Origin of the sequence: Anaerovibrio sp., from assembly GCF_045637405.1 — a bacterium.
In the GTDB taxonomy this organism is placed as follows: Bacteria; Bacillota; Negativicutes; order Selenomonadales; family Selenomonadaceae; genus Anaerovibrio.
Genome location: NZ_JAZTZI010000003.1, coordinates 1 through 57671 on the forward strand (window position 1 = coordinate 1; position 57671 = coordinate 57671).

The window sequence follows — 57671 nt, forward strand, 5'->3', positions numbered from 1 at the left end:
CCATCATAAATTACACCATTCTCAAACCCAAATTGGACTACTTTTGAAAGAGTCGATGTTTGAGTACCATCATAAATTACACCATTCTCAAACTGGTATAAAGCTCAATTGTTTCCAAATGATGTTTGAGTACCATCATAAATTACACCATTCTCAAACCAAGATAAGAGTCTAGCCTATGGCAGTTAGGTTTGAGTACCATCATAAATTACACCATTCTCAAACGTAAAGCATTGGGTGTACCTGTTCACTTCGGTTTGAGTACCATCATAAATTACACCATTCTCAAACATGCGTTGCAGTTTATAGTCTCTCAGCTCGGTTTGAGTACCATCATAAATTACACCATTCTCAAACGAAGCGTTAAACATTTATATTAAGTCAGTGGTTTGAGTACCATCATAAATTACACCATTCTCAAACTGTAGAATTTGTTGTGCCCTTGCCAGCAGCGTTTGAGTACCATCATAAATTACACCATTCTCAAACGCCATAATACACAATTACGCGGCCATGGCTGTTTGAGTACCATCATAAATTACACCATTCTCAAACCAGACGAGCATTATACAGGTTCTTAGAGGAGTTTGAGTACCATCATAAATTACACCATTCTCAAACAGAATGGATAATAACCCTGCATTGTATGTGGTTTGAGTACCATCATAAATTACACCATTCTCAAACATGAGCAGAAGGATTAGCGTATTCGTCAAGGTTTGAGTACCATCATAAATTACACCATTCTCAAACCGGTACTTATCCGCCCACTCCGAAACCGTCGTTTGAGTACCATCATAAATTACACCATTCTCAAACCGCTAATGGCATTTGCATCATACGAACAATGTTTGAGTACCATCATAAATTACACCATTCTCAAACTGCATACACATGATACGCACGCTGCCTATGGTTTGAGTACCATCATAAATTACACCATTCTCAAACTTATGATCAATGTGTTTAAGAAGGTTGGATGTTTGAGTACCATCATAAATTACACCATTCTCAAACCGCAGATGGTGGCAATACAAGAGGGATTAAGTTTGAGTACCATCATAAATTACACCATTCTCAAACGTAGTATATTTACCAGTCTTGTTATCATAGGTTTGAGTACCATCATAAATTACACCATTCTCAAACAGGTCTTAATTGTGATCCTGCGGAAGGTATGTTTGAGTACCATCATAAATTACACCATTCTCAAACCAGTTTGTAGAGTCTAAAGACGGGTTTGTAGTTTGAGTACCATCATAAATTACACCATTCTCAAACGATGAAGATAGTTAAATACTAAAGCAAGTTTGTTTGAGTACCATCATAAATTACACCATTCTCAAACCTCAAATTCTGAATGTAATGCCACCACAACATCGTAATTTGATGATACCCGTTGTCTAAATTATATATTTAATTCTTCCACTTCACAATACACAAATCTTTGTCTAGCACTATTATCTTTTCATTACCGAACCAATCCCTAACACTATTTTCAAGCATCACAACATATATTTTCTTGTAAGATGTCTCTTTTGAAAACTGTTTCAACTCTTCTTCAGTAAATATATTACTCAAACCATAAAATATGAATACTCGTATCCCCAATATACTATTACATAAATCAACATACTGTAGTAATCTAGCCAACAGCCCTATCTCCTGATCAATCGATATGCCTACTGCAGAAAAAAACTTTGATAGCTGAAAATCATAATCAAATGTTAGGGGAATATCCACTGTAGCCAACAACTCATAAATGTATTTATTAATCTCACTTTTGATTTTTTGCGTTTTCTGAAAAAAATCCCCCTCAACAGCATTTTCACATATCTGCTGCAATATTTTAGTCATTATTTTTTTCTGACTAAGTTCTATTGAAAAAGGATTAAAAATAAAGTCAACACTTTTCGAAAAATTTAGCATTTTATTATCATCAAACAACATAAAACCAGCATCAGACAGAGACAGAGATACATTAATATCTTCAATGCATTGTCTCATTAATTCCGGTGCTTCAATGACAATTTTATATGGGATATCTTCAGTTATGACTAACGGGCCCTCAAAGTTCCTATATGTCAAATTCATAAAATCACCAGTTTATCCGTAGAATTAATAACTTCAGAGGAATTATCGCCGATGACTATCTCAATATTGTTATATTGCTTTTCAGTAACAGTCAACATCTGAACCAATCCCAAATCTGGACAATTATCCCTTATAGTAGTCATTACAGTATTGGCAACAGTTGCATTCAAAACCAATTTACTATATACAGATTTTTGCATCATGAGAAATCCGTTTTTCAAAAGCATTTTCCTGAATTTTCTGTATTCTTTTCTGTCCTCTGATGTTTCTGTTGGTAAATCAAAAAATACCATGACTCTCATATATCTGAAACTCATTTCTTTTATTCCTTGAAAAAACATGGGCTGATTAGACTTACATCCTCATCGTTCAAGGCCCTAAATATATTCTTTATATATAGCTTTACGGCATAATTTAACGAGTAAACTTTAGGGCCTATTAGTACATCTTTATTTAATACCTCAACTACAGCCATCTTCTGGTTCTTTTCAAATCCTTCCAACATACAAAGATTGCTTAATTCCAAAACTTTATTATCAACAAAGGGACGAAATGCTTCCATCATATCAGACCCTAAATTAAAGGCATTAAAAATATTGCTGTGATGTATACCCAGTTGGGTTATGTAACCATTGGCAGTAATCTCTCTATTGCAAGCACTTAGTAAAATGGAATAACCATAATTCAGTGCAGCATTTATGATATTGTCATCAGCTCTACTGAACCCCATACCAAACAGAGCATTAAAATACACCTTTGCTGCATGCCCCTCTCTATTGGATTCATCATTAGAACGAAGCTCAGCAGCATAACCTTTCAACATATCTGCTTCACTATGCCCCGTCAATTCCAATACCTTAGCCTGGTTTAATATTTTATTCCTTACCATTTCACGCCAAACATTACCTTTAACTTCATCTTTCCAGGAAATCTGGGTACGTACCTTATTACTGCTATCATGGGCACCGTAATACGGGATAAGCTCAGATGAGGGGTTACGCTTCTCATCGCAGAATATAACTTTAATTTTTAGTTTCGTTAATTCTGCCAACAAAGCGGCCGTGAGAGAAACTGCGGTACTTTCAATCATTAGCAAAGAAATCTCGCTAAGATGTATTTTTTGCACAGTTTCTCCCCTAACCACCAAATATCCTAATTGCAAATCAAGCTTTGCCCTATTTGATATTACTACTATTCTCCAACTCATATCTTCAACATATCTACCGGCTTCTGTTCAAACAGACCCGTTATGGAATAGTTATGCAGTAAAACTTTCTTATGACCTGACATTTTTTTTGATATTTTAAATGATCCCATACTCTTCTTTCCACCTATTAATGAAAAATTCGCCTGTAAAGATTTAGCTAGTAACTGCAACAATTCCGACAACACAATACACTGATTTTCAATTGACAATTCATTGAATTCCTTTTCTTTCCTATGCATATCGTCATAATTAATGGCAGGCCTATTAATGTATGGCGTCGTTTTAATTTTTTCGACCAAGGTACTAAATACTGCACTATTTTCTTCTTTGGAAATATCTTTATAATTTTCAATTGCCACATTTTGATTCTTCTTTTTTCTGCTCAAATATTGCAATACCTTTTTTATATATTTTTCATATTTCACATCTAAAATTAATTGACGCGCATTTTTTCCAGTAATTTGTTCTCCAGTAGTTCCAGTTATTATCATCAATAAACCATCTACTTCCAAACAAGCACCAATCTTTACCTTTGGAATAATAATGCGTGGATTCTTTAATCCGTACTCTTCTTTTACAAATTGCAACAAAGCTTCTTGGTTATCCTTAATGGAATTTGCCACATGACAATATACTGCTTCAAGAGATCTTTCCTGCTGGCCTTTCTTGTTTTCTGCTTCAACATATACAAAATACGCTGTTGACTGTGATTTATAACCACCATATTTCTGAGGGCTTAACCCTTTCTTTATAGGGAACAACTTTGCGTTGTCACTAGCCTTATATATGGTAGCGTCAAAAATAGCACCATGGTTTTCCCTTAGCTGGTTAGTCACCTGAATATTATTTTTATTCATCATTTTTCTAACCACACTAATAGTACCTGCCTCACCTGTAACCCAAGCCACCGTATCTCTTCGCTTAATTTCATGCTGATACAGTCTCTGTGGATTCAATGTATATGTAAATTTTCTATCCTTCAGCATTTCATACGGCTTATCAGTAAACTTAGTGTAGAACACATTGCCAACAACAATATTCAGATAAGCGTCCTTAGCATGGTGTAAATCGTTAATATCACGACATTTAACAAAATCAAACTCCTGTCTGAAATCTGACACATTGCCTGCCTTGGAATATACTATCTTGCTGTTAGGACATTCTATAGATAAAAGGTTGGCCACAGCCTTAGTGGATTGACGAGTCTCAACCAATTGTCTATTAATAAAACCTGCCAACTCATCATCTGTCAGTGGAACTTTCCGCATTAATCTATCATATTTTTTCTGGGACATTAACCCCTTATCCAGCAGAAATTTCCAGAATTTACACATTTTTTCCTGAATATCTGATGATAGCGGATAATCAGCATCCTTATCTCTATTTTTCTTAAAATAAACCAATGCCATATTATCTAAGCTATCATCTTTTGTCTTTGAGCGTGGATATATGTGGTCACAATCATACATATTTTGTTTGAACAAATCATCAATTGAAATTTTCTCTCCAGTATACAAATCTCTTCCCAACTGACAATAATAAAGGAACAACTTCTTACCTTGCAGGGAACTTTCCTCCTGGCCATTTAATTTTCCATGAATATCATTGTAATAATTACTATCATAAAAGAAATCTTTTCCTTCATAAGACTCAATATCAGCCTTACATCTTTTATAAAATTCAAGTAGTTGATTCTTCCTGCTCACAGTTCTTTTCTTTTCTCCATCTTCTCTGGCCATTTCAATAAATATTCGTTTAGGATCATGACCAATTATTTTCTTTAGTTCCTTCACCACCTGTATGGTTTGCCAAATAGATCGCTTAACAGCCGGTGAAACAGCCATTTCATTAACATAATCATAGTCTATAATATCTGGTCGTTTCCCTGTAGCATTAAATGCCTCTATTTTTTCAGCAAAGCCATACTGATGCCCCCTGGCCAAAAGTTGCATCAGATTAATTGATTCACGACGCATAGCTCCTATTATAGTTATATATTCACCGATGCCGTCATCATAAAAAGAAATATCCTCACTATTCAACAGCGTCTTAGATAGGCGCCCCCAATCTTTGTAGTTTAATTTCTTTATTTCATTCACCTTATCAGAGGATACCTCTGGATAGTTTTCCCTTATTTTATTAACCAACATTGATTTTTCGTCTGCGAACAGGGTAATCCACTTTATAATATCTTCTATCTGTTTATGATGTGTGTTGACATATTCCTTTCCAAAGATACGGTAAAAATCTTTATGTGATTTCATCGTACTTTTAATCTCATCATCAATCCCAGCTATATTGTCATCACTACTGGAAGAAATAATATTTTTCTTCTGCAAGTAAGCTTTTATTTTCTTCTTGGTGACCTTACCTTTGCCATTAATAATCAGGTCATCAATAATATCCTGAATGATTGCAGCATCCAGTCTTATCCCGTTAATTGAAAGGTTATTCAACTCATTTCTGGTTTCAAATTCACAATATAATAAAGAATTTTTAGGTAATACATCCTCTGTATACAGGTATGTACATTTATTAGTCATTTTACGGATGAAATTCTCTGCACTAGCTGATAAATTCACAACCCTATCAAAATTCCACGGCGTAATCTTTTTGCTACTTCTCTTAACCCAACATCTCTGTGCTTTTCTTGAAAGCTCCGTTCCTGCTAATGGCCCAACATAATATGGCACTCTAAATTTTAAGATGCTGAGTATCTTATCGCTGACAGAAAGACCATTTTCATCCTTGACTGACAAGAAGGAATGTCTTTTCTCAGCGTTTTTCAAGATTACTTTTAATTCCGCCTCATTCAGCTGCACAGGAATTACTCCATTGGCTTTGGTTCGAAGCTTTGGAAAGGCAATCTTATTATTAATACGGATAAATAGTTCATCTATTTCGCTTCTTTCTTTACCATTGCCAGCTACCTGACTAACATCAACATAATCTTTTAATACATTGCTCAGATATTTACAAAAATCTTCCTGACTGCAAACATAGTCCGCCAAAACTGCCTTCTTGCTATTATGAGTCAAGCACCTACCAATATAGGTACTGTAATTCATCTCACTTTTTTTAGGTACTCCAAATATTTTATTGTATAATTCTCTATCTGCATTACGGGCAAATTCTTTTAACAGTTTTAAGTCCTTTTGATGCTCGTTATATGTATCTACCTTTGCGGCAGAAATAGAATTTTTATTTCCCAACAATTCCTCTAAAATGGCAATATCAAATACAGCCTTGAATTTATACAAGACTTCCATTTTCTCATTTAATTGAGCTTTTAGTTCATCTTCAACAGCATCAAAATCTGTATCCCCAAAACCAAATGATCCTACTTCTTTTAATGCTTCATCACCAAATAATTCTGCCAATTTTATTTTTCCACCAGACAACAGTCCTGCAATCGCCTTTAATTGTTTATTTTTTCCGACATTAAGCTCTCTTTCTAGTAATTTTTTCTTACTAGAAATATTTTTGTCCCGATCTGACATGATCCCTTTAACTTTCAATGGATTCCCAAAATTATAATCATTAAAATCATCAAATTCATTTTGTAGGCTCAAAATCAGTTCATTATATGCCTCTTCAAACCTTTTATCGCTTTGAGTACTGCTAGCAGATAAATCAACCTTTAGATTATCAATCAAAAAATGGCCGCGATATTTTATAATATGAGCCAAACTTAAATATAACAGTCTTGGATCAAAGGCATCACCTTCATCATTTATCTGTGCCAACCTCAAATGATAAATGGTAGGATATTTAAGATGATACTCTCTATCTGACAAAAAGCCCTCACCAAACAAGCTATTTTTATATCTATTATTGCTAGACTTATCATCAACTTGAAGATTGCTTTCAGCCTGACGTATAAAGAACCCCATATCAAGCGATGCTATAACTTCTGAAAAAAGAGACTGAAGCAGTTTTACCCGCCAAGTTCTACGCTCCAATCTTCTACGGTTACTTCTATTTTTTCTAGTATCAGCTGCTGTTTGAGCAGTCGCAAACAATCTGGCTCCCCACATTCCTTTACCATTAAATTTTAAAATTTTATATTCCGTATCTGTTACAGCCCAACCAACCGAATTTGTCCCCATATCCAGCCCTAAATATGTTTCACCAAAATTTTTTTTCATCTTGACACCATTCTCCTTATGATATAAGATTAACGTAAGTTCTGAGTACCATCAGAAATTACACCATTAAGTTCAAAAAACATGATTTATTCAAACCGTCCTTTGGGACTCCACAGTGTGTGGAATAAAACTTGCGAAAGCAAGTTTTTTTATTGTCCAAAATAAGGTTATACCTTCACTTTACTTCCTATACATTATTCGATATTTTTCTCACAATTCCCCCTTTATGTGAATATATTTTTATAACCATGTCCACACAAAATCTTCGTAAGCTGATATCCCATTATTTTTGAAAGTATGCTGTATGCCAGCTTTTATCATCTCCTAAAAATACTTCTGAACCTTTTCTATATGTATTGTCTTCCGCTTACACTTGATACAATAAACTGTTTTATTATGTCCGTTAGGTCTGCGTTGGGCTGATTTTCGTGGTATAAAAAATTCATTTCCACAGACCTCGCATACCACTGTACTTACGGTAAAATCTTGTTTTTTCATAGGCCATCATTTGTTCCACCATTTTTTAAATAACTCTATAAATATGGATAATGCACATTAGTCTAAGTCCTGCTTATCCGTTGTCCCATATTCGTGCATCGCAAGCCTCCTTCCAAGAGCTATCATTATTAGTAGGCACCAGCGGCCAGCAAACGCCTTAAATTCGATAACGCATCCAAAATCTCAAGCTCCCTATTTGTTATACCCGTTTCTATATAATTCTGTAATTGTTCTGCTTTCTTTGCAGCTTCCTTATTCCCTGAAGCTGCCGACATATTCAGCCATTTTAATGCTTGGTCGAAATCCCGATCTATAACATGACCTTTAAAATACATGAGCCCCAATACCATCATAGCCTCTGAATTGCCATTATCTGCTGCCTTAAAAATTTGTTCTCCTTCTGGCAGAAGGAATGTCAGTCTGCTTATTTCATCGCTAAATTCCACCCCGGATGGAACTGGTGCTGGGCATATAGTAGAACTACTCAAAAGATATTCCAATCGCAGGTAATATCCATCACATATTTTATTTTCTGGAATATCTTTCAATTCCTCTAAACTCATTTCATGTACTGATTTTACATAAATCGGTTCAACTATCACATCATCAAATTCTTTTAACTCATCTGGTGACATAGGGAGTATATCATCCCCATCTATCACTAAATTACTATGCTTCGCCCAATAATAACAAACATTATTTACTTCTCTATTCAAGCGACTGTTATATTTGCCCAATGCCTGGGTTATATGACAGCCTTTTTTGATTTCTATACACGCCATATAGTCATCACTGTTCATTACATAAACTATAACAGACTGATGCCGTATTATCCTATCCCGATATGTGGCCACACAGTTATTAAATGCAGCCCCTAACTTTGGAAGCATACCCGTATTTGGCAGCAATCTGAATTCATATTCTTTTATCCTGCAGGAATAGGATTGCTCTGTTTCATTGTAGTTTATTTTCGTGGATCTCCAATTTTCCATAAATGCTGTTACTTCCGTGCTAATAGCATCGTGCACATAAACGGTTGGGCCATCTTTTAACAATCTTGCCTTTACTTCCTCGGATAATTGTTCATGATAGTCATGAAATGCGATCAAAGCATCCCACTGCAATCTGTTTAAACCGGTTTCCGATGAAACGCGATACAACCACTTTAACATTCTTTTTTCGCCCTTTTGTTCAAGAACCCAATGGCAATAATATTCCAGTGCCTCCCAGTTTTGTAAAGCATAATCTCTGGTAACTTGGTTTGCCTCTTTGTCAAAGTAAAACCTTTTCAGATACATAGAGGCAATACTGTCATCCAGATAAAAGAATTTGTGCATATAATTTATGTCCTTAATTCCCCACTGCTTGAAAATCATGTACCAGACAATGGCATACGGATTAAAGGCATACGCTTTGCGCAGGCTCTTTGGTGGCTTTATTTTCAGCAAATCACAAATAATTCTGTAGTTGTTTTTCTCCTCACGGGTAAATACTTCATCGAAAATATCTTCTCCATCACGGGTAGTAAACTCCCGAAAGAACTGCCTTAAAAAAACAATATTTACATCAAATGGTCTTTCCAGATAAGCCATTAATGTCGTTTTATTTTTTATCTGGCATAATACACTAGGTTTAATGCCAGTTTTGTAACGCGTACATTCACGCATAGCCTCCATAGCGGTTTCAACCACAACATCAGGGATATCTATATCTGTTTCGGTCCAATTATTAATATTAGATTTTGGGAGTTTACATTTAGAAATAAAAATTTTGTCTTTTATAATATCTACCGATAATGAAAAACTCATCCATTTGGCGACCACATGATTTATGTCAGCATTTACCCTTAAAACATCGCAGGCGATATTTATATATTTTAATGGAGCACTCTGAAAAATTCGCCATCTAAATGGTGCAAAACCTGGACTAATGGCATAATATCCATCATAACCAATAGTGATTTCTGCAAAGCCTAATAACCCCTCAAAACCACACCCTCTCTCAGAAACAGCATGATTATTGGATATAGACTCTACTCTCTCCATAACACCATGTTTAGGGCAAAAAACGAACTTTGTGTTGGTATTTGGCCTATAAGGGCTATCAATATAATTAATTAATGTTACACATGGTATATCTTCAATCTCTTTTTTTGCAAATTCAGTGTCAGTACATTTTATCCATTTACCTTCTTCATAACTGTATGTAAAAGCAACATCCAACATACTAACACCCCCTCGTACTTTAAAACTATGTTTATCTGATCTAATTTTAGCAACAAATAATCCGCTTTAGGTCGCTTCCCAAACGACATACTCAAATTCCTTAGTGCGTTTAAAAACTAGTGAATATTTATTATCTGTATACTATCATTACAGATTAAACTTGGGAATATTCACCTGAACAAAAATATGACCACCATAAAAACCATACGTTCTGCATTTTCGGTGGAGGGTGGGAGTTTACAATAAAAATGCTGGAACCAGTATCACCCAATTCCAGCAAAAATATGAAATATATGGTTATAACTTCTCCATAGGCCAGGCGCTATAGCCCTCATATCCATAGGAAGCGTCTATGCCCTTCATATATACCAAGCTTATTTTCCAAAACATTTGACACAGACTTCTTCATCTCCATTCCCACTGACCCGTAAAACTTTATTTCTCCGTATGCGCCTTAATAAACTCCAGCACTCCGCCGTAGCTGCCGGACACATTAGTGTATTCCACCTTAGGACGGTCGATTATTACCAGAGGCAGATTCATCTCTTTTACTGCTGCGAACTTTGTGTCTGCACCACCAAGAGTGCCACTGTTTTTAGTAACAACCACATCAGCATTGTACTTGATGAACAGCTCCTTGTTCAGCTCCTTGGAAAATGGCCCCTGCATTGCTATTATATGATTCGGTGAAAATCCCAGTTCACGGGCTTCCCGCACCACTTCAGACTCCGGCAATATACGGCATACCACATCGCAGTCCTTTAGCGCAGCCGCCCTTGCAAAAACGGGAAGGCTTCTGCTGCCAGTGGTGAGGAATACATGCTTTCCCAGTTCCCCCGCCTTCTCTGCTGCCGCCTCAACGCTTTCCACATAATATGCCTTGTCATAATCCAGCTGACTTGATGCCCGCTCATATCTGATATAAGGTACACCACACTTTTCGCAGGCCCTCATGACATTGGTGGAAATATTTGCAGCATAAGGATGGCTGGCATCCACAAAGCACTCCACTTGATTCTTGCGGAAATATTCCACAAATCCAGCCTCATCCATGGCCTTGTTATTAACCTTTATTCCCTTATAACGGTTCAAAAGCTCCTCACCGTACTCGCTGACAACAGAAGCTGTAACCTCATAGCCATGCACCAAAATAAAGCCAGCCAGCTCCCGTCCGTCCTGGGTACCCGCAGCTATGAAAATCATACCTTGTAACCTCTTGGAGTTATCATGTAGCCATCCTTGACATAGGTGTGGCTGTTGCCAATGATTACTATGGAGAACATGCCAATTTCTTCCTCGGTAAAATGCTCCAAATCGGAAATGACACAATCCTCCTGCTCACGGCTGGCACTGGTAACAATACCAACAGGAGTCTTTGGATCACGGCACTTCAAGAGAATTTCCTGAATTGTATCGATGTAGTCTGGGCGTGCCTTGCTCTTTGGGTTATAAAGGGCAATTACGAAATCACCCTCCCCGGCCAATTTTGCACGCTTCTGAATGAGCTCCCATGGAGTCATCCAGTCGCTAAGGGAGATAACTGCAAAATCGTGCATCAGTGGCGCACCCAAAATAGAGGCCGCAGCATTTACTGCAGATACACCAGCCACAGTGCCACCATACTCTGGACGATCACTTTCAGGATACTGAAGCACCAGCTCCAACACAAGTCCGGCCATGCCATATACTCCGGCATCGCCACTGGATACAACCACAGTATTCTTGCCAGAGGCTGCAGACTCCACAGCCATCTTGCAACGGTCAACCTCCTGCATCATGCCTGTACCAATAACCTCTTTTCCCTCCAGCATGGGCTTTATTAAATCAATATATGTGGTATATCCGGCAACCACTTCTGCTGCCTCAATTGCTTTCTTCGCCTTTGGAGTCATATCCTCCATGCTGCCCGGGCCAATTCCGATTACTGTTATTTTTCCCATATTAACGCCACCGTCACTTTCTCATATTTTGTCTTTAGGAGAGCCTCCACACCGTGATTAACGCAGCAATAGGCCGCAGCTTCTGCCACATTTCCCACACCAATAGTCTTTCTCACAAATTCCGACTCTGCCAAATTATAATAATCTATCTGTTCTTTAAGTTTACTATTATCCCAGAAGGTAATCTTCTTATTTAGGGTACTTGCAATCTCCAAAAGACCTTTTTCATCAGCCTTAAAGGTAGTGCTGGCCATTTCATCTATACGGTCAACGCTCCAGCCAATCCGCTTACAGGCTTCCTCAAGGGCTCCACTAATAAGGTCAGCCCCTACTCCCCGGCGACAGCCAATACCGGCCACCAGTCGTCTTGGTCTAAGGTACAGCACCCACTCATTGACAGGAAATTGCTGAGCCGAAACCACCACCCGATAAGTTCCCTGTTCCATTACCAGTCTGGAAATTTCATCTTTAGTGCAAACTTTTACCAAAATGCCATTGTCTTTCATCTTTTTACGGTATTCATCAAAGCATGGAATTTTCTCATCCAAAAGATATTCCAGCTGTGCATCACCCAAAACCGCATTATTTAAATGGAGAATATTTTTCTTGGGATAAGGAAACAGTCCCATACGTGATGCCAGCAGATCAGGCGCCAGCTTGTTATTTACATCTGTAGCTGTTGTGATAACAGGATTGCTTTCCAATATTTCAGCCAGCTCCAAAGTAAGCTCATTGCCTCCCCCGATATGGCCGGACAGCAGACTAATGACATTTCTGGCCTGTTCATCCATTACAACAACTGCGGGATCAGTCAGCTTACTCTCCAGAAGAGGTGCAATGGTACGCACCACAATTCCGGTGGCCATGATAAAAATCAAGGCACCGTATCGGGAAAATTCTTCCTTTACAATATTAGCAAGGCGGCTGTAATAAATAACCTCCTGCTGGTCCTTAAGGCCCTCATGGGCATAAATATCCACAGTAGCCTTAACATTTTCTCTAATGCGCCTGGCTACCTTCAATCCATTTTCTGATGAAGTAAAGATGGCATATCTCATACGCTGGCTTCCCTAAATCCGTGACTGAACTCCGGTGCATAAAGCCTTGAAAGCTCATAGTCACTACCCAATACATGACTTACAACTATCATGGAGGTGCGGTCCACTCCCTTGCCCTCAATTTCCTGGCAGATGGTCTCCAGAGTACCACGGAATATCCGCTGCTCCGGCCAGCTAGCCCGCTGAACAATGGCAATAGGCGTTGTAGGCTCATAGCCTCCCTCAATAAGCTCCTTAACCACATCACCCAGCATGGAAATACTGAGGAAAATGCACATGGTGGCCTTGTGGGCGGCCAAAGAACGTAGCTTTTCCCGCTCTGGAACTGGGGTACGACCTTCATTTCTGGTAATAATAACGGTCTGGGTTACCCCTGGCAAGGTGTATTCCTGCTTAAGAGCCGCTGCAGTGGCCAAAAAGCTGCTGACTCCCGGAACCACCTGGTATTCAATGCCTTTCTTGTTAAGGGCATCCATCTGCTCCTGAATAGCCCCATAAATAGCAGGGTCTCCAGTATGAAGTCTTACCACCTTTTTGTCAGCTGCCACAGATTTTTCAATAACCTCCAGCACCTCGGGAAGGGACATGGATGCGGAATTATGAATTTCACAGCCCTCCTTGGCATAGCCTAACAAGGCCTTTGGCACCAAAGAGCCCGCATAGATTATTACATCAGCTTCCTCCAGAAGTCTTTTGCCCTTAACTGTAATAAGTTCAGGATCTCCAGGGCCTGCACCCACTATATTCACCATTGCCATTATTTAGCTCCTCTCTTTTTTTCACATGTTACTATATAAATCGGATTATTGGCCTTGGCCATATCATAAGGTCCCACCTGCTCCAGCTGGCTTACCTGTACCTGAATGGCCTCATAGGTGTAATCCTCACGCTTTCTCATATACTCCACGCATTGAGCTATGGTCTGTATAGTGATGCAGTTCATTACAATACGCCCACCCGGGATCAGCTTTTTGTCTACTACATCAAGAATAATTGGAAGATTGCTGCCACTTCCTCCAATGATGACTGCATCCAGCTTTGGCAATGCTTCCATGCCCTCAGGGGCGTATGCCTCAATAACCTTTAAGTTATATACCCCAAATTTTAGGGCATTTTCCTTTATAAGCTCAATACCATCCGGATTGCGCTCAATGGCATATACCACACCATCCTTGGCCTGCAAAGCCGCTTCTATGGAAATAGAACCAGTACCAGCTCCCACATCACAAACCACACTATCCGGCTTTATGCGTGCCTTGGCAATGGTCAAAATCCTGATCTCCTGCTTTGTCATGGGCACCTTACCACGAATAAATTCCTCATCCGGGATTCCCAATGATATCATTTTGCCTTCACCACCAATACACAATTTAAATATACTGTCTCCAGCTTTGTTGCTTCACCGATAGTGGTAATAATAATTTTTTCATCAGGGTATGACAGGCGGTTACATATTGCCACCATGGCCCCTGCTGGCCAGCCCATTTTCTTCAGCATGGCAGGGATAGTTCTGGAATTGTTATTTTTATCCGTCAAAAAGCCTAAAACTTTGCCGGGACAATACACCATTTTTTCCTTGGAAGCTCTACGTCCATGCATGCTAATAAGCTCCGCCTCCTGCCATGGCATGCCTAGCTTAGCAAAGGCTACCTGCATGGAACTGAGCCCCGGAATAACCTTTATTGGCTTATCCTCAAAGTTGCGTCGCACTGCATCCAGCATGGAGTAATACCCCGGGTCTCCCGAAACCATTACCACCACGTCCTGACTGTGAAGCTCTCTGCCTATAAAGTCCATAACAGCATTCATATCTGCACGAATTATAAACTGCTTCTGTCCCTTATCCTTGCCGTACTGCTCCATGGCACGACTGCCCCCCACCAGCACCTTTGCCTCATCAATGGTCTTTAATGCTGCTGGAATCATGTATTCAGAACTTCCTGGCCCAATGCCCACAATAATTATTTTATGTTCCATCCAAACTCCTCGCCAATCTTTCTTGCTGTATCGTCCATCCCCAAAAGTCGTCCCTTCAACGTAACCATAACGGTTCCCACCTGCATTTTTTCAAATACATACCGCTGGGCCCTTAAACTTGCCCGGGCTGCAATGGTGTCATAGACAGACTCCAGATTATACCTCTCAATAACCGGCAGAGCCTCCTCCGTGGTGACAGCAGAAAGTATCTCCTGCACACCCTTCGCTGGCATTCCTACCGCTGCACTGTAGGCAGCCATAGTTTCCATGCGACCATCCCCCATACGGTTATGTGTATGAAAAACTCCCGCTGCCACTTTTGCCATTTTCCCGATATGACCAAATAAAAGAACTCTTTCCAAACCCATATCTGCCGCTGCCTCCAGCATGTGTCCGATAAAATTGGAGGTCTGCACCATGGCCTCTGAAGGAAGCCCCCAGGAGGTTGCTATGCGGTCACCAATTTTTCCCGGCACGAAAATCTGGGTTTTAAAGCCAGATGCCAAAGCTACACTAATCTGTGGCACCAAAGAGTCCTTGAAGGCCTCCTCGGACATTGGGCGAATAACCCCGGTAGTACCAATGATAGAAATGCCCCCCACTACCCCCAGCACTGAGTTAAGGGTTTTCTTGGCAAGCTCCTCACCTGCTGGCACATCTACCCGCACAGAGCAACCAGGAATAAAGCCAAAGACCTCCTCCAGTGATTGCCTTATAAGAGCTCTGGGGCCTGGATTTATCGAAGGCTCCCCGGGAGGTATTGCCAGCCCTGGCTTGGTAATGGTGCCAACACCTTTCCCAGCGATGAGTTTTATGCCATCCAATGACTTATCCATAGTCAAGGTGGTCAATATGGAGGCTCCGTTGGTAATGTCCGGATCATCCCCTGAATCCTTCACGATTTCCACCCTTATACCATCGCCCACGGATTCAATGGTCTTTACGGGTATATGCAGTTTTGTTCCGTCAAGGGCATTTATTTCCACAAAATCAGCAGAGCTGCCCTGCATAAACAGTGCCGCAGCCTTGACACCAGCCGCCACACAGGCCCCGGTGGTATATCCACCCCTAAGTTCTTTAGGCATTTCCTTCTCCTAATTTTACGATAACTCTAAGTTATTTACTATTATAACGCAATTGTTCAAATTTTTCCTTCTTTGAAGGAAAATATTCCTGCGAAAAAAAGGACCGCTTCCGCAGTCCGAAATGAATAAATTTATTTGAGTATTAAATTACCTGTTCTTCGGCTGTATCCGTATCAAAGAAATCCGGTTGAGTGGATATAAACAGGATAACATCAGATTTACTGAGACTATCTGATGAGTTCAGATACTCCATTACCTTTTTCAAGCGATCAGGTTTTTGTTTTACATATGCTATAACACCCATAACAAAGCCAAAGTGAGCGCCAGGAAAAGAATTCAATCTATTGTACAGTTCTTCCATGATGAATACCCCCTTATATGAACACTCTCCTGTATATATTATATTCAGTGAACGTACCCCCGCCTATAGATGCGGGGGTACGTTCACTTATTCATTGGCCTACTTCGTGGGAGAAATCTTATTTCTCAAACAAAGCCTTGGCGAAGTCCTCGGCTACGAATGGGCGTAAATCGTCCACGCCTTCGCCTACACCAATCCACTTAACCGGCATGGAGAGCTCGGCTTTGATGCCGATTACCACGCCGCCCTTGGCAGTGCCGTCCAGCTTTGTAAGAACAACGCCAGAAATAGGTGCTGCCTCAGTAAAGAGCTTGGCCTGGCTGATGGCATTCTGACCTGTGGTGGCATCCAATACCAGCAGTGTTTCATGTGGTGCCTCAGGTATTTCACGCTGAATTACACGATTGATTTTCTTCAGCTCCTCCATGAGATTGGACTTGGTCTGAAGGCGTCCGGCAGTATCTATAAGAAGAATATCCACATTACGGGCCACAGCTGCCTTTACCGCATCAAAGGCAACAGCTGCTGGGTCGGAATTTTCCTCATGGCGAATAACCTTGGCATTAGTGCGCTCACCCCATATTTCCAGCTGGTCAATAGCAGCAGCACGGAAGGTATCAGCAGCGGCCAGCATAACAGTCTTACCCTGTTCCCTGTAGTAATTACTCAGCTTACCAATAGTGGTAGTCTTGCCCACGCCATTTACACCTATTACCAAAATAACAGTAGGGCCTTCCTGGGCAATTTTAGTAATATCTGAATCCTTGGTAAGGAGCTCAGAAATCTTTTTTGCCAGGAACGGCTTCAAATCCTCAGGGGAGTTAATTTCCTTCTTCTTGATGCCCTTGCGCACTGCCTCCATCAGATTTTCTGTAGTGTTGACACCTACATCTGCCATGATAAGGATTTCCTCCAGCTCATCCAGCAGATCATCATCAATATCAGCATAGCCGATAACCAGCTTTTCAATTTTTTCAGTAATAGTTTCACGGGTCTTGGTCAGGCCCTTTTTTAATTTATCAAAAAATCCCATCATAAACCTCCAAAGAATTTAATTATCTATCATTGATTCAGCTTCCTTCAGCTTTACTGAAAGAATCTTGGATACACCAGCATCCTCCACAGTAACGCCATACATGGAATCCGCCGACTCCATAGTACCCTTACGGTGAGTAACCACAATAAACTGTGTATTATTGGAATATTCCTCAAGGAAGCTGCCAAATCGACCGATATTGGCTTCATCCAACGGCGCGTCCACCTCGTCAAGGAGGGAAAATGGTGCCGGCCTGTAACGCAGAAACGAGAACAGCAATGCCACAACTGTAAGGGCACGCTCGCCACCTGACAACACTGCCAAATTCTGCTGCTTCTTGTCGGGAATCTGTACCACTATATCCACGCCGGATTCCAGCACATTATCCCGGTCCATAAGAACAATCCTTGCTTCACCACCACCAAAGAGTCTAACGAAAATATCCTTAAAGAACAGATTTATACTGTTAAAGGCCTCCTTAAACTGCTTGGTCATGGTGGCGTCCATTTCGCCGATAATCTTCAGCAAATCCGCCTTGGCGTTGTTAAGGTCCTCAGCATTCCCGGACAAAAAGCCGTGACGCTCCAGAAGCTCCTTGTATTCTGTAGGAGCATTTGGATTTACGGTTCCAATGGCTCCAATCTCCCGCTCCAGGCGTTTCAGCTCCCGTTTAAGCGCTGTTGGCTCCATTTCAGGTACCATCTCGGCTGCACGCTCCGGTACTATGCCATATTCTGACAGCATCTCATTTTCCAGCTGCTCCAAATCGTATTCCGTATGGGAAGCATTCAGCTCCAGCTGATGCAATTCATCCTGAATACCATTAAGCCGCTGCTGAGCTGACTTGGTCTCCTTTTCATTCTTCTGGCTTTCCACCAGCTTTTCCATGCGACGCTCGTGAACTTCCTTGTATTCACCTTTTGCTTTTGCATAATCATCCTGCAAATGCTGAGTTTTGGTAATAAGACCGCCAATCTTATTTTGGCTTTCCTCCAGTTCAGTGTCCAATCTGCGGATTTCCTGCTCATTATGGCCGATGGATTCTGCATTTCGGGAAAGTTCACGCTGACGAAGCAGTGTTTTTTCCTTCATACGGAGGATGCTCTGCTCCAGCACCGTTTTATCATGCTCCAGCTGATTGGTAAAAACAGACAGGTCCTCAGCCTCCTGATCCATATCAGCATAATCATCGTTGATTTCCTGAAGCTCATTATTTAAGGCTTTATTACTTGCATCCAGATTTTCAGTTTCTCTTCTCAGCTCAGCCACCTTGCCTTGAATAGAAAGGAAGTTGGCCTGGGCATTTTCCAGGGTGTGCTCCAGCACCTCATAATCTGCATTGGCCTTTGTCAGCTTTTCTTCAATGGAGGACATATTAAGCTGATGCTCCTGCTCTCGCATTTCCAAGGCATGGAGATCATTTCTGAATTTATCCAGCTCAGATGTGGTTGCTTCGATTCTCTTTTTAAGGTCACTACGCTTTTCCTGCAAATCTGCAAAGGACTTTTTATCTTTTTCCAGCTTATCCCTAAGCTGTTTTATTTCATCCTGACGATTTAAAAAGCTGCTTTCACGATGCTGATGACTTCCACCGGTCATGGCACCACCAGGGCTGAGAAGCTCGCCCTCAAGGGTTACAATCCTAAGGCGCTGTCCCATCTGGCGATTTAAGCTAATGGCGTTATCCATGGTGTCAACCACCAAGGTTCTTCCCAGAAGAAAATCCATAACCTTCTTGTATTCGTCATGGGTAGTGACAATTTCATGGGCCCAGCCAATAATTCCTGCTGCCCCGTTAGGCAAATTCTCCCGATTATTTCTTGGAGTAATGGAAGAAAGTGGCAATAAGGTAACACGTCCCAAGCGGTCACGCTTTAAAAATTCAATGGCGGCTTTGGCAGTATCGGTATCTTTGGTAACTATATTTTGCAGACTGCCTCCCAAAGCTGTTTCAATGGCAGTCACATATTTTCCCGGTACTTCCATTAATTCAGCCACTGTACCACACACCTGCTGTCGCCATGCTGCTTGACTTTTCAGTACGGCCTTTACAGCTTTACCAAATCCCTCATAGGAATTTTGCAGATTCTCCATTATCTGCAATCGGCTTGTCACCTTCTGAATACTGCTGTCCAGCTGATTCTTTTCCCTGGTTAGGTCTTCAAAGCTCTGGCTGTCCTCTTTAAGTTGGTTTTCCTTAGCTTGAATTTCACGAGACTTTGAATTCTTCTCTATGGCAGCTTCCTCAGCTGCCATAGTCAGTTCCCCCTGATCCCTTTCCAGCAGGGCAATTTCCTTTTGCAGTTCCTCTAACTGCTGCAGCTGGTCACCGCGATTTTGGCTGTCATTTTCCAAATCCCTTTCCAAAATCAAAAGCTGGCTGTTTTTGTCATTATATTTCTGGACACCCTCCTTAACCTGCTTTTCAATTTCAGAACGTTTTTCTCTTTTTTTCTGCAGGGACTCACGAAGCACTTTGGCTTGTTCACGAGATTTTTGTATTTTGGTTATCGTTTCCTCAAGAGTGGTTTGGGATTCCTCCCCGCTCTTGGCGGAATCATTTATATCCTGCTGGGCTTCTTCCACTGCAGCCTTTAATTCACGAAGCTGCTGGCTCAGAAGTTGACGGGATGCCTTGCCCTGACGGCGGCGTTCCTCCAGAACCTTAATATCACTTTCAGCTGCCTCAAGCTGACTATGGAGCTCGTTTCGCTTCTGGGAGATAGTCTCCTGCTCCTTTTCCAGCTCCAATACCGCCTTGTCAAACTGCTCCTTACGATTTTCTGAAAGCTGCAGGGCTGTCCTGGCAGCTATCTCCTGATCCTTCTTGGCAGTGATGGCTGCCATGTGCTTGGCTTTTTTCTTGTTGAGGTCAAGATAATTAAGGTAAATACCGGCCAGATTAAATTTCTTCAGTTCCTCCTGAAGGGCATTGTATTTTTCTGTCTTTTCCGCACTGAGCTTCAATGGCTCCAGCTGATTTTCTATCTCACCAATAATATCCTGAACACGCAGGAGATTAGCCTCTGTGTCCTCCAGCTTTCGCATGGATTCCCGCTTACGGTTTCTGTATTTGGTTATTCCGGCTGCTTCCTCAAAAAATAACCTTCTTTCCTCAGGACGAGCATTCAGGACATCATCGATTTTATTCTGACTTATGATACCCATACTGTCATGGCCAATACCAGTATCCGCAAAAAGATTGGTTATATCCTTCAGACGGCAGCGGGCTCTATTGATGTAGAACTCGCTGTCACCATTTCTGAAAAGTCTTCTTGTAATGGTGACTTCCTGAAAATCCACCGGCAGGGTTCCATCGTTATCAAAAACGAGAGATACCTCAGCCACACCCATTGCACGACGGGCAGCACTGCCATTAAAAATTACATCCTCAGCCTTGGTACCGCGGATATTTCGGATATTTTGTTCACCCAGTACCCACTTTATGGCATCAGAAATATTACTCTTGCCACTGCCGTTTGGCCCTACAATAGCAGTTATTCCCTTGTCAAAATCTACTTCTATTTTATCGGCGAAGGTCTTAAAACCATAAGCCTCCAGTCGTTTTAACTGCAACTAAAACACCAGCCTGTTTGAAATTTAATAACACTTTATTTTAGCATAAATTAGGCCATTTTCATATTCTTATGGGCCATTTCATTACAAACAAAAAGGCTGAAAAGATAAAAGCATCTTTTCAGCCCTTCGGACATTATCAAATAAACTTACTTGGCACCCATCATAGCCATCATGGTACCAGCAGCTACTGCTGTACCAATAACACCAGCTACGTTAGGACCCATTGCATGCATCAGCAGGAAGTTGGAAGGATTTGCCTTCTGACCAACCATCTGAGATACGCGGGCTGCCATAGGAACGGCAGATACACCTGCAGAACCGATGAGCGGATTAATCTTGCCACCGGAAAGACGGCACATAACCTTACCAAGCAATACACCAGCAGCAGTACCACCAGCGAACGCCAGGAGACCAAGGAGGATAATCTCAATAGTCTGTACAGTCAGGAAGTGCTCTGCACTCATGGTCATACCGGTACCAGTAGCCAGGAAGATAGTAACGATGTTGCACAGTGCATTCTGGGAGGTATCAGACAAACGGTCAGTTACACCAGACTCACGGAACAGGTTACCGAGCATCAGCATACTGATAAGAGCAGCTACAGGTGGGAGCAGCAAAGAAATGATAATAGCTGCAGATACTGGGAATACCAGTCTCTCAAACTTAGTTACATTGCGAAGCTGTTCCATCTTGATAGCTCTTTCTTCCTTGGTAGTCATCAGCTTCATAATAGGAGGCTGAATAAGAGGTACCAGAGACATATAGGAATAGGCTGCTACAGCAATCGCACCAAGAAGGTTTGGAGCCATCTTTGATGCCATGTAAATAGCAGTAGGGCCATCAGCACCACCGATGATACCGATAGCGGAAGCCTCCTGGGCAGTAAAACCCAGAACCATCGCACCAGCCAGGGAAATAAATACACCAAACTGAGCTGCTGCACCCAAGAACAGGGTATTAGGATTTGCAATCAGCGGTCCAAAGTCCGTCATGGCTCCTACACCAAGGAAAATCAGTGGAGGGAAAATCTCATACTGAATACCATAGTGGATAACCTGCATAACACCTGGTTCTTCGAGGAAACCGGTGCATGGGAAGTTAGCCATGATACAACCAAAGGCAATTGGAGTCAGCAAAAGTGGCTCGAATTCTTTACCGATAGCCATGTACAACAGCAACAAGCCTACCAGTATCATAACGAAATTACCCAAGGTAAAGGAAGCAAAACCGCTGTCCAGCCATACTGACTGAATAGATGTTAAAAATGCGCTTAATATATCCATACTCTAGTGACTTCTCCTTATCATCTCATCTTCAAGGTGGTAAGGCCTTCATGACGAGCTACGCCGCCCCATGCAGGACGATCAGCTACTCTGATAGCCTTAACGCGAGAAAAGCCCACACCCATTGTTGCCAAAGCTGCTGCAATAGCTGCTACGGTCTCGTCTGCAATACCCTTCTCCACTACAGGAGCAGGTGCTGCTGTTTTAGGTGCTGGAGCTGCCTTTGGAGCTGCCTTTGGAGCTGCTGCTGCTTTTGCAGTCGGATCAATCTTGTGGATTAATCTGATGTAAAGGCTTAACACAAACAGCACCGCGAATACGATTGTCATGTTAATCAACATAATGACAATAGGATTCTGAGTTTCCATAAATACACCGCCTTATCATAAAAAATATAAACTGCCACTGCTTCAATTTGAATAAAAATATTCAGGGTGAAGCAGTGCCCCCCTTTAACACTTTTAATACACTTACTTATTATAACGCACTTGCTCAAATTTTTCCATTTCAAAATAGAAAAATATTCACATTAACGTCTCAAAGCGAAAATTTCTATTTTTTTACTAAAATATCAGCCACTGTTCAGACTTTTTCTTATCGCAAGGCTTTTTCTATTCGTTTTATGTAAATGGAGCGATAAAGATTATTTTCTCCCAAGCCCTTTGTAGAAAAACGCACCTCTATCCCTGCATCTGAAACAATATTCTTCCAGCTGTCCGGCTGGTCTCCTGCCATGTCCACCGTAGCATGGTCACCACCAGTCAAAAGCATCGGCCTCATGAAAACTTTTTTAACGCCCTTATCCTTAAGACGTTTCAGGACATCATCAAGGGTCGGATAATCATCAGCCTCCAGCACCCCAACATGAACAGGCAAATGTTTTTGGTCGGCGTACTGCTGTACCCACTCATAAACCGGATTATGACGCTTTGGGGAGCCATGTCCCATAAGCAGCAGTTCTTCTCCCGGCTCCAATGAATCAAGATAAAAGAGTATGTCAGCAATACCTTCATAATCCTCAGGGCCCTTTCCTGCCAATGCCGGCTCAGCTACATGAATTTCCGTAAACTTCTCCTTTGCTTCCTCTACTACCTTGACAACCTTGTTGTCAAACTCAAGCCCCGGAGTCAGATGGGTAGGGGCCACTACGACTTTTTGGTAACCCGCATCTTCCAGCTCTCCCAAAACCTCTTCCAGTGTCTCATAGGTCTCTCCCTGGGCAGCCAGCTTTTTTATGAGGAAGCGGGAGGTCCAGGCCTCAAAAATATCATAATCCGGGAATGCATTGCGGATATCCCCAATAAGGGAATCTATGCACTTTTTCTTTACGTCCTTATCACCTACGCCAAAGGTAGTTACAATAATTGCCTGTTTCATATTTCTACACCTTATCTTGCGCCCTGCTCTTTTAAAACAACATCAGCGATTTCATGACAAATTACATCCAGCTGGGACTGATCAGGTCCCTCAGCCATTACGCGGATAAGCGGCTCTGTACCAGATGGACGGACCAAAATACGGCCATCGGAGCCCAGCTTTTCCTCTCCGGCCTTAATGGCAGCCTTAATATTCTCGTTTTCTTCCCAGCCTTCTTTGGTTTTAACTGCAACATTTACCAGCAGCTGTGGGTAGCTAACCATCATCTCATTCAGCTCGGAAGCCTTCTTGCCGCTGCGCTTAACAGCAGACAGAACCTGAATGGCAGTAACAGGACCATCACCTGTGGTATTGTAATCGGTGAAAATAATATGACCGGACTGCTCGCCACCCAGCTTATAGCCGTTAGCCAGCATATTTTCCAATACATAACGGTCGCCGACCTTGGTGATTTCAGCTCTGCCGCCCAGCTCCTTTATAGCCTTATGAAAACCAATATTGGCCATAACAGTGGTTACAACAGTATTGTGGGTAAGGGTGCCGTCAGCAATCATTTCCTTGGCACACATTACCAGAATATGGTCACCATCAATAATATTTCCCTTTTCATCTACGCAAAGGCAACGATCAGCATCACCATCATGGGCGATACCAAAATCTGCCCCAAGGCCTACTACAGCCTTCTGAATGCGGTCCATGTGGGTGGAACCGCAGTTATCATTAATATTTCTGCCATTTGGTGCATTATTAAGAACGATAACGTCAGCGCCCAGGCTGTTAAGAACCATTGGCATAACCTCATAAGCTGCACCGTTGGAACAATCCAGTACAATCTTCATACCGTCGAAGCGCTCCTTGCAGGTGGACAGAATGAAATCCTTGTACTCATTGATGTAGTTATGACGATAATCAATATAACCCATCTTCGCACCGGTGGAACGTGGGAAATCATCACCAGCTTCAATCTTTCTTACGATTTCCTCCAGCTCATCCTCCACAGAATCAGGCAATTTATAGCCATTGCCACCGAAGAATTTAATACCATTGTCGTGGAATGGATTATGAGATGCAGAAATAACAATACCGCAGTTAGCTTTCTTTTTCTTTGTAAGAAATGCAATAGCAGGAGTTGGGATAACCCCAACTATAATTGCACGGCCACCGGCAGAACAAATCCCCGCACACAAAGCGGCCTCAAACATCTGACCGGAAATTCTGGTATCGCGGCCGATGAGAATCTTTGGCATCGTTTCTGAATTTTCACCAAAATACAAGGTTGCCGCCCTGCCCAGACGATATGCCAATTCCGGAGTCAGCTCAACATTTGCCTCTCCACGCACACCATCAGTACCAAATAATCTAGCCATAATAAAATAACCTCCAAGTTAGTAATATCAAATTCACATTCCTTTAGTATGAGCCTTTTTATCTAAAAATGCAAGTGCCGCATTCATGCCATCAAGAGCTGCACTCATTATGCCACCGGCGTAGCCTGCCCCTTCACCAATAGGGTAAAAGCCCGACAGGCTCTCGGACTCATAGGTGCCCTTATCCCTAATAATTCTGCAGGGTGCCGATGACCGGGACTCTATACCAGTCATTACTGCCCCCACATCATCAAATCCGGCTATTCTTCTCCCAAAATATGGAAGAGCAGCTGTCAACATGCCACTGACGAAATCCGGCAGGCACTGATGCAGATCCACAGGCCGAACTCCCGGCTGATAGGAAGGTTTAGTAAGAAAATCTGTGGAGCCGGATTTTCCGGACAGAAAATCTCCCACCGTCTGGACCGGAGCATAATAATCTCCGCCACCAGCCTTGAAGGCTGCCCTTTCCCATTTGCGCTGAAATTCAATTCCACCCAGCACATGATCTGCAAAATCCTTGGTATTAACCGTAACCAGCAGCGCAGAATTAGCCACTCCGGAGTCACGTCTGTAATCACTCATACCATTGGTAACCACGCCCTCCAGCTCCGAGGTAGCAGCCACCACCTGGCCGCCCGGACACATACAAAATGAGTAGACACCACGTCCCTTTTCCTTATCGTTATAAGTAACAGCATAATCCGCTACAGGAAGAAGCTCATGGCCGGTGTCATCACCATACTGATTTCTGTCAATCATTTCCTGAGGATGCTCTATACGGACACCCACCGCAAAAGGCTTTGCCTCCATGCTAAGGCCGAAATCGTAAAGCATTTTATAGGTATCCCGGGCAGAATGACCAATTCCAAAGAAAGCCGCTGATACATTCATCCGCTCACTGTCATTAATAATAACAGCTTTAATTGAGCCATCACTATTCTTCTCTATACCCGTAACCTGACTATCAAAACGCACCTGTCCCCCAAGGCGGATAACCTCCAGTCGGATATTTTTAACCACTGTGCGTAACATATCCGTACCAATATGTGGCTTGTGGAGATATTTAATATCCTCCGGGGCACCAGCCTTAACAAAATCATCAAGTACCGCACTAATGAGAGGATCGTTCACCCGTGTGGTGAGCTTACCGTCGGAAAAGGTTCCGGCTCCCCCCTCGCCAAACTGAACATTGGACTGAGGGGACAATGCCCCTCCTGCCCAAAATTTCTGAATATCAGCATGACGGCTGTCCACATCCCGACCCCGTTCCAAAACAACGGGCTTATAACCGGCCCGGGCCAATGTCAGGGCAGCAAACATACCTGCTGGACCAAAGCCCACAATCACCGGTGGCTGATCCTCAACAGCTGGTGATGGGTACTTTCTCGGCATCACCTTTTTAGGAGCCCAATCTATATTTTTATTCTTCTTAAAACGATTGATGATTTTCTTTTCATTACCCTCTACAGTTACATCAAGTATATAAACAAACTTAATTGCAGCACACTTGTATCGTCTGGCATCTATGGCTTTACGCACAATTACCACCTCACTGACAGAGTGAGGTGGTAATTCCATTCGTTTTTCAACCAAGACATTAAGGGGTGTCGTATCATCAAAGGAAACACTAAAGTTCTGTATCCTAATCACTTAGCTTACCTCTCTTATTGCTCAATCACTATTTCTCATTTTAATCTGTATTGTAACCTTTACCTTCTGACCAGGTGATATTATACCATCAGGCAGGACAAGATTCACGTCTTTTGTAATATCAGCATTGGCCCCATCCACAATAATATCGTCCGTGAATATTTCATTGAGCTTCTCCAATACTTCAGTTTTGCCTGTAACCTCCACCTTATCCGGCTGGGCAGAAACTACTGACACCTCAAAATTATGTTCAGGAAGGCCACTGTATACCGGCTTAATTGAAACGACTTTCTTATCAACGCCACTCAATATCTTGGCCGTAACATCCATTTCCTTGGTGGACAGAGAAACACCGTCGACTATATTTCCATCAACATCAACAGGTGTAAGTTTAACCTTTGCGGTAAAATCAGATGTATTACTGGCTAAATTAAGATAACCAACCACCTGGTTGACCCTTTCCACATTGCTTCTTGGTCCTGTAACCTTAACACTGTCTTTTTCAGGAAGAATCTTATCCAAGGCACTATGTGCGCCAGTATTACCAGTTACCTGAATATTCACTGATACCTGCTTTTCAATAAGGGCCTCCATGGTTACTTCAATTATTTCATCTGAAATATCCACGACTTCAAAGCCCTGAGGAACCACTGTGCGTACCTTCAACCTGTTGGTGCCTTCAACAGCATCCTCCAAATCAACATAAGCCTTGAAATCATCAGGCTTAGTGGCCGTAAAGGAAGCCCTTGGAGCTCTAACCTTCACGGTTACATCACGTGGGTTCAGCTTAATGGTGTAACCATCCGGTCCATTGATGGTATAAACCGGCACCGTAAATGTGGAATTTACAGAAGGATTCTGGTCATTCATAACGAAAAACCAGAGAATGACCGCTCCCAAAAGAGCCAGTATCTTAGCGGGAAGATTGTGTCTGAATATACTTTGGATTCTATTCATCATCTTTCTTCCTCCAATTTGCAATAATATCCTTAAACTTCATGCTTGGCTTCTCTTTTACAAAGAGAGGACGAATACGCTGCCGCAGACTGTCATGGGTCATATAACGCTCAATCCGTCCATTTTCTGCCACAGAAACCACACCGGTTTCCTCACTGACAATAATTATTACGGCATCGCACTGCTCAGAAAGGCCAATGGCCGCTCTGTGACGGGTACCCAGCTCACTACTTAGGGAACGGTTCTCCGTAAGGGGCAAATAGCATCCTGCCGCCACCAAACGCTTGCCACGTACCACAGCAGCACCATCATGTAATGGTGTATTAGGGATAAATACATTCATCAAGAACTCTGTGGTAATGAGTCCCTCTATTTTAATGCCTGTATCTATAATTTCATTTATACCAACATTTTTCTCTATTACCAGCAAAGCACCGATTTTCTTGTCTGCCATATTAAATACGGCCTTATCTATTTCATTTGTCAGGGAATTGGCTTCCTCCACATCAAGGTATTGGTCCAACCCCAAAAAACGTCCCTGTCCAAGACGCTCCAAAGCCCTGCGAAGCTCCGGCTGAAATACGATAGGCAAGGCCACAAACAACAGAGTTACAGTTTTCTGCAGCAACCAGGAGATTACATGAAGCTCCAAAAAGTTGGCCCCTAACGTAACAATCATCAACACAATAAGGCCCTTCACCAAGGTGATGGCCCGAGTATCCTGCAGCATTTCGTAAACCTTGTAAAGAATTACGGCTACAATCAATATATCTACTACATCCCAGAAGCCCACAGTCCTTATCAGACCATGTATCTGAGAAGGAATGGGCAAATCCAGATTGTGAATTAGAAAATCAAGCGACATACCAACGACTCCTTGTAACTATAACACACTACCATATATATTTTTTATTCTATCATCATTAATTAAAATCCTGCTTTTATTTCCAATAAACAGGATGAAAATTGTATCATTAATCCTAAATTTTGGTTACATTAGTATTATTTAATTATAGTAGCAATAGTTTATGAAAACAAGGTGATTACCCGCAAAAAGAAAAAGGCGTCCCCCATTTTTGAGGAACGCCTCAGCTTTTCTATTAATATTGCCCGGCAACATCGATGAAGCCGAAGGTATCTTCCACCTCACCAGTATGGAGGCCGTCAATGTAATCATACATCTTTTGGGCAAATGGACCAATCTTTCCGTCATTAAATACCATCTTGGTATCAGCACTATTATAGCCCAGCTCACCTACAGGGGAAATTACTGCAGCAGTACCGGAGCCAAATACTTCCTCCAGCTTGCCGTTCTTGTAAGCATCAAGAAGCTCATCAGTGGAAATCTTGCGCTCCTCCACTTCGTAGCCCCAGGACTTTGCCACCTGCAATACTGTACGTCTGGTGATACCATCCAAAATAGTACCATCCAGTTCAGGGGTGACAATCTTGTTGTCAATCTTGAACAGGATGTTCATGGAGCCAACCTCACCGATGTATTTACGCTCAACGCCATCCAGCCACAAGGTCTGGTCGTAACCCTTTTCGTGAGCCACCAGGCCTGCATGAAGGGATGCTGCGTAGTTTGCCGGGGTCTTGGCAGCACCCAAGCCACCACGTACAGCTCTTACATAGGTGTCCTCCACCATAATCTTTACCGGAGCAAAGCCATGAGCATAGTATGCTGCCACAGGAGACAGAATAATCATCAGCTTGTAGCACTTGCTGACGCTAACACCCAGGTATGGGTCATTGGCAAAAATAAATGGACGGATATAAAGGCTCTGACCAGGGCCATCAGGAATCCATTCCTTTTCAATGTCAATGAGCTGCATGAGAGCATCATAAACCAGCTTCTCATCAACCTGTGGAATATCTAAAATCTTGGCAGATTTATTCAGTCTTGCAATATGATCCTTGGCACGGAAAACAACGGCCTTATTGCCCTTGTAGCGATAAGCCTTGCAGCCTTCAAAGATTGCCTGCCCATAATGAAGGGTAGTGTTGGCAGGGCTAACCTTAATATCCTCGTAAGGCACGATACGAGGGTCAAACCATCCCTTGCCTTCCTCATAATCCATTACAAACATGTAATCAGTAAAGTGAGTGCCAAATCCGATTTTGGTAACATCCGGTTTAGCCTTTAAAGTATCCGCCTTAACAAAACGAACATCTGCCATAAATATACATCTCCTAACTTTTTGTACATAAATCATGTACTTGTGTAAACATATAATACCAAATTATAGTCGTTTCAGTGTAATAAATCAAGAGTTTTTTGTTGTTATTGACAACATTTTGTAAACCTTGTCCACTGGTTTTCACAATCAAAGTTCCAAAAGTACCCTTCCAATATTCCCTATTATATCCGTAGCAATCAGCCCATTGCCATTTTCTTCATAAGCCAGGTCACCAGCCCTGCCATGAATATATACCCCCGCCAAAGGAGCATACTTCTCCCTTGTCTGGCAATAAACACCTGCTATGGTGCCTGCCAGTACGTCACCGCTTCCCGCTGTAGCCATGCCAGGGTTCCCTACAGTGGTAATATACATACTACCATCAGGGTAAGCAACTGTTGTTTCCTCACTTTTGGCCACCAAAATTACATTATTATTTTCTGCTGTCTTTTCAATTAGCTGATTACGCCCCTGCTGTAATTCCTTTACAGAAATATTAAGCAATGCTGCCAATTCTCCCAAATGAGGTGTCAATACAGGTACATTCCGGCATTCATTCAAAAGATGGCACTGGCCCCGAAAAGCATATATACCATCAGCATCGACTATTAACGGTGTCTCCGTGTGGCGTACAAACTCCCGCACCAGCTCCATGGTACTTTCATGTCGTCCCAGCCCTGGGCCAATGAGAACCACATCGTACTGACTGGCCTTTTCCAGCAGAAAATCCAAGGCATCAATGCCAATATATCCCTTTTCACCTTCAACCACAGGAATGGTCATAGTCTCAGTGAGCTTAATCTCAAAAATAGTATTCAAGCTTTCAGCGCAGGCAAGACTAACTATTCCGGCGCCTGCCCTCAAAGCCGCCTGCGAAGCCATGACAGCGGCCCCTGTAAGCCCTGTAGAGCCAGCGATAACCAACACCCGCCCACAGCTTCCTTTATGGCAGGCTTTGGGCCGAGGCAGCATTATTCCCTTTACAAGCTCCTGATCTATAGGAATCAAATCCAGCTTCATAATAACCCCTTATCCTTCCAGCACACATTGGGCTACAGCACTATTTTTTGAGTGACTGATGCTTATCCAAATATTTTTCACACCTTTTTTCTCGGCCAATTCACTAAACCAACCGGAAAGTTTTACTCTTGGACATCCCAGCTCATCATTATATACGTCTATATCCACCAGCTCACCGCCCCGTAGCCCGGTTCCAAAGGCCTTTAAAATTGCCTCCTTGGCCGCAAAACGGCCTGCAAAGGACTGCACTCTGCTCTTCCCCCTGGCTTTACAGTATTCGATTTCCCCGGCTGAATACACTCTTTTTATGAAAGCCTCACCGGAAATCGCCTTTTTTACTCTGTCCAGCTCTATAATATCCACACCTATGCCAATAATCATAATTCTCTCCATATCTTTAGTTTTAATATTTCATAGCAAAAAAGGGCTCCAAAGGAGCCCTTCTGTCGTTAACGAATTGTTTGCATTGCTGATTTATCAAGGTGAACTGCACGTTCAATGAGCACCTCTACCCGACGGTTCTGGGTGCGCCCCTCCTCAGTTACATTGTCAGCAATAGGTCTGTACTGGCTACAGCCCAATGCACTGAACCGGGCAGGATTCATGCGGGAATCCTGGGCCAGGATATATTTCATAAAATTCAGGGCACGGGCAGTGCTGAGCTCCCAGTTGGATGGAAACTGAGAATTACTGATAGGAACATCATCCGTATGCCCGGAAATCAGAATACGCTGTGGAATAGGTGCAATCAGTGCTGCGATGGCAGGACCGATGCGCTGAACCCCAGGAACCAAATCAGCAGATCCGGATGGGAACAGTGCCTTCTCCTTAATTCTGATCATAAGCCCATCCTCTGTAAGGGTGGTGCTCAAATCTTCATTTAATTCATTCTGCTCAATATATTGGTCCAGACTTCGTTTAACAGCCTCCAGCTGATTATTCTCAGCCAGATATGCCTCAGCACCGCCATCCTCATCGGATAAGTAATCTCGGGAACTGGTAGAGGCTGGTCCTGCACCAACAAAGAAGGACGGACCACCCAAATTAAACGCCGAACTGAAGGCCTGGGCCATCTGAGTCAGCTTGGTTTCATCAGTCTGGGAAATTGCGAATAAGCAAATAAACAAGGCCAGGAGCAGTGTCATCAGGTCAGAATAAGGCAGAAGCCACGCCTCTGATGCTTCTTCTTCATGAGGCTTTGGTCTTTTTTTCTTCGCCATGAACTATTCCTCCTTCTTCAAGCCTTCGCGAGCTGTCTGAGGAATAAATACCATCAGTTTAGCTTCTATTGCTGTAGGAGAGTCACCTGCCTGCAAGGACAAAATACCCTCGATAATCATACGCTTTTGATTTATTTCCTGCTCAGACAAAATCTTTAACTTGTTACAGAATGGAAGCCACAATACATAACCGGTGAATATACCAAGTATTGTAGCAACGAATGCCGCCGCGATGGAATGACCCAGCTTATCGATATCATTCAAGTTACCAAGAGCTGCAATCAGACCTACTACGGCACCAAGTACACCCAGTGTCGGTGCATAAGTACCAGCCTGGGAGAACATCGACCGGTTTTCTGCATGACGGGCCTGCATAATAGCCAGCTCCGCATCAAGTACATCACTAACAAATTCAGGCTCCATACCATCGATAACCATACCAAGACCAGTACGGAAAAACGGATCCTCTATTTCCTGAACCTTACTTTCCAAAGCCAGAATACCTTCACGACGGGCCAACTGAGAAAGTTCAATAAACAACTGCAAAAGCTCACCAGAAGATTGCAGATTGTTCTTTTTAAAAGTCATACCAATAAGCTTAGGAAATCTCACTACCTGATCCATACGGAAACCGATGAATATACAGGACGCTGTACCACCTATAATGATAAGGAAGGCCGCAGGATTGTTCAACGCTGAAATTGGAGCTCCCTTAATTACCATACCAACGAATACTGATATGAGACCCATTACCAAGCCAACGATTGTAGCTAATTCCAAAATAATTCCCCCCGTTCAACCCATTACATGTCGTTTAAAACGAATAACATATTATAGATTGCTTTTTACACTATGTATATTCAATAAAAGTACAAAAAATCCTACTTCCACTGATAAATATATAATCATTATACAACAAAATTCTCAAAATTCCAAAATACTAAATACCTAAAAATTCTTAAATATTAGAGAAGAATAAATTTTCGTTATACTATAATAAGAACTATTTAATATTTGCATAATATATGATATAATAATCAACGGATAATTTTGATTTATCGGGCAAAATATCCCTATACATTATATCGGAGTGATTACCAATGGAATTAAGACAGTTAGAATATTTTCAGATGGCAAGCCGGTTAAAAAATATCACAAGAGCGGCAGAAAGGTTAAATGTTTCCCAGCCTAATATAACCGTGGCTATAAAAAAATTAGAAGCTGAGCTGGGTATTCAGCTGTTTGACCGCAGTCAAAAGCAGCTTTCCCTCACCCCTGAGGGCACAATATTCCTTAACCGCATCGAACTGGCTTTAAGGAATATTCAGGATGCTGTTCTTGAGGTCAACGACTACAAACAGCTGCAAAAGGGAACTATAAAAATTGGTATTCCATCCATGATTGGTGCCTACCTGTTCCCAAGAATTTTCTCCAGCTTCCAGCACCTTTATCCTCACCTTGATATTTATCTTTACGAGGAAGGCTCCATGACTATCCGCGAGCAGCTGGAAAGGGATGAACTGGATTTCGGTATTGTGATTCTTTCCGATGCCTCCTCCAGTCTTCAGCTTCTCCCTATGGCCCGCAACCAGATCGTGGCCTGTGTTCCTGAAGCTCACCCTCTGGCCCGTAAGAATTCCATTAACATTAACGACATAAGTGAGGCGGATCTCATTATGCTGAAGGAAGGCTCCTTCCTCCGTTATATGGTATTAAATAAGCTGAAAATGGCAAATATTTCTCCAAATATTGTTCTCGAATCCAATCAGATTGAAACTATCAAGGGTTTGGTCAGCACAAATGTTGGCATTTCCTTCCTGCTTGATTTCATTGTAAAGGGAACTCCCGGCATCAAGATTTTGCCTTTCGAGGACCCGATTTATGTTGATTTGGGACTGGCCTGGAAAAAGGAGCGCTACATCTCCAAGGCAGCACAATCATTTATTGATTTCTGCAAGAATACTCTTAACGAGCATCACTGACCAGTTGACACAAAATTTACAACCAACAATAAAAGACTTTGAAGATGTGATATCACATTTCCAAAGTCTTTTTTCTTTACCAATAATTTTATTTCATCTGACCTAAATAATGGGTTACAAACTGTCGGGCACTTCTGCCACTTCTGCCTGAATGCTCCAAATTCCACTGATGCCCCAAAATGCGCAATTCTTCCCTCTCAAGGTGAATACCCTCATGACTGAGGAAGTGGTCAATAATATCGAGATATTCATCCTGGGTTGGCTCCAGATAAGTGATAATGAGGCCGAAGCGGTCGGACAGGGATATTGTTTCATTAATACTGTCATTTCTGAAAAGCTCATCCTGACCATCTACACGGTCTCTCCAGGTTTCACGAATTAAATGACGCCTGTTGGAGGTGGCATATATCAGCACATTTTCCGGACATGATTCAACTCCGCCCTCAATGGCAGACTTTAAATACTTGTAATCACTGTCTGATTCCTCAAAGGAAAGATCATCAAAAAATATAATGAACCGCTTGCTGGCGTACTGACGTAAGGTAGCCATAATCTTTGGCAGCTCATTAAGCTGGGTCTTCTGCATCTGAAGCAGTCTCAACCCCTGACTGTAATACGCCTTGGCCAAAGCCTTAACCCCTGAGGACTTGCCTGTGCCTCTTGCCCCTACCAGCAGTACATTATTGGCAGGCTTCTTATTAATAAATGCCAATGTATTGTTAATAAGCTGCTCCTTCTGGCGCTTGTAGGCAATAATATCAGCAAAATCCATGGCTTCAAAATGCCTTATTCCCTTCAGCTTCTGGTGCTTGGAATCCCAGGAAAAAGCCTGATGTGAAGCAATCTCGCCATAGCCGTATTTTTGATAGAAAACCAAAAACGCATTGGCCACTGTCTCAGGAGTATTGCACCCTTCCAGCTGTTTTTCCAGAAAGGCAGTTGCCTCCAAGGTATATGGTATAGAAGGGATATAGTCATCCAAAATACTTATATTGACTATGCTGGAAGCCCTGTTAAAAAGCAGTGGCATCAGCTTTTTAATATCATGCACAAAGGCCTTTTTTAGGCTATCGCCTATAGCCCCTTTTGAGGCTTCAGCCATTTTCGCTGCCAAACACCCCTCCTGGCTGAGAAGATGAAGAAAAAGGGCTCTTATAAGATTGCCGCTCCATCCCTCATTTTCTGCCTTTTCCACCAGGTGGCCCGCAAAGGCATGGCTCAGTGCCAAATTATCCGGCTCACTGCCAGATGCCATAAGCTCCTGCACCAGCTTGTCCTTCAATATACTGCGACATACCAACATATTTTCAAGGTCAACAGATACCATATCATGACCTCCATTTCACATTTATTATCTACGTTTCATATAAGAAATAATATCCTGGGATACCTGCAACGGTGATAAATCCGTGGTATCCAGGGTATAATCCGCCTGCGCATACATAGGCTGGCGCTCTGCCAGCAGGTCAATGATTCCCTGCCGTCTGTCTTCCATGGCATCAAGAATAGGTCTTGTGCCCCTGGCAGATGTGCGCTCCATAATAGAATCCACACTGGCAGCCAAGCATACAATCTTACCAGTACGCTTTAATATTTCCACATTTTCAGGGTCCTTTACCGTGCCCCCGCCAGTGGATATAACCACGCTTTTCTTTGAGGCCACCTCACGGCACATTTCCTTTTCTCTTTCCCGGAAATAGGCTTCTCCATATTTTTCAAACATTTCAGGGATAGTCATAGAGTATTTTTTTTCAATGGCCTTATCCATGTCGATAAACTTAAATCCAAGCATATTGGCCAACATGCGTCCTGTACTGGATTTGCCAACGCCCATAAAACCAATTAAAACAACATTTTTTATCATAAGCCACCTTGAACCCTGTTTTTATAATTATTCATTGAACTAAGCAAATCCACCATGGCATCACCGCCAAATTTATCCAGCACAGCCTCAGTAATAACGATAGCCACCATAGCTTCACCAACTACAGATGCAGCAGATACAGCACAGCAATCGCTGCGTTCCTTGCAGGCGCTAACTTCCGTTTTGGAACCAATATCTACAGAATTAAGTGGCTGCATAAGGGTTGGAATAGGCTTCATGCAAGCCTTGATACATATTTCCTCCCCGTTTGTCATGCCACCCTCAAGGCCACCTGCCCGATTGGTTTTCCTATATACCTTATTATCCTTGTCCAAGAACATTTCATCGTGAATCTGACTGCCAGGAAGCTCACCGCACTGGAAGCCGGCTCCGATTTCCACACCCTTAATAGCCTGAATTGCCATCATCGCCCATGCCAGCTTGCCATCAAGGCGCTTGTCCCACTGAATATGACTACCAAGGCCAAGAGGTGCGCCACGGACAATAACCTCGAAAACGCCGCCCAAGGTATCCCCTGCTTTCATGGCCTCCTGTATTTTGGCCTTCATTTTCTCTTCTGCCTCCGGGTCATAGCAATTAATCTCAGAATCTCCACTGCCGATTTTGCTTCTGTCAATATTGGCTTCATCCACTGCAACACCACCAATTTTTGTTACATGGGACACCACCTCAATACCACATGCCTTCAAAAATTCCTTGCACAGTCCGCCCACAGCCACTCTGGCTGCTGTTTCCCTGGCACTGGCACGCTCCAGGATATCTCTGGCATCATTACGGTTATATTTCAGCACACCGGTCAAATCCGCATGTCCCGGACGTACCGCCGTAACCTTATCACCAAACTCAGGACCAAAAACAGACATACGGTCAGTCCAATTCTGCCAATCACGGTTAACCACCCGTAAAGTAACAGGATCTCCCATGGTTTCCCCAAAACGAACACCTGAAACCACATCAGCCTTATCCGTTTCGATCTTCATGCGTCCGCCACGGCCATATCCCTGCTGGCGGCGGGCTAAATCCCTATTTATCGCCTCAATATCTATCCTCAATCCGGCAGGAATTCCCTCCACAATAGCTGTAAGGCACTGACCATGGGATTCTCCGGAGGTCAAAAATCTAAAATTACTCATACAACACCTCATAACCATAATTTCTTGGAAACATGTACTTTTTAATTCTATGATAAGTGTTTACATAAAGCAAGATTTTATCCCTATTTTTCGCCCATAAAGTAAAATATTGAAACATTAATATGGCACTCCAGTCCTTGTGGTGAGTATTTAATAGAAAATGATTCGGTTTTATTATATGGGGTAACCTGGGGCAGATTTTTCAGAAATTCCATAATAGATGCATATTCGCCCCGTACTCCCACTTCAAAGGGCTGCTCTATGTACTTATCACCTTTAATCACCTTTCCCGGCCTTAAGGATATTAATTCCAGTCCACTAACCTCAGCATGATTTTCCAGCTGTTGGATAAAGGCAACGGCTGCTTCATCATTGGGCAGCAGCTTTTCCATCAGCTGATATTCCCTGTTAATCTCTGCTATATGGGCCTCAAAATCCTCATGTTGTCTCTGAAAGGCAGTAATTGACGTCACCTGACGTTGTAATTCACAAAGCTGTTCCCTGCTTTCCGCCCTGGTCTGTGCCACCCGTGGCAACAAGACGCAAATATTAAAAATCAAAACAAACAGGCCACAAGCAAAAACAAAACCACCAATATATAGTTTCATTGGCAACACTTTATAACTGCCCTTTGCAAATAAATTCCACATCACCATCTTCACCCTGCTGAGTTTTTTCTATGGATAAGTTTTTACCCACCTTACTGATATACTTAACCACCATGCCCATATTATCCGCCCGCCCCTTTAATATAAGCTGCTTATCGTTATCGACCTTGGCTTCACTGAGAATAACCCCTTCCCCACTTGTCTGGGACAAGTAAATCATTATAGCGTATCCCGATAATCCCATCCCCTTGCTCCTTAGGGAATTCAGTATTTGAGCTTTTCTACTAATCACCTCTGTCATACCCTCTGTTTCCTTTTTCATATCATTTACATTTTCCAATAAAGCCATTTGTTGCTTATAGCCATGTATTTTTTCATTCAGCTCCTGGCCTTCCCAAAATGCCCCACAGCCAATAATCAAGGATGCACAAATATTTACAACGAAAAACAGGATACCTGCCCTTAGCCAATCCCAATTAAAGAAGCTGTTGGGAAAGCACTCAAAGCAAAATCCCCTTTTCCTAATATAATCACAAGCTGTAAATATAAGCCCCCTTACCACCTCAGTAATCTGTTCTTGGGAAATACCTCCCCAAGCCATATCAAAAAGCTCCTCACTACCCGAACCTGCAAATTCTTCATAGTAGTCCATAGCCATAACACCGGCAATAAAAACATCGCCACGATAATCATCAACCAAAATTTTGTACTCATCCAGAGATATCTTTTTTAAGGTAACCATATCATCCTGATATCTATAAGCCCATTTACAATTCTCACCGGAGTATTCCATTTCCAGCCGTATAGCCTCTTCAACTTCTTTTAATGATAAACCTGGCATTTCCCGCTCTGTGGTAATCACTCTGTCGTCATCAACGCAGAATATTACTTCACTGTGTTTGTGCTGCTGAATCATCAGCCGCCCAAGGAACCTGTCGTGAAGTCCCTCGCCGACCTCTGGCAATGAGTCAACCCATATTATGGCAATTCTGCCATCCCTGTAGCTTCGCAGCCCAACCATATATATGGTATCGTCCCTATGGCAAACCGCCACTATTTCCCTCTTATCCCTCTGAAAAATGTTTCTAAAATTCAATTAAAACATTCCCTTCAGAACAAATTTGTCCGTTTCTTCATCCAATATCAGACTATAGCTTACCTGAGCCTTGCTGTTTTCCCTTTCCGCCACAGCCCATATTATTACCTGTCCATTCTTTTCACCCACAAACACCTGGCACCTTCCCCGTTCATTTTCCAATATATCCCCTGTGGGCTCCATAGGTCTTGACTCCATGAGGACATCTTTTAGGAAATTCTTGTCCTGTGCAAGCCTGTCATACTCTCTCTGAACTGAAAATTCCGCCATCTGACGCAGTTGCTTTTGAGCAATGCTGTTATCCAACACCTTATGCTCCAAATAATTTAACTGAGCCAGGGCTGCCATTAAAAGAGATGCCGAAAATATCAGGATTATTGCTGTAATGGAAACACTTCCCCTATCATGTGTCACCGACATCAGACTCTCCTACCCTTTCTTTAGCCCATAAGCAACGGCTATAAATACTATTTTCAACTGTAACCACTTTGCCAGTAACATTATTTTCCAGGGTCACCTGCATTATTACCTTATGTGGCAGTATCCTTTGGAAAGAAATATCTTTTATATTCACATACCTTGCGCTGTCATCATTGGAAACCGGCTGCCCATTCAGCAAAAATACCCCTTTATTATCTGAAGACAGATAAAACTGAAATGTATTCTTTTCATTCCTTTTATAGTCCTGGGTAGAAAGTAGTAATCTATGACGGTCCGCAACACTGAGGCTGTCAGCATATCTCACCTTCTGCTGAACCATATTGGTAATGGTTCTAAGCTCCTCCAGATATGCCCATTGGCTGGCAATTTTAATGTAGTTTTTGGCCAATACTCCATAGGCCGTAACCAAAGCCGTTATTAATATCATGCAAATAGGCATGCAAATCATAACCTCCGGCAAAGTGAAGCCCTTATCATTTCGGATTTGGAACATATCCTATTGATCCCCCTCCATTTCCAGTCTGTCCATATATTCCTGAAAAGCCAGCTCTTCCAAGAAACGATGTTCCATATTAACGGCATCATCATAGGCAAGGATGCTGTATTTTATCATCGCCAGCAAAGACAGCAAAAGCACCATCAACAGCATTACATCCATAATTACAAACCCAGCATCGTCTTTACTCAATTCGTATTCGCCCCACTCTGTCCACTATCACAAACCGTTTTTTATTTCCCAGGGAAAGGCTGAAGGTACAGTTCGTAGCATCCCCGTCCTTGTAAAAAACCATTTCCTGTCTATTACAGGAAATATAAATGTCCCGGGGAAGCTCCCAGGATTCCACCTTTTTGCTGCCCACACGATAATAATATCCTTGTCCCCCCATCTTTAGTGAAAAACATGGTCCCAGGGAAAGCTCCCTATACCCTAAGGCAGAAAAATCATCAGCATTCCGTGATATTTCCCTGACGTACTGTAATCGCTTTGCTAAAAATGCTGTTTCATGATCCAGCCGAAGCTGATCTGTGAACCTAAAGGAGTGAGCTGCTGTTCCAATGACCACAGAAATCACAGCAACCACCAGTAGCACCTCAATGAGGCTGCCACCAGTATCATTCATAAAAGGCTTAAATAATAATCTATAAATGTCTCTCCATAAATCAGTCCTATGGAGCTTCCCAATACCAAAAAGGGACCAAAGGGAATAGTTTTTTTCCTTATCCTCCATAGGCTGTTCCTTCCATCCCGCTTTTCCATCATCAATAAATAACATGTTACATATAGCCCGCCCAAAATAAAGGAAATATACAGAGCCATTACTGCGGCTTGCGGCCCCAGCCATATCCCTGCAGCTGCCCCCAGCTTTACGTCCCCCATTCCAAGTCCTTCCTTCGATATGTAACGTATAAGATAGAGCAGCCCGCCAAAGACAGCTGCCCCCAATAAAGCTTCCCCTATGTTTTTCTCCACCAGCACAACACAACACATTATTCCCATTACAGCTAAAGTTAGCACCAAAGGATTCAACAGTCGTTTATAGTGGTAATCCAATATTCCCAAAGGAAGCATGGTGAGATTATACACAGGAAGCAACCACCAATCCGTATGTGTTGAACATACAAAAAGCTCTGCACCGGTTATCAGTGCATAAAAGGCAAAAATCTCCTGACCATGCCGTTTTAATAGCTCAAAACACCCCATTACTCCGAAACGCGTCCCCCTTTGTCCTGGCGCCCAAAATCTGCCAGTCTGTGTCCATCACATAGGGCCTCATTTTCCTCTCCATCTATGGTGTATTCTGCATCTGAAATTTCACCCACAGTACCATCCTTCAGCATATACTTTCCCTTGGGAGGATGAAGCTCCGTAACATTTTTTATATAATCATCCAAATCTTCAATTGTCCCGGGATATTGACCTGTTTCCGTGTAATACATCATAACAGCCCCGTCCAATGTTTGAAGATCTGCCTGTATTCTGGCCGTATTGGCCATTACAATGGCATTATTGTATTTGGGTACTGCCACAGCAAGAATAATTCCTACTATGGAAATGTAGATTATCAGCTCCAGCATGGAAAATCCCGCTTCATTCCTAAACTTTTTCACCATATCCCTCTCCTTAAAAATAGGCCGTCATCAGCTCCAACATTGGCCAAACAATACTTATTACAATAAACCCGATGATAAATCCCAAAGCCGTAACTATCACCGGCTCTGCCATGGTTTCAATTATCCGGATTTTATTCTCTGATTCCTCCAAGCACAACTCACTGCCATGGCGAAGCATAACAGAAAGCTCACCAGAGGCCTCCCCAACAGATACCATTTCCCGTATAACCTCAGGATATAAATCACCCCTCATGCAGGCTGTAAGCCCATTTCCCCTGGCCAGCCTACGGCCCATTTCCTGCACAGCTTCACGCAGACATAGATTACTGCAAAGAGCCACACAGCTTTCCACAGCCTTATCAATTACTATTCCGCTCTCCAGCAGCATGGACAGTGTTCCCAGCAATACGCTCATATCCTTCATAAGCCATAGCCTGCCAAAAAATGGAATTTTTAGCAGCAATCTGTCCCCATAGCGTCCAAGGCCTTGTTGCCTGCGGGCTGCTCTGATTACAAAACATATTAAAATGAGTGCCGCCAATGTCATAAAAGCCACCTCCCAGGGTATCTGGGAAACACTAATCAAGAATCTGGTGGTCCATGGCAGCTCCAAGGACAAATCCCCAAATACATCAAGAATCACCGGCAATACCCCAAGAATGATAAAGGTCAGGGAACACAGACTCATAATAACCAGGAACCCGGGATATAACATAGCCATTTTAACCCCCTTTTCCAACGTTTCCCGACGCTGAAAATCATCCGCCAAGGCACTGAAAACCCATTCCAGATTCCCCCCATATTCCCCGGCCTCCACCATGGCTATCTCCTGGGAGCTGAAATTTTTACCGCAGGCTGTCATTGCGCTGGTCAAGGACATACCAGATGACAGCTTCTCCTTAAGTCCGTCTTCTTTGTCCTTTTCCCCCTCCAATATCCTTACCACCTCACCGATGGGAACACCTGCCTTCATCATAATTGCCCCTTGGCGGTAAAACTGACTTTTCTTTGTTTTATTCCAGCCGTGAGAATTATGGCCAAGTCCAGGCATTTTGAACCTTGTCTTTTCCCTTAGACTGATAATTATCATTCCCTGGGACCTTAATTCTTCATAGACAGCCGCTCTGTTCCTTCCTTCAATATTCCCCCGACTTCGTTTGCCCCCGTCATCCAGCACAATATAATCAAAATTTTTCATTGTGCCCTATCCATTTTTATAAGATTTTGGCTGCGCAGCTTTTCCATGGCCATTTCCATAGTCTGCATCCCCTGAACGGCTCCCGACTGCATTACTGACTTAAGCAGCTCATATTTCCCCCTTCTGATGATATTGGCCGCCGCGTTATTGCCCTGCAATATTTCTGCCCCACAATGCAAACGGCCATCCACCCCCTTATATAGCTTTTGGGCACATATTCCCCTTAATGATGATGCCAGTATACTTCTGGCAAGATTCTGCTTTTCCGGTGAAACCATGCTTATAAACCTCTCCACTGTTTCCACAACTCCACCAGTGTGCATGGTGGCAATAACATAATGCCCTGAAGCAGCTGCACTTAAGGCCGCTTCGCAGCTTTTACCATCCCGCAGCTCTGCAATCATAATCACATCGGGATTCTCCCGCATGGCACTGATAATTCCACTAGGATACCCGAAAAAATCTCCCCCCAGCTCCTGCTGACTGAACAGGCAACTGCCCTGGGGATAGACAAACTCCACTGGATCCTCCAAGGTAAGAATATGATAGTTCTTATTTTTGTTCATCTCTGCCAAAAGGGCTGCCACTGTAGTGGTTTTTCCGGCTCCTGTGGCTCCTGTTACCAATAATAGTCCATCACTGCAATCCATAAATTGGCGTATAGCCGCAGCCTGCCCCAGCTCCTCCAGGCCGGGTATTTTATGGGGCATTATTCTGAAGGCAAAGGCTATCTTCCCCTGCTGTCGATAAATATGCACCCGATAACGCCATCCCGAAAGCTCCCACGTAAAATCCACCTCTTTTCTCCTTAGAAATTCCTCCTGCTGGTCACGGTGGGTAATTCTGGAAAATATTTTCCATATATCCTCTTTACTGGCCTTATATTCCTTTATCACAGAAAGCATCCCCCACTGTCTGTAAAAAACCGGTACAGCTTCCGAAATAAACACATCTGACGCTCCCCCTTGAGATGCACTTATCAATATTTCTTCAAAATCACTCTCACAAAGTCCCATATTCCTTCTCTACTCCCCTGCATATTACTTACTATTCTCAAATTACTCACTACATACCCGTGCAACCTCCTGAATTTCCACCATTCCCTCCTTGGCCTTTTCAATACCATCCTCCCACATGGTTTTCATTGCAGCATTTTTTATAGCTGTCTCCAGCTCACCTATAGTAGGCCGTGAACTGATACATTGCTGCAGTTCGCTGTCAATAATCAACACCTCCTGAATGGCGACCCTACCCTTAATGCCACGTCCTTTACATTTTTCACAGCCCCGACGACGATACAGCCATAGTCCTGGCTCGTAATTAGCTCCCATTTTCCTGGCAAGCTGGCTTTCCGGCAACACATCATAGGCCTCACAGCAATGGGGACAGAGCCTGGGAACTAAACGCTGAGCCACAATTCCCTTCAGGGCAATGGCCAACAAAAATGGTTTTATCCCCATATCCAATAAGCGATAAATAACCTTGGCCGCACTTGATGTATGTATTGTGGCAAGCACCAGATGACCTGTAAGAGAGCTCTTAACCAGCATTCTTGATACCTCATCGCTACGTACCTCCCCAATGGCCAGAACGTCATAATCCTGTCGCAGCACCGCCTTTAGGATATCTTCAAAATCCAGCTTTATCCTTGTATTAACCTGCACCTGATTGATTCCCTGTAGCTGATATTCCACCGGATCCTCAATGGTTACAATGTTCTTGGCAGGATTATTCAGATAATGCAATGCTCCATATAAGGTTGTGGTTTTGCCTGAATTTACTGGCCCCGCTATAATCACTGCGCCACTTGATTCCTGGCATAAGCCCAAAAATTTAGATTTGTTTTCCAGTGAAAGGTCCAGACTGTCAATATCCATAAACACTCCAGACCTGTTCAAAAGCCTGAGTACAGCCTTTTCTCCATTAATAAGGGGTACAATGGACACCCGGACATCAATCTCATTGTCCACATTTTCATAGGAAAAGCGCCCATCCTGGGGCAGACGGTTCTCCGCAATATTTAGCTGACACATTATCTTAATACGGGAAATAACATTGCTATATAGCTCCATAGGAATCTCATCATAAACGGTTTCCAGCTTTCCATCGATTCTGTAGCGTAATCGCCCTGCTATGTTGCCAGGTTCCACGTGTATATCAGAGGCATTTTGTACCAGAGCCTCATCCACAATGCGGTTAACCAGCTCTACCACCGGAGAATGGTCGTTAATCGTTTTAACCGGAACGGGTATAGGGGAAGGATAAGTAGTGGTACTTCGCTTGGCAGCATCAAATAATTCTTTAAAACTTTTCCTTACTTTTGTTCTCATACTAATATCCCTTTGTACTCTTACGCTTTTACTTTTCTTTATTAATTATTTTATCATTATACGAAAATATTTCAATAGTTTTTTAATAAAACTCAAAATATATTTTTGCATAACAAAAGCTGTAGTATGCAAAATGAAAGCATACAGACTTTCATCCTGCTTACTACAGCCTATACAACATTTTTTACGCTATGCTCATATAGCAATCACACTGCTGTCGTGAAGCATATAAAGATATCGTTCTGCCACCTTTATACCCAGAATGGATTCTGCCGCCGCCGTATAAAGCTGAAGCTGAAGCCCATAGCGCTTTTTCACTGCATCCGGGTCGGTATCACTGTCAGTCTTGTAATCCAGCAGCACATATCTGCCATCTGACTCCTTAAATAGCACATCTATTACGCCCTGGCTGAATATAAATTCTCCCTCCACATCATCGTAATAGTCACCAGCATTCAGCATACGGCTAAAGGCCAGCTCACGCCAAAGCTCCGAAGAGTTTTTCAACCGCTTACCAATGTCTGTTTTAAAGAAGGACACTACCCCCTTCACATTAACATAGCCAGCTTGCTCCTCAGTCATAACTTCGTTGGTCACCATACCTGCCAGCTGTTTCTTCACGTCCCTTGCATCCAGGTTGCCGGACAAATCAAGATGCTGCATTACAGAATGCATAAGAGTACCATACTCGTTGCCCTTCAGCCCTGCCTTGCCCTCAGCCTCCTGAATAAATCTTGGACGATTGAAAATGTATTCCCCATGCCGGGCCGTCAGCTGCTGAGTATCCCCCGGCTGCATATCATCAAATGAAGCCTCTGAAAAGCGGCGCTTTAATTCTGATACTGTCAGCTTGGCCGGAACCTCCCGTGTGCCACGATAATCATAGTCAAGGGACAAATTATGAGCTAGCTCGCCAATATCTGTTTCCAGCTCTATCAGCTTGCCTGCCTTCACCGTCTGAAGCAGCTGGTTATTCACTTCATTAAGCTGATTAACTCCAGCTATACCTTCAGCATCTATAACAGAAACCAACCAATGTGACTCCCTTCCCATGGCATCGGGAATAGCAGCCCTATTTTTTGTAACACCGGAATATTCCACCAATGGCTTGCCATCAGGGTGATGTGCCACAGCACGGGCCACCCAGTCAGCGTAAGAATTTACTGACAACAGTGTATGAACCGGCAGCACCTTGGCAGTGGTATCAATATGCTGGCACCACTTGGCAGCCTGCTTTTCCAAATTACGGCACCGCCCCACCATAATCAGCTTCTCCCTGGCTCTGGTCATGGCAACATATAATACACGCAGCTCCTCCGCCTGAAGCTCCCGCTTCCATTTTGCCTTTACTGCCTGTCTGGAAAAGGTTTCATACTTGGCCATATATTCCATATCCACATACTTAATGCCCATACCCAATTCTTTATGAACCAAAACATCATCCGTCAAGTCCATTTTATTAAAGCCCTTGCACATATCGGCAATAAACACCACAGGGAACTCCAGCCCCTTACTTTTATGGATGGTCATTACACGAACAACATCCTCTCCTTCTCCCAGGGTTCTGGCCATGGACAGATCTGTTTCCATATCCGTCATGCGTTTGATAAACCGCAAAAAACGGAACAGCCCCTGATAATCCGTATTCTGGAATTCCTGGGCCCGGGTTACCAGCATACGCAAATTGGCCTGACGAAGAATTCCCCCACGCAGGCTGCCCACATAATCATAATAGCCCGTGTCACGGAAAATCTGCCATATCAGCTCCGGCACACCCACTTGCCTTGACAGCTGACGCCAAATGCTTAGCTTATTCAAAAAATCATTTATTTTCTCTTTAATTTCAGTGTCCAGCTTTGACTCCGGTGTATTGGCCGCCAACATTGCGGTATACATATCACCATCCTTGGCGGAGGCCTTCAGCTTAGCCAAATCCGAAGCACTTAAGCCCACTATAGGTGAAAACAGCACTGCTGCCAAATGGATATCCTGCTGGGCATTGTCTATAACCGACAACAGAGAATGCATAATCTGAATCTCCGTCGTCTGGAAGAAACCATCACTGGTGTTGGCATACACAGGAATGTCATTTTGCTGAAGAATTTCCTGCAAAACATCTGCTTTATTCTTGGTAGCTCTGAGAAGAATTACCATATCCCGCCATGTCACAGGACGATATCCATTATTTTCCTTATAATCCTTATCAAAGACCATTTTACCGCTGGCCTTGATTTCCCGTATACGATTGGCGATATACTGGGCCTCCAGTTCAAAGCCCACCAAATCCTCAACATCGTCCTGACTTTCAGTACCAGTATGGTTAAAATTCTTTCCTACCTCGTCATCAGAATTAGCTGTCATATCTATCAAAGCCAGCTCCACATTATTCTCCACTATGTCACCTGTTTCAGGGTTATCATAGCCATAAGGATCGCCCTCATTCAGCATAGCCCGGTCGTCATATTCAATTTCAGTTGGATTTGGGGTCATCACCTGGGCAAATACATAATTTATGGCGGAAAGAATTTCCCTGCGGCTGCGGAAATTCCGCCCCAGGGTTATAAGCTCTCCATTTTGATTATCAGCTTTTTCATATTCCTTATATTTCTTCAAAAACAATGCAGGTTCTGATGAACGGAAGCCATAGATACTCTGTTTAACATCACCTACTGTAAAGGTATTGGCATTTCCTTCGCCGGAAATAAGACGCACAATGAACTCCTGTACTTCATTGGTATCCTGATACTCATCTACCATTATTTCCTGATACCGTTGGCGGAGCTCCAAAGCGATATCCGAAGGCTTCAGCTCTCCCGGGGCCGCCTCCGGCGAATTTAAAATCTCCAAGGCAAAATGCTCCACATCGCTGAAATCCACAATATTTTTTTGTTTTTTGGCACTGCCATAAGCCTGCGAAAAATCCTTTACCAATTTTACAATGGAGGAAACATCATCACTGGCAGCCCGTAATTCCTCTAATAGTACATCCTCATCATCCTGAACCAGCTCACGCATTTCCTTCAGCAGATCCTTTAGGGCATCCCGCACATTTTTAAAAGATGCTTTAACCTCCGGCTCTACTCCCTTGGAAATAGTAGGTATTCTGGGAATATCATCAATTCTGGAAAAAGCCGTATAAAGCTCATGCCAGCCCTGTTGCATGGCACCATCTACTGATGTTATCAATTCATCGAAAAAGCTCACATCTTCTTCGAATTTTCCCCGAACCTTTGGCTCCTCAAAATTGACAACAATACTTTTCAGTTCATCAAGATATTCCCTTGCAGGGATCATACGACATAAAATTTCATCCTCTATAACAGGCCACCACTTTGTGTCCTTCAAAGATACAAAATCACCAGCCTTTGAGTGATAATCCTGTTCCAGACCACTTAACCACAAATCGGGAAAGGGCTGATTCTGGGATTTCCCGTAGAGCTTCAGCACAATATCATGAAGGGCCGAGTCTCCCCTTACAGTGCCGTATTTATCTGCAAAGCGTTGCAGGGCTTCATCTCCCGCAGCATATTTTGACTCAAACATATCCTCCAACACATCCTGCTGAAGGATAACCAGTTCATTTTCATTGGCAATGCGAAACTTAGGGTCAATATCTATGGCATTAAAATTATTCTTTACCACTGTCTGGCAAAAGGAATCAATGGTGGAAATGGAAGCTCCGGATAACAGAATCAGCTGGCGTTCCAGCCTTCTCACCATGTTTCTGTCTGCGTTTTTTTGTTCCAGCTCCTTGGAAATGGCACCTTGCAGCCTTTTCTTTATACGCTGCTTCATTTCCTCCGCCGCTGCTCTGGTAAATGTAACCACCAGCAGTCTGTCCACATCCCAGGCATGACTATCCTTTTCAGGATCTCTGAGCAAATGGGAAACCACCCTTTCCACCAGCACCGCCGTCTTGCCAGAGCCAGCCGCTGCGGAAACCAGAATATTTTTTTCATCATTATTTATGGCTAATTTTTGCTCCTGTGACCACTCCATGGCTATTCCTCCTTCCCTTCAGCTCTTGGGGCATTTCCCCCGATTATTTCACCCTTGACCCTTTCAGTTATCGCCTCCATAATCTCCCCCTCACTGCCGTCGATACGACGATAATCATAGCCATCCAGCCTTGGGTCAAAGCCGCAAAGAGGGTGATATTTACAATAGGTACACGGTGTAAGCTTATCCTTCTTGTATGGCTTGATATCAATGCTGCCATCCATTATGCTCTCTCCAGTATCCTTAAAAATAAGCTCAATGTATGCCATAAGCAGATTAAAATCCTCACCGCTTTTCAGCATACTCATACTTGAATCATTAAAGGACTTACTTCCCTCCTTGCCCTTATATGCTATTTTCAAAAAGCGGCTCTTGTTATCCGTGTATAAGGTATTGTCTATCTGCTCAGCAATGTCCTTGTCCAAAAGGATCCATCCAGGCATTTTTAATTGCTTATCCAAGGCTTCCTTCAATTTTTCCGGGTCATGGCTGTGATTATTCATGGAAAATACTGGCCGTTTGAGGAAATAATACAACATTCCCGCAGGCAACATTGGGGTATCTCCTTTACTGCCCCGATTCATCAGCTGGTTCACCACCAGCAAATAGGTTAAAAGCTGCAGCTTCAGGCCATAATAAACATCCACCAAATTAATGGCGGCATTACCAGTCTTATAATCGATAATCATGAAATGACTGGCCTGTTCGTTGACATCAATACGGTCAATCTGCCCCTTCAGCTCCAAACGATTATTTTGATGAAGCTGATATACCAAATCCAGGGAATCCTCTGGGCCATTATGCCCTCCGAAGGAGCTTTCAAAAAATTCCGGATGGAACTTGCTCACCTGATCAAATTCCCCCAATCGCTTTAGGGTAAATCGGGCAGTGGATTCCAAGCGGGAAAGCTGGTTCTCCAGCTGTTTGGTAGAATACAGCATACCATTATTAAGCCGTGGCGCCAGCTTATGAATTATTTCATGACATATTTTGTCCCGTTCCTCCCCCTTAATATCACACCAACGGCGTCCCTCTTGTTTCAAGGTTTCACCGTATTCCTTTAAAACTGCATGAAGCAGGGTTCCCAGTTCCGGATTGCTAAAGCGATTAATTTTGCGCTCCTTTAGGTTTAGTCCATACTGGGCAAAAAACTGGAACGGACATCGGTTATATAGCTCAAACTTGGTTACGGAGCCACGGAGTATTCCCTTGACTGTATAAAGCTCCCTGGCAATATCCCGCGGCAATTTTTCCAGACGTGGATTCATAAAAAGTCCCCGACGAACTAAATCCACCAGCCTTCCTGTATCTTCCCCCTGTAAAAGGCAGTTGTATACCTTCTGCCACAATTCCGGCAGTTCCCCCTCATCCCTGAGCTTTCTAAGAGCAACAGCCAAATATGACAAGGACTGGCGCTTATGTGTCAGCATTTTAAGCTGCTGCTCCTCCGTAAAGCTGTTGATCCAATCCAATGGTATGGTCCTTACGCTCCTATCAGGCAACAAGGCCTTTATCTTGCCCACTATCTCTGCACCCATCAGAGCATCATCAGACGGGGATGACAGGGCATAGGATACCCACATATACTCCCTGGCCTGGGTGAAGGCCTTGTATATTAAATAGTTCTCATTAAAGCTGGCTTCCTCCCCCAGAACCGACAATTCGATAATATTTTTTTGATTTATATGCACACGGTCTGCATCGGAAAGAACCGTATTTTCCACAGAACGTCTTGGCATACTTCCTGCATTTGCTCCCAGGATATACACAGCCTTTATATTATCCAGGGCATTTTGGTCAAAGGATGCAATATTGACATAATCCAAGCCAGGAGGAATAAGCGCCATTTCCAGAGAGGAAAAGCCCTCCTCCAAAAGCTGACGCAGTTCACCTATACTCATTTGGGAATCGCCTGTGACCTCCACCAGCTGGTCCAGCAATTCCATAATGTCATTCCACACCTGCTGGTGCTCCCGGGCCACGTCAAGATTACCGCTTTTTTCTGCCTGCTCCGATTTCTCCTGCAAAATTTCGGGCACCTCAATATCCACCAGAAAATGATAGATAGCCTGTATCATATCCCGCGTGTTGACCGCCTGCTTCAGGCCATCCTGAAGAATGCCCAGTGGTTCTGCCACCTGCCGTCGCAACTGGTCTGCTGTGGCTGCCCTCAGCTTTTGCCTGTCGTCAATTCTTTCATCCTCTTCATCAATGGAATAGCGGGAATAAAAATCCCATGGCTCATCCCGTCGCCAAACCTTGCTGCCCTTTAAATTAAACTCAAGACAATAATTCTCCAACAGGTCAATCTGCTGAGCTGTAAGGCGGAAGAAGCCCGCTTTTATGCAACAGAATAAATCGTCATAGCCCCATCCTTCCGTAGCCCCGATTGCAGAACGGATAAGCTCTGCCACCGGATGGTTGGCGCATTGACGTTTTTTATCCCGAAAGAAAGGTATATCATAATCCTTGAACACGAAATTTATAAGATCGCCGTAAGAGTCCTCATCCCTTATGAGAACTCCAATATCGCGCCACTTATATCCCTTGTCCCTTACGAGGCCAATAATATCCGCAGCTGCAGCTTCAACCTCCAGCCTGCAGGTAGCTGCCTCCACTAAAGAAATTTCCCCATCGCCAGCAACTGGCTGGATAATACGCTTGTCAAAGCATGCCTCCAATGCTCTAAGTGCAGGATTGGTATAGCGCTTCGTCTCTGAAAAATGCTGATATTTCACGGGAACATCATATTTCGCTGCCAGCTTTTGCAGGCGATTACAGCTGATATAGGCGCGGTTAAATAGTCCGGAAGCCTCCCTATTGGCCCATTGCCCCTGGGCTGTAGTCATATCATCCATATTGAAGGTAACATGAATTTTGGCACTGTATTGGAACAGTCCCTCCAGCACCTGAAGCTCCAAAGGATTAAAAAACAGGAAGCCATCCAGCCAAATATCCGCCCCAGCCACCATTTTTGACATCGGCAGTCTTTCCACCAGGATACTCATGATGTCCTTACCATCTTTATAGCTGCCTTCCATGGCCTTGTTGTACTCACCATAAAGCAGAGACAGATCTGCCAGCTTATGGCCCAGCCTGCTGTCCTCCATGCTGTGGCCAGCTTCAGCAAGCTGCTCAGGAGTTATGCCATATCCCTTAAATTCATTGATAATTCCACTAAGTACATTGGCGAAGCCCCGCTGGCGTGATGCCCGGCCAAACACCTTCAGCCCATTATAATGCTTATCCAAAATACACTTCAGCAGCAGCTGTCGCCCCATATCTGTGATTCCCTGCTCCAAGCCACCACCGGTTTCCTGCAGCACCTGATAAGCAAAGCGCTTAAAGCCATATACCTGACACCGCATATAGCCACGGCCCTGCTTTTCCATCATTGCCGACAGCTGACGCTCCACTTTATATGTCATGTGCTCCGGCAACAGCAAAATAATAGCAGGCCCCAATGGTCTTTCCACCAGCTCCTTCTTTATCTGCTCCAATACATATACCGTTTTGCCACTGCCAGCTCTACCTGTAATAATCTCCAGCATTTTTCGTCCCCCTTTATCCCCAAGGGATTATCTTTAATATATATAATACATATCATAGCAATGCCTGTAAAATTGCACTGCATAAAAAAAGGACCAGCAAGACTGATCCTGTTTTTACTTTCAGTTTGAAACCGTTCCCTCATATTCAGTTGGCTCTGCCACCCTCATCATGGTACGTCCGCACTTACATTCATCATCAATACGCAACACCGCATGACCAGTACGCAAACGGAAAATCGGCATGGCTTCGTTGGCAAGTGAGGTCAGTACCAGTTCCCCTACACGATGGGGTTCATCAATGACCTTGTCACTGCCAAATTCCACAATTTCAGGATAAAAACAATCCTCCTGTATATGGAAGCCCCTGTCATCCGGACAATGATACATAATACCGGCACAGCCAAATCCCGGTGAATTATACACCGTATTGGTCTTAACATTCATGCGGCGTTCCAAATAGGCACGCATCGGATTATGCAGCGTTTCCTCCAAACATACAATGGAAGGAAGATAAAGGTCCTGGGCATTTTCCCCATCCGCCTGAAGCTTCACAATAAACTGCGTAACCATACGGAAATCGCTGATAAGTACATCCACATGACATCTGGTCATGAGCTCCACAATATTGTCCATATTGCTACCCATAAGCATAACCGACGCCCCTATACCCTCCAGAGCATACTGGACATCCATCAGCCGGCTGTCAGAAGCCTCGCCCAAGATTCCCACCACAGTGGTATCGTTAATGCCATAGGCCACCAGGATCCTGGTCATCATTTCCATCTGACGTGCCACATCTCCACTGGTGTACATCTTAATAAATGTCTCCGCATCTCCCTGTCTGGAAATACGCAAAACACCACTCAGTGGCATGGTAAGCAAATCAAAAACGGATACTTCCTTAAGTACATTTCGCTCCGTAAATGGCAGCTTTTGAATATCTCTCAAAGACTGTATATCATCTGGACACAATCCGGCTTTTTCAAACAGCTGCTGATAAAAGGCACTTTTTTCATGAGCCCACTTCACCCGCTTCTTCAGCGCCTCCAACTGAAATTTCGCCAGTTGTTCCCGTTCCATGGTCTCTATTTTTGGATTTGCAATCATTATAATCTCTCTTTCCCTGTGCCAAAAAACGCAAACATCAGGTAAGTGGCTTCTGATAGAAGAACGGCTGGAAGCTGGTATAGCCCAGCTTGCGGAAGTTCAGAATAGCCTCAGTAGCACCAACAAACAAAATTCCGCCTGGTTTCAATGCCTTGAAGAAGTTGGCATAAAGCTGATCCTTTGCTTCCTCGGTGAAATAAATAACTACATTGCGGCAGAGGATAAGATCAAAGCCACTTTCAAAGTTATCCTTTAAGAGGTTATGGCGTTTGAATTCAATGCAATCCTTAATCTCCTGGGATACCAGATACCTATCCCCAGTATGGGTAAAATACTTTCTCTTACGCTCAGGATCAATGGCCTTCAACTCATTTTCAGTATACTCACCCTTCTTGGCCTTGCCCAGAATTTCAATATCCAGGTCTGAGGCCAAAATACGATGGCGGGTATTTGGGGTCAAGGTCTTCATAATCATGGCCAAGGAATAAGGCTCTGCACCGATAGAGCAGCCTGCACTCCAAATATTCAGCTTGCTGCTTCGCTTCAACAAATCTGGAATAACATCGGTTTCCAGCTTGGCAAACTTATCCGGCGTACGGAAAAACTCAGATACGTTAATGGTAAGATACTCAATAAAAGCTGCAAATTCATCATGGTCCTGAACCACCTTATCAAAGTAGCCCGAATAGGAGTCATAACCATTTCTCTTTGCCAGATTCATAATACGGCGCTGCATCTGTGGTGCCTTGTATAAATCCAGGTCTATCTCAGTTTTTGCCTTTAATTTTCCTTTAAATTCAGTCCAATCCTGTTCTGATGTCATATTTATCCCTCCAAATGATTCTTCGTATTCATTATTTATATATTCCACCTTAAAATCAAAAATCCTTTATTTTTAAAAATAAAGTATTTTATCCCTCCACATAATGACTAAAACTGCCAATCACCAGCTGTGGAAATTCCTTTTTAAGCTCCGATAAGAATTTTCTGGTACCCACAAATGGTTTTTTCTGTTCCGGCATTATATCGAGAAATGCATCAGGATCAATATTAAGATTGCGCACCTGTATCATCTGCACAGGCAGCTCCCTAAAAAATTCCTTCCAGGCCATCAGTTCGTCCTCCCGATCGTTAAAGCCCGGGAAGTACAGCATGTTAAGTGACACATAAATACCATGATCCAAAGCATAGCGTATAGACTCTTTTACATTGTCCAACTTATAATTGCTGCTGTAATAGGCATCATAGCTTTCAGGGATGGCACTGATAATGCTGACACGCATAGTATCCAGTCCAGCATCCACGATCTGCTTTATTCCCTCGGTGTATCCTGCATTGGTATTGATATTTATCTGTCCCTTGCTGGTCTTTTCACGAATCAGCTTAATGCCCGCTGAAATATTAACTGCTGCCAGGGACGGTTCTCCCTCACAGCCCTGACCAAAGCTGATGATACCTTCAGGAGCGTTGTCCAGATGATAAATTCCCAGCTCAGCAATCTGCTCAGCAGTTGGCCGAAACCTTATACGGCTCTGGGGTGAAGGACAGCACTCTGCCGGCTGCAAGGAAATACAGCCAAAGCAGTTGGCATTACATACAGGAGAGGTGGGAATACCGCACTCCCAACGCCTATAAAATATATTTTCCGCCGTACAGCAATGCCATTCCAATGAACAATTAGCCAAATGGTCAATAAGAGGATTGTCTGGCAAATCCTTCTTCACCTGCTTTACCAGACGCTTCAAGTTCTTGGTATTGTAATGCTCTGGATCCCATTTGTGATTTTCATCAGTATAAATAGCCGCCCCGTAGAGCTGATCCTTATATACACACACCGCAGTATAGCCATATAGGGGCAGCCTGCCGGCATCCTCATCCAGCTGAAAGGCCGGCATCATGGTGCGGGTATACCCCGCTGGCAAAATTGCCGATACCGCATTGCCTGTCAATGCCAATACCTCGCCCTCCCGGCTCATGCCAACCGCCTGACGGTCTGGCAAAAACATAAGGTCAGCGCTTTCAGGCAGCGGAATCAAATCCTCAGGAGTCAGAAGTCGTAACTCATCACCCTCACGACCCATGGCCAAAATGCCGGGAGCATCAAAAATTTCTCCGTTTTCATCGGCATAAAGAGCAATAATAGGCTCCTTTTTATTCTTTGCCATCTTCTGCCGCCTCCTTAACGTCATCAACCGGTTTTTCCTTCCAGTTCTTCTTCTCCTTCTTCTGCTTTTTCGGATTGTATTTGTTCATGGCGTTGTCAACGCCCTCAGTTACCATACACTCTATGGCAGGAACAAGATATTTGATAGCCTCCTGAATCTTTGGCACATCCTCCTCCGGAAAATTTGCCAGCACATGATTCACCACAGTCCACCCTGGTAAAGGACGGCCCACGCCGATACGCACCCTGCCAAAATTTTCATCCCCCACATGGGCAATGGTTGACTTAATACCATTGTGACCGCCGGCACTGCCCTTTTTTCGGATGCGGATAGTACCAGCCGGTATATCCATATCATCGTGACACACAATAAGCTCCTGGGGCTCCAGCTTGTACCAGCGCATCAAAGGTCCGATACACTCACCGCTGTTGTTCATATATGTCTGGGGCTTTACCAAAAGCACCTTTTCCGTGCCTATTCTGGCCTCTGCCACCAGTCCCTTCTCCCTTTCCTTCCATGGCTCTGCCCCCAAGGCATCAGCAAGGGCATCCACCATCATCCAGCCCACATTATGGCGGGTCTTGGCATATTCCACTCCTGGATTACCTAATCCAGCGATTATCTTCATGAAACAAAATCTCCTTATATGACAATCAATTTAACGCAAATACATGTAGATTATACATTATTACCGCCCTTTTGGCTAATATCCTTGACTAATAGCGTATAATTATTAATGTAATGGTTACAATTACTAGTGCTATATAAACTGTAAAGTAAATGATTATATGGAGCGTTAGACACACAGCGTAAAGAAACTGTTTCTGGCCTATCCTATATTTTAGCGTAAAAAGTCAATTGTTTGAGCAACGCGAGTTTTGACTTTTTGCGCTATATCAATGGGCAGAAACAGTTTTAGCGAAGTGGCGTGGCGACAGATAATCATTTAACTTTTACTATTCTGGAGGATAATATGCATCAATACTTATTTTATATAGGGGATTTCCCCATAAGAGCCTACGGCATGGTTCTTAGCCTCAGCATTATTTTGGCCACTGGCGTTGGCTATTTTCTCGCCAAACAGGACGGTCGCTACCACAATCATGTAGTGGACCTTGGCATTTACTGTGGTTTAAGCGGACTCTTAGGAGCCAGACTCTGGGACGTGTTCTTTTTTGACTGGGACTATTACAGCCATCACCTTACGGAAATACTGAACGTTTGGCAAGGGGGTATGGCCATTCAGGGTGGTGTTATTCTGGGCGTAATCGTTGGGATTCTGTACTGCCGTCGCCACAATATCGATATATTGGCCATGATGGATATAAGTGCCCCAGCCATTATCTTCGGTCAGGGTCTGGGACGATGTGCCAATCTTTTAAACGGCGATGCCTTTGGTGCACCTACAGGTGGAAGCTTCGGTATTATTTACCCATCCACCACCCTTGCACATCATACCTATGGAAATCAACCCCTGTGGCCTGCTGAAATTTGGGAAGGACAGCTGGATTTCGTTATTTTTGCCATTCTCCTGCTGTTTCGCGCCTATCCCCATGTAAAGGGTCAGGCCTTTTCCCTTTATGTAATGCTGTACTGTATAGCAAGATTTTTCCTGGAATTCCTGCGGGGAGATTATGCCGATCCCGTATTGGGACTCTTTACATCTGCCCAAATGACCAGCGTTACCGGCTTTACAGTTGCCCTCATCTGTTTCATAGTCCTGCAAATCAAGGGACATAAGGATAAAATAACTGACAGCACCCCAAAAAGTGAATCGAAAGTATAACACATATTTACAT

Annotated in this window: 49 protein-coding genes and 1 CRISPR repeat array; of the genes, 2 read left to right on the plus strand and 47 right to left on the minus strand. The window is 43.2% G+C overall.

Annotation, left to right across the window (positions count from 1 at the left end):
* Nucleotides 1–57 precede the first annotated feature (57 nt).
* Nucleotides 58–1348: direct repeats of the CRISPR family, unit length 36 nt; unit sequence GTTTGAGTACCATCATAAATTACACCATTCTCAAAC.
* Between the two features lie 68 nt (nt 1349–1416).
* The 27 genes from csn2 to motA form a co-directional block, all read right to left on the minus strand.
* Nucleotides 1417–2094, minus strand: coding sequence for a type II-A CRISPR-associated protein Csn2 (gene csn2 / locus ACKI5G_RS00185; RefSeq protein WP_407396493.1), 678 nt, complete (start codon nt 2092–2094; stop codon nt 1417–1419).
* Entirely contained in the window at nt 2091–2411 is a 321-nt protein-coding gene (cas2, locus tag ACKI5G_RS00190; RefSeq protein WP_407396495.1) for a CRISPR-associated endonuclease Cas2, read from the minus strand. The genes csn2 and cas2 overlap by 4 nt, the downstream gene beginning before the upstream one ends.
* Nucleotides 2412–2416: 5 nt before the next feature.
* A complete protein-coding gene (cas1, locus tag ACKI5G_RS00195; protein ID WP_407396497.1) occupies nt 2417–3301 on the minus strand; it encodes a type II CRISPR-associated endonuclease Cas1 in 885 nt (294 codons plus the stop codon).
* Nucleotides 3298–7449 (minus strand): type II CRISPR RNA-guided endonuclease Cas9, encoded by a 4152-nt coding sequence (cas9, locus tag ACKI5G_RS00200; RefSeq protein WP_407396499.1) that lies wholly within the window; start codon nt 7447–7449, stop codon nt 3298–3300. The genes cas1 and cas9 overlap by 4 nt, the downstream gene beginning before the upstream one ends.
* Before the next feature lie 626 nt (nt 7450–8075).
* Nucleotides 8076–10172: a tetratricopeptide repeat protein gene (locus ACKI5G_RS00205; RefSeq protein ID WP_407396501.1), complete on the minus strand. Its 2097-nt coding sequence runs from the start codon at nt 10170–10172 to the stop codon at nt 8076–8078.
* A 435-nt stretch (nt 10173–10607) separates the two neighbouring features.
* The gene (cobK, locus tag ACKI5G_RS00210) at nt 10608–11375 is read right to left on the minus strand and encodes a precorrin-6A reductase (protein WP_407396503.1); all 768 of its coding nucleotides are present in this window, start codon (nt 11373–11375) and stop codon (nt 10608–10610) included.
* Entirely contained in the window at nt 11372–12112 is a 741-nt protein-coding gene (gene cobJ, locus ACKI5G_RS00215) for a precorrin-3B C(17)-methyltransferase (protein ID WP_407396505.1), read from the minus strand. Before cobJ ends, cobK begins: the two co-directional genes overlap by 4 nt.
* Nucleotides 12100–13170 carry a cobalt-precorrin 5A hydrolase gene (locus tag ACKI5G_RS00220; protein WP_407396507.1) on the minus strand — a complete coding sequence of 357 codons (1071 nt, stop codon included), beginning with the start codon at nt 13168–13170 and terminating at the stop codon, nt 12100–12102. Before ACKI5G_RS00220 ends, cobJ begins: the two co-directional genes overlap by 13 nt.
* Entirely contained in the window at nt 13167–13922 is a 756-nt protein-coding gene (gene cobM / locus ACKI5G_RS00225; protein ID WP_027398089.1) for a precorrin-4 C(11)-methyltransferase, read from the minus strand. Before cobM ends, ACKI5G_RS00220 begins: the two co-directional genes overlap by 4 nt.
* 5 nt (nt 13923–13927) lie before the next feature.
* On the minus strand, nt 13928–14512 hold the full coding sequence (gene cbiT / locus ACKI5G_RS00230; RefSeq protein ID WP_407396594.1) for a precorrin-6Y C5,15-methyltransferase (decarboxylating) subunit CbiT: 585 nt from the start codon (nt 14510–14512) through the stop codon (nt 13928–13930).
* Nucleotides 14512–15147 carry a precorrin-6y C5,15-methyltransferase (decarboxylating) subunit CbiE gene (gene cbiE, locus ACKI5G_RS00235; RefSeq protein WP_407396509.1) on the minus strand — a complete coding sequence of 212 codons (636 nt, stop codon included), beginning with the start codon at nt 15145–15147 and terminating at the stop codon, nt 14512–14514. The genes cbiT and cbiE overlap by 1 nt, the downstream gene beginning before the upstream one ends.
* The gene (cbiD, locus tag ACKI5G_RS00240) at nt 15132–16232 is read right to left on the minus strand and encodes a cobalt-precorrin-5B (C(1))-methyltransferase CbiD (RefSeq protein WP_407396511.1); all 1101 of its coding nucleotides are present in this window, start codon (nt 16230–16232) and stop codon (nt 15132–15134) included. The genes cbiE and cbiD overlap by 16 nt, the downstream gene beginning before the upstream one ends.
* A gap of 142 nt (nt 16233–16374) precedes the next feature.
* Entirely contained in the window at nt 16375–16593 is a 219-nt protein-coding gene (locus tag ACKI5G_RS00245; RefSeq protein ID WP_287450535.1) for a hypothetical protein, read from the minus strand.
* A 118-nt stretch (nt 16594–16711) separates the two neighbouring features.
* Nucleotides 16712–17626, minus strand: coding sequence for a signal recognition particle-docking protein FtsY (gene ftsY / locus ACKI5G_RS00250; protein WP_407396513.1), 915 nt, complete (start codon nt 17624–17626; stop codon nt 16712–16714).
* An 18-nt stretch (nt 17627–17644) separates the two neighbouring features.
* Nucleotides 17645–21205 carry a chromosome segregation protein SMC gene (gene smc / locus ACKI5G_RS00255; RefSeq protein ID WP_407396515.1) on the minus strand — a complete coding sequence of 1187 codons (3561 nt, stop codon included), beginning with the start codon at nt 21203–21205 and terminating at the stop codon, nt 17645–17647.
* A 149-nt stretch (nt 21206–21354) separates the two neighbouring features.
* A complete protein-coding gene (locus tag ACKI5G_RS00260; protein WP_407396517.1) occupies nt 21355–22491 on the minus strand; it encodes a sodium ion-translocating decarboxylase subunit beta in 1137 nt (378 codons plus the stop codon).
* Nucleotides 22492–22511: 20 nt separating this feature from the next.
* On the minus strand, nt 22512–22859 hold the full coding sequence (locus ACKI5G_RS00265) for an OadG family protein (RefSeq protein WP_027398082.1): 348 nt from the start codon (nt 22857–22859) through the stop codon (nt 22512–22514).
* A gap of 226 nt (nt 22860–23085) precedes the next feature.
* Nucleotides 23086–23868 (minus strand): sirohydrochlorin cobaltochelatase, encoded by a 783-nt coding sequence (locus ACKI5G_RS00270; RefSeq protein WP_407396519.1) that lies wholly within the window; start codon nt 23866–23868, stop codon nt 23086–23088.
* Between the two features lie 11 nt (nt 23869–23879).
* Complete coding sequence (glmM, locus tag ACKI5G_RS00275; protein ID WP_407396521.1) at nt 23880–25235, minus strand: phosphoglucosamine mutase; 1356 nt, start codon at nt 25233–25235, stop codon at nt 23880–23882.
* A gap of 33 nt (nt 25236–25268) precedes the next feature.
* The gene (locus tag ACKI5G_RS00280; RefSeq protein WP_407396523.1) at nt 25269–26888 is read right to left on the minus strand and encodes an FAD-dependent protein; all 1620 of its coding nucleotides are present in this window, start codon (nt 26886–26888) and stop codon (nt 25269–25271) included.
* 21 nt (nt 26889–26909) lie between these two features.
* Nucleotides 26910–27848 (minus strand): YbbR-like domain-containing protein, encoded by a 939-nt coding sequence (locus ACKI5G_RS00285; RefSeq protein WP_407396525.1) that lies wholly within the window; start codon nt 27846–27848, stop codon nt 26910–26912.
* Nucleotides 27838–28710, minus strand: a complete 873-nt coding sequence (cdaA, locus tag ACKI5G_RS00290) for a diadenylate cyclase CdaA (protein ID WP_407396527.1) — start codon at nt 28708–28710, stop codon at nt 27838–27840. The genes ACKI5G_RS00285 and cdaA overlap by 11 nt, the downstream gene beginning before the upstream one ends.
* 235 nt (nt 28711–28945) lie before the next feature.
* Nucleotides 28946–30025: a branched-chain amino acid aminotransferase gene (locus tag ACKI5G_RS00295; RefSeq protein ID WP_407396529.1), complete on the minus strand. Its 1080-nt coding sequence runs from the start codon at nt 30023–30025 to the stop codon at nt 28946–28948.
* Nucleotides 30026–30172: 147 nt separating this feature from the next.
* Nucleotides 30173–31045: an NAD(P)H-hydrate dehydratase gene (locus tag ACKI5G_RS00300; RefSeq protein ID WP_407396531.1), complete on the minus strand. Its 873-nt coding sequence runs from the start codon at nt 31043–31045 to the stop codon at nt 30173–30175.
* A gap of 9 nt (nt 31046–31054) precedes the next feature.
* On the minus strand, nt 31055–31426 hold the full coding sequence (acpS, locus tag ACKI5G_RS00305; protein WP_407396533.1) for a holo-ACP synthase: 372 nt from the start codon (nt 31424–31426) through the stop codon (nt 31055–31057).
* Between the two features lie 68 nt (nt 31427–31494).
* Nucleotides 31495–32265: a flagellar motor protein MotB gene (locus tag ACKI5G_RS00310; RefSeq protein WP_407396535.1), complete on the minus strand. Its 771-nt coding sequence runs from the start codon at nt 32263–32265 to the stop codon at nt 31495–31497.
* A 3-nt stretch (nt 32266–32268) separates the two neighbouring features.
* Complete coding sequence (gene motA, locus ACKI5G_RS00315) at nt 32269–33045, minus strand: flagellar motor stator protein MotA (RefSeq protein ID WP_407396537.1); 777 nt, start codon at nt 33043–33045, stop codon at nt 32269–32271.
* A 320-nt stretch (nt 33046–33365) separates the two neighbouring features.
* Here motA and ACKI5G_RS00320 point away from each other — a divergent pair, with 320 nt between their 5' ends.
* The gene (locus ACKI5G_RS00320; protein WP_407396539.1) at nt 33366–34247 is read left to right on the plus strand and encodes a LysR family transcriptional regulator; all 882 of its coding nucleotides are present in this window, start codon (nt 33366–33368) and stop codon (nt 34245–34247) included.
* A gap of 88 nt (nt 34248–34335) precedes the next feature.
* Here the strand turns inward: ACKI5G_RS00320 and ACKI5G_RS00325 are convergent, their stop codons facing one another.
* The 20 genes from ACKI5G_RS00325 to pth all read right to left on the minus strand — a co-directional run bounded on the left by ACKI5G_RS00325 (nt 34336) and on the right by pth (nt 56500).
* Nucleotides 34336–35574, minus strand: coding sequence for an ATP-binding protein (locus tag ACKI5G_RS00325; protein WP_407396541.1), 1239 nt, complete (start codon nt 35572–35574; stop codon nt 34336–34338).
* Between the two features lie 24 nt (nt 35575–35598).
* Nucleotides 35599–36108, minus strand: a complete 510-nt coding sequence (locus tag ACKI5G_RS00330) for a shikimate kinase (RefSeq protein ID WP_407396596.1) — start codon at nt 36106–36108, stop codon at nt 35599–35601.
* Nucleotides 36108–37265: a chorismate synthase gene (gene aroC / locus ACKI5G_RS00335; protein ID WP_407396543.1), complete on the minus strand. Its 1158-nt coding sequence runs from the start codon at nt 37263–37265 to the stop codon at nt 36108–36110. Before aroC ends, ACKI5G_RS00330 begins: the two co-directional genes overlap by 1 nt.
* A gap of 83 nt (nt 37266–37348) precedes the next feature.
* Nucleotides 37349–37915 carry a type 4a pilus biogenesis protein PilO gene (locus ACKI5G_RS00340; RefSeq protein ID WP_407396545.1) on the minus strand — a complete coding sequence of 189 codons (567 nt, stop codon included), beginning with the start codon at nt 37913–37915 and terminating at the stop codon, nt 37349–37351.
* Nucleotides 37884–38969: a hypothetical protein gene (locus tag ACKI5G_RS00345; protein WP_407396547.1), complete on the minus strand. Its 1086-nt coding sequence runs from the start codon at nt 38967–38969 to the stop codon at nt 37884–37886. Before ACKI5G_RS00345 ends, ACKI5G_RS00340 begins: the two co-directional genes overlap by 32 nt.
* Nucleotides 38970–39389: a hypothetical protein gene (locus ACKI5G_RS00350; protein ID WP_407396548.1), complete on the minus strand. Its 420-nt coding sequence runs from the start codon at nt 39387–39389 to the stop codon at nt 38970–38972.
* The gene (locus ACKI5G_RS00355) at nt 39373–39903 is read right to left on the minus strand and encodes a PilW family protein (RefSeq protein ID WP_407396550.1); all 531 of its coding nucleotides are present in this window, start codon (nt 39901–39903) and stop codon (nt 39373–39375) included. Before ACKI5G_RS00355 ends, ACKI5G_RS00350 begins: the two co-directional genes overlap by 17 nt.
* A 3-nt stretch (nt 39904–39906) precedes the next feature.
* A complete protein-coding gene (locus tag ACKI5G_RS00360; RefSeq protein ID WP_407396552.1) occupies nt 39907–40098 on the minus strand; it encodes a hypothetical protein in 192 nt (63 codons plus the stop codon).
* A complete protein-coding gene (locus tag ACKI5G_RS00365; RefSeq protein WP_407396554.1) occupies nt 40091–40531 on the minus strand; it encodes a Tfp pilus assembly protein FimT/FimU in 441 nt (146 codons plus the stop codon). The genes ACKI5G_RS00360 and ACKI5G_RS00365 overlap by 8 nt, the downstream gene beginning before the upstream one ends.
* Nucleotides 40528–41112, minus strand: a complete 585-nt coding sequence (locus tag ACKI5G_RS00370; RefSeq protein WP_407396556.1) for a prepilin peptidase — start codon at nt 41110–41112, stop codon at nt 40528–40530. Before ACKI5G_RS00370 ends, ACKI5G_RS00365 begins: the two co-directional genes overlap by 4 nt.
* Nucleotides 41112–41522: a prepilin-type N-terminal cleavage/methylation domain-containing protein gene (locus ACKI5G_RS00375; protein WP_407396558.1), complete on the minus strand. Its 411-nt coding sequence runs from the start codon at nt 41520–41522 to the stop codon at nt 41112–41114. Before ACKI5G_RS00375 ends, ACKI5G_RS00370 begins: the two co-directional genes overlap by 1 nt.
* Nucleotides 41523–41532: 10 nt before the next feature.
* Nucleotides 41533–42720, minus strand: a complete 1188-nt coding sequence (locus ACKI5G_RS00380) for a type II secretion system F family protein (protein ID WP_407396560.1) — start codon at nt 42718–42720, stop codon at nt 41533–41535.
* A complete protein-coding gene (locus ACKI5G_RS00385; RefSeq protein WP_407396562.1) occupies nt 42717–43736 on the minus strand; it encodes a type IV pilus twitching motility protein PilT in 1020 nt (339 codons plus the stop codon). The genes ACKI5G_RS00380 and ACKI5G_RS00385 overlap by 4 nt, the downstream gene beginning before the upstream one ends.
* 42 nt (nt 43737–43778) lie before the next feature.
* Nucleotides 43779–45050, minus strand: coding sequence for a GspE/PulE family protein (locus tag ACKI5G_RS00390; RefSeq protein WP_407396564.1), 1272 nt, complete (start codon nt 45048–45050; stop codon nt 43779–43781).
* Nucleotides 45051–45245: 195 nt separating this feature from the next.
* Entirely contained in the window at nt 45246–49049 is a 3804-nt protein-coding gene (addA, locus tag ACKI5G_RS00395) for a helicase-exonuclease AddAB subunit AddA (protein ID WP_407396566.1), read from the minus strand.
* A gap of 2 nt (nt 49050–49051) precedes the next feature.
* The gene (gene addB / locus ACKI5G_RS00400) at nt 49052–52600 is read right to left on the minus strand and encodes a helicase-exonuclease AddAB subunit AddB (protein ID WP_407396568.1); all 3549 of its coding nucleotides are present in this window, start codon (nt 52598–52600) and stop codon (nt 49052–49054) included.
* Between the two features lie 120 nt (nt 52601–52720).
* The gene (locus ACKI5G_RS00405) at nt 52721–53707 is read right to left on the minus strand and encodes a phenylacetate--CoA ligase family protein (RefSeq protein ID WP_407396570.1); all 987 of its coding nucleotides are present in this window, start codon (nt 53705–53707) and stop codon (nt 52721–52723) included.
* Nucleotides 53708–53744: 37 nt separating this feature from the next.
* Complete coding sequence (locus tag ACKI5G_RS00410; RefSeq protein WP_407396572.1) at nt 53745–54530, minus strand: CheR family methyltransferase; 786 nt, start codon at nt 54528–54530, stop codon at nt 53745–53747.
* 88 nt (nt 54531–54618) lie between these two features.
* Nucleotides 54619–55872: a radical SAM protein gene (locus ACKI5G_RS00415; RefSeq protein ID WP_407396574.1), complete on the minus strand. Its 1254-nt coding sequence runs from the start codon at nt 55870–55872 to the stop codon at nt 54619–54621.
* Entirely contained in the window at nt 55859–56500 is a 642-nt protein-coding gene (gene pth, locus ACKI5G_RS00420; protein ID WP_407396576.1) for an aminoacyl-tRNA hydrolase, read from the minus strand. Before pth ends, ACKI5G_RS00415 begins: the two co-directional genes overlap by 14 nt.
* Nucleotides 56501–56845: 345 nt before the next feature.
* On the opposite strand from pth, the gene lgt reads away from it, so the two are divergent.
* Nucleotides 56846–57658, plus strand: coding sequence for a prolipoprotein diacylglyceryl transferase (gene lgt / locus ACKI5G_RS00425; RefSeq protein WP_407396578.1), 813 nt, complete (start codon nt 56846–56848; stop codon nt 57656–57658).
* Nucleotides 57659–57671: the final 13 nt, after the last annotated feature.

Coding starts and splice junctions, on each gene's coding strand:
- ACKI5G_RS00415 (WP_407396574.1), bottom strand. CDS start 55,872: ATGGCAAAGAATAAAAAGGAGCCTATTATTGCTCTTTATGCCGATGAA.
- ACKI5G_RS00350 (WP_407396548.1), bottom strand. CDS start 39,389: ATGTCGGTGACACATGATAGGGGAAGTGTTTCCATTACAGCAATAATC.
- ACKI5G_RS00365 (WP_407396554.1), bottom strand. CDS start 40,531: ATGAATGATACTGGTGGCAGCCTCATTGAGGTGCTACTGGTGGTTGCT.
- ACKI5G_RS00410 (WP_407396572.1), bottom strand. CDS start 54,530: ATGACATCAGAACAGGATTGGACTGAATTTAAAGGAAAATTAAAGGCA.
- csn2 (WP_407396493.1), bottom strand. CDS start 2,094: ATGAATTTGACATATAGGAACTTTGAGGGCCCGTTAGTCATAACTGAA.
- ACKI5G_RS00220 (WP_407396507.1), bottom strand. CDS start 13,170: ATGAGATATGCCATCTTTACTTCATCAGAAAATGGATTGAAGGTAGCC.
- cas2 (WP_407396495.1), bottom strand. CDS start 2,411: ATGAGTTTCAGATATATGAGAGTCATGGTATTTTTTGATTTACCAACA.
- addA (WP_407396566.1), bottom strand. CDS start 49,049: ATGGAGTGGTCACAGGAGCAAAAATTAGCCATAAATAATGATGAAAAA.
- ACKI5G_RS00380 (WP_407396560.1), bottom strand. CDS start 42,720: ATGAAAAATTTTGATTATATTGTGCTGGATGACGGGGGCAAACGAAGT.
- cdaA (WP_407396527.1), bottom strand. CDS start 28,710: ATGTCGCTTGATTTTCTAATTCACAATCTGGATTTGCCCATTCCTTCT.
- ACKI5G_RS00300 (WP_407396531.1), bottom strand. CDS start 31,045: ATGAAGCTGGATTTGATTCCTATAGATCAGGAGCTTGTAAAGGGAATA.
- cobK (WP_407396503.1), bottom strand. CDS start 11,375: ATGATTTTCATAGCTGCGGGTACCCAGGACGGACGGGAGCTGGCTGGC.
- ACKI5G_RS00295 (WP_407396529.1), bottom strand. CDS start 30,025: ATGGCAGATGTTCGTTTTGTTAAGGCGGATACTTTAAAGGCTAAACCG.
- ACKI5G_RS00265 (WP_027398082.1), bottom strand. CDS start 22,859: ATGGAAACTCAGAATCCTATTGTCATTATGTTGATTAACATGACAATC.
- acpS (WP_407396533.1), bottom strand. CDS start 31,426: ATGATTATTGGCATAGGTGTGGATATTATAGAGCTGGACAGAGTAAAA.
- ACKI5G_RS00205 (WP_407396501.1), bottom strand. CDS start 10,172: ATGTTGGATGTTGCTTTTACATACAGTTATGAAGAAGGTAAATGGATA.
- cobM (WP_027398089.1), bottom strand. CDS start 13,922: ATGGTGAATATAGTGGGTGCAGGCCCTGGAGATCCTGAACTTATTACA.
- ACKI5G_RS00355 (WP_407396550.1), bottom strand. CDS start 39,903: ATGTTCCAAATCCGAAATGATAAGGGCTTCACTTTGCCGGAGGTTATG.
- ACKI5G_RS00340 (WP_407396545.1), bottom strand. CDS start 37,915: ATGTGGAATTTATTTGCAAAGGGCAGTTATAAAGTGTTGCCAATGAAA.
- addB (WP_407396568.1), bottom strand. CDS start 52,600: ATGCTGGAGATTATTACAGGTAGAGCTGGCAGTGGCAAAACGGTATAT.
- ACKI5G_RS00260 (WP_407396517.1), bottom strand. CDS start 22,491: ATGGATATATTAAGCGCATTTTTAACATCTATTCAGTCAGTATGGCTG.
- ACKI5G_RS00310 (WP_407396535.1), bottom strand. CDS start 32,265: ATGGCGAAGAAAAAAAGACCAAAGCCTCATGAAGAAGAAGCATCAGAG.
- ftsY (WP_407396513.1), bottom strand. CDS start 17,626: ATGGGATTTTTTGATAAATTAAAAAAGGGCCTGACCAAGACCCGTGAA.
- ACKI5G_RS00375 (WP_407396558.1), bottom strand. CDS start 41,522: ATGGTGAAAAAGTTTAGGAATGAAGCGGGATTTTCCATGCTGGAGCTG.
- pth (WP_407396576.1), bottom strand. CDS start 56,500: ATGAAGATAATCGCTGGATTAGGTAATCCAGGAGTGGAATATGCCAAG.
- cas1 (WP_407396497.1), bottom strand. CDS start 3,301: ATGAGTTGGAGAATAGTAGTAATATCAAATAGGGCAAAGCTTGATTTG.
- aroC (WP_407396543.1), bottom strand. CDS start 37,265: ATGAGTAATTTTAGATTTTTGACCTCCGGAGAATCCCATGGTCAGTGC.
- ACKI5G_RS00320 (WP_407396539.1), top strand. CDS start 33,366: ATGGAATTAAGACAGTTAGAATATTTTCAGATGGCAAGCCGGTTAAAA.
- ACKI5G_RS00390 (WP_407396564.1), bottom strand. CDS start 45,050: ATGAGAACAAAAGTAAGGAAAAGTTTTAAAGAATTATTTGATGCTGCC.
- cbiE (WP_407396509.1), bottom strand. CDS start 15,147: ATGGAACATAAAATAATTATTGTGGGCATTGGGCCAGGAAGTTCTGAA.
- lgt (WP_407396578.1), top strand. CDS start 56,846: ATGCATCAATACTTATTTTATATAGGGGATTTCCCCATAAGAGCCTAC.
- glmM (WP_407396521.1), bottom strand. CDS start 25,235: ATGGCTAGATTATTTGGTACTGATGGTGTGCGTGGAGAGGCAAATGTT.
- cas9 (WP_407396499.1), bottom strand. CDS start 7,449: ATGAAAAAAAATTTTGGTGAAACATATTTAGGGCTGGATATGGGGACA.
- ACKI5G_RS00370 (WP_407396556.1), bottom strand. CDS start 41,112: ATGGGGTGTTTTGAGCTATTAAAACGGCATGGTCAGGAGATTTTTGCC.
- ACKI5G_RS00245 (WP_287450535.1), bottom strand. CDS start 16,593: ATGGAAGAACTGTACAATAGATTGAATTCTTTTCCTGGCGCTCACTTT.
- cobJ (WP_407396505.1), bottom strand. CDS start 12,112: ATGGGAAAAATAACAGTAATCGGAATTGGCCCGGGCAGCATGGAGGAT.
- ACKI5G_RS00285 (WP_407396525.1), bottom strand. CDS start 27,848: ATGATGAATAGAATCCAAAGTATATTCAGACACAATCTTCCCGCTAAG.
- cbiD (WP_407396511.1), bottom strand. CDS start 16,232: ATGCCTAAAGAACTTAGGGGTGGATATACCACCGGGGCCTGTGTGGCG.
- ACKI5G_RS00270 (WP_407396519.1), bottom strand. CDS start 23,868: ATGAAACAGGCAATTATTGTAACTACCTTTGGCGTAGGTGATAAGGAC.
- ACKI5G_RS00385 (WP_407396562.1), bottom strand. CDS start 43,736: ATGGGACTTTGTGAGAGTGATTTTGAAGAAATATTGATAAGTGCATCT.
- ACKI5G_RS00405 (WP_407396570.1), bottom strand. CDS start 53,707: ATGATTGCAAATCCAAAAATAGAGACCATGGAACGGGAACAACTGGCG.
- ACKI5G_RS00325 (WP_407396541.1), bottom strand. CDS start 35,574: ATGGTATCTGTTGACCTTGAAAATATGTTGGTATGTCGCAGTATATTG.